Source organism: Mycobacterium sp. NPDC048908 (genome assembly GCF_043197955.1).
In the GTDB taxonomy this organism is placed as follows: domain Bacteria; phylum Actinomycetota; class Actinomycetes; order Mycobacteriales; family Mycobacteriaceae; genus Mycobacterium.
The window spans coordinates 1-56806 of sequence record NZ_JBICUE010000017.1 but is presented as its reverse complement, the minus strand read 5'-3'; the positions used below and the strand labels follow the sequence as shown (position 1 = coordinate 56806).

Sequence of the window (56806 nt, the reverse complement as noted above, 5' to 3'; positions counted from 1 at the left end):
GACGGCGCAGGCCGGAAACTGGGCACGCCGACGGACCGCCGGGTCTTCAGCCGATTGCGAGAGGTCGCGGATGTGATTCTGGTCGGTGCCACTACGGCAAAGTCCAAGCCCTACCTCGATATTCAGCTGATTCCCGAAGCGCGAAGCTGGCGGTTGTCGCGCGGACTGGCCGCCGCTCTGCACGTGGCGGTGGTGTCCAGCAGCGGCGTCATCTCGCCGCAGCTGCTCCACAATTCCACGCCGCCGATCGTGATCGTTTCGAGGAGCGCCGACAGATCAGCCCGTCGAGCACTCGAAGCCTCCGGCGCGATTGTCAAACAGATGCCCGACGGCAGGATCGCCTCTGCGTCAATACGGCACGCGCTGGCCGACCTCGGCTTGAACCGCGTTCTCGTCGAGGGAGGTCCCACCTTCTTCTCGCAGTTGGTCGCGGACAACGAAATCGACGAACTGTGCTTGACCACAAGCCCCATGATGGTCGCCGGGCCCGCCCGACGCGTGGCCGCCACCGTTGCGCATGTCGAGATTCACATGCAGCGAAGTACCGTACTGCTCGGCAGCGATGGAACCGTCATTGTCCGATGGGTTCGGCGCTGAAACTCACGACGGCGGGGCCGACGTGGGCACGTTGCCCTGCACGATGTCGTCGTGGCAGTCCAGCCGCGACTTTCCGGTCTGCTCCATACAGACCAACACCGGGCCTTCCGTCTCCGACGGGTACACCTCGTCGTTGGGGCCTGCAGTTGCGGTCGGGCTGGCGATCTCCCCCGGGTACAGCGACCAGATCGTCGCGTTCGTCGTCGGCAGGTGCGCGCAATAGGCGGGTGCGCCGGTTTCGGTGATACCCGCCGCACCGAGCGTCGCGCAGTTGGCCCCGACCAGCACCACAGGCAACGTGACGCTGGCAGGCGGGGCCGGGGCGGGCGATGACGCCGTCGGCTGCGGCCTGGCTTCTGCGGCGCGGTCGTGTGTGCGATCGAACATCACGAACGCGATTGCGGCGATGGCGATCACGACGAGCACCGCAGCGGTGCCAATCAGCGCTCGCCGCCGCACGTTCACTTCCGGTCCGGCATGCCTGGGACCGGTCACCGGGACGGCCAGCTTGGTCTCGTCAGCGCTGAGTTCGCGGTCCTCGCTGCCGATGTGGTGAGCGAGTGCGCGCGCGAAGTCGATGCACCGGTCGTAGCGGTCCTTCGGCGACTTCGCCAACGCCTTGTCGAACACCGGGCCAAGACTGGACAACTCCGGCCTGCGAGCGCCGATGTGCGGTGGAGCGGCCGTCAGATGCTTGCTGATCACTACGGCGGGATTGCTGTGCTGGAAAGGTGGTGTGCCGGTGAGCAATTGGAAGGCGGTCGCTGCGAGTGCGTACTGGTCGGCACGCCCGTCGATCTCTTCGCCCTTGAGTTGCTCGGGCGCGGAGTACGATACCGTGCCGACGGTCATGTTCGTCCCGGTCAGCGCGCTGGGTTCGCCGATCCAGCGGGCAATCCCGAAGTCGGCCAACATGATTCGCGCGCCATCCGATTCCTTGGCGGTCATCAGGATGTTGGCCGGTTTCACGTCACGGTGCAGCAGGCCTTTCTGGTGGGCGTAGTCGAGCGCGTCGGCGACCGCGGTGACGATCCGCACGACCTCGTCGGCAGGCATGCCGTTCGGATACCGCTCGGCGAGCAGACGTCCGGCGTCGGTGCCCTCGACGTAGTCCATCGAGATCCACAGTCGGCCGTCGACATCGCCGCGGTCGTGCACCTCGACGATGTGCGGGTGCCAGAGGGTTGCCGCGATGTCGGCTTCGCGGTTGAACCGCTCCCGGTACTCGCTTTCCGCGCAGACCGTGGCCGAGAGGACCTTCAGCGCGTCGCGGCGCGGTAACCGCGGATGCTGGGCCAGATAGACCTCACCCATTCCGCCAGCGCCAAGCGATCGCAGGATGGTGTACCCCGCGATCACCTCGCCGTCCGTTAGCGGCATGGGCGAATCTTAATGGTTGATCTAGATCGGGGTCAGGCCATGCTTGCGCTGCACACGGGTGATCTGCTTGTCGCGCAGCAGCCGCAGCGACTTGCGCAGCAGCAAGCGGGTCTCGTGCGGCTGGATCACCGCGTCGATGTAGCCGCGTTCGGCGGCGATCCACGGGGTGGCCATGTTGAGGTTGTAGCCCTCGATGAAGTCGGCGCGGATCTTTTGCACCTCAGGCGCGGTGGGGTCGGGGAACCGTTTCACCAGAAGCTGTGCGGCCCCCTCGGCGCCGATCACCGCGATCCGCGCGGTCGGCCACGCGAAGTTCAGGTCGGCGGACAACTGCTTGGACCCCATCACGGCGTACGCGCCGCCGTATGACTTGCGAATGGTGATCGTCACCTTCGGCACGTCAGCCTCGACGACGGCGTTCAGGAACCGGCCGCCGCGTTTGATGATGCCGCCCTTCTCCTGTTCGACGCCGGGCAGGAAGCCGGGGGTGTCGACGACGAAAACCAGTGGCAGATTGTAGGAATCGCAGAACCGGACGAAACCGGCGGCCTTGTCGGAGGCCTCGTTGTCGATCGAACCCGACAGATGCATCGGCTGGTTGGCGATCACCCCGACGGGACGGCCGTCGACGCGCGCGAAGGCGGTGATCATCGCCTGGCCGCGCTGCGCACCGACGTCGAAGACGTCGCCGTCGTCGAAGATCCGCAACAAGATCTCGTGCATGTCGTAGGCCATGTTGTCGCTGTCCGGCACGATCGAATCGAGTTCGTAGTCGTGCGGGGTGATCTCCGGCTCGAGACCTGGATTGACGATCGGCGGATCATCAAAGGTATTGGGCGGCAGGAAGCTCAAATAGTCACGGACGTACTGGAAGGCCGCGGCTTCGTCCTCGACCACCTGGTGGATGTTGCCGTATCGGGCCTGAGCGTCGGCGCCGCCGAGCTCGTCGAGCGAGACGTCCTCGCCGGTGACGTCCTTGATGACGTCGGGGCCGGTGACGAACATGTAGCCCTGGTCGCGCACGGCCACCACCAGGTCGGTCTGGATCGGTGAATACACCGCTCCCCCAGCGCATTTGCCGAGGATGATGGAGATTTCGGGGACCAGGCCTCGCAGCAGCTCGTGGCGGCGGCCCAGCTCGGCGTACCACGCCAGCGACGTCACCGCGTCCTGAATACGGGCACCGGCCGAGTCGTTGATGCCGATGATCGGGCACCCGACCATGGCCACCCATTCCATCAGCTTGGCGACCTTGCGGCCGAACATCTCGCCTACCGAACCCTGGAACACGGTCTGGTCGTGGCTGAACACGCCGACCGGCCTGCCGTTGATGGTGCCGTGCCCCGTGACCACGCCGTCGCCGAACAACGCGTTGGGATCGCCCGGCGTCTTGGCGAGTGCACCGATCTCCAGGAAGCTGCCGGGGTCGACGAGCGCGTTGATGCGGGCGCGGGCACTGGGGATGCCCTTCTTGTCCCGCTTGGCGACGGCCTTCTCGCCGCCGGGCTCCTTCGCCAGCTCGAGCTTCTCGCGGAGTTCAGCCAGCAGTGCCGCGGTGGTTCGATTCGTCACTTCGACTGGTGCTCCTAGTCCTACTTCGCCTCGAAGGCGACGCGTTCGATGCGGTTGATCGCCTCGCTCATGTGCGCGCCGACCTTCGCAATGTACGGCTCGTCGATGGCCTGGATGTGCTCACCCCCGATCGGCACGACCTCGAGGTCGGCGACGAACTCACCCCACCCACCGTCGGGCTGACGGATGGCGTAGCGCGGCTCGAAGAAGATCGCGTCGTCGTGGTACCTGTCGGCCATGTAGAGAGTGACGTGCCCGTCGTAAGGCTGGATCTCCACGGTCTCGAGCAACCGGTTGTCCAGGTAGGACGTGCGCTGGTGCTCGATGACGCCGCCGGGGATCTGCACGCCGCTTTCCTTGACCGCGTCGAGCACGAACTGCACCTGGCCCTCGTCGTCGAGTTCCTCGAGCTGCTCGTACGGGATCGGGGGCACCTCGACATTGAAGGTGCGCTCCGCGAACCGCGCGTAGCGGTCCCATCGGGCGCGGGTCTCCTCCTTGGTCTTCGGGATCTCCTCGCCGGGGCGGACCATGTCGATCAGCCCGACGAACCGGACGTCGGCGCCCGCGCGTTCGAGCCCGATCGCGCACGCGTAGGCCAACGCACCGCCCAGCGACCAACCGACCAAGATGAACGGCCCGTTGCCGCCCAGCTCCAGCAGCTTCGGCAGGTATGCCGCGGCACGCTCCTCGATCGAGCCCTCGACCCGCTCGAAGCCGTACATCGGGGTGTCGGCGGGCAGCCGCTTCAGCAGCGGCTCGTACACCACCGTCGAGCCGCCTGCGGGATGGAACACGAACACCGGAGTCCGGTTCGAACCCTCCTGCGGCGCGCGCAAGGTACGGACGAATCCGTCGACCTCTCCCGCTTCGAGGTGCTCGCGCACGATGGTCGCCAGCGCCTCGATGGTTGGCGAGTTCTTCACGTCGTCGACCGTGATGGTGCCCTCGGCGCGTTCCGAAAGCCGTTGCGCCATCTTCTCGTACGTTGCGTCGTCGAGCGTGGGCAATGGGTTGAAGATGCCGCCCGGCGACTTGCCGGTGACGATCGCCCACGTCGCGAACGTGACGCGTTCGGCGGCCTCCCGTGGCGGCACGTCGGCGCCGAGCGCCTCGACGACCGCCTCCTGCGTCAGCACTTTGGCAGCGGCCGACGCCGCGTTCGGCTGGTCGGGTCCGGCCGGGTTGGTCGGCGGAGCCGGGACGGCGCCGGCGGGGCCGCTGGGATCAGTTGGCGGCGGCGGGATGTCGCTTTGCGGAGCGGCAGCGGCCGCGGCATCGAAATTCGTCGCGGTGCCTGCACTGGTGAGCGTCTCTTCGAGTTCGGCGACCGTCGAAGCGCCACCCATCAACTGCGCTTGTTCGGCGGCAATCTCTTCTGGAGTCATCGCCTTCTGGTGCTCGGCGAGCTGATCCACCTCGTCGCGGTGTTCGATCGCATACTCGATCAGCTTCTCGACCGCGTAGAGGTTCGCGTCACGGACGGCGGTCAGCTGGATCGGCGGCAGGTCGAAGTCGTACTCGACGCGGTTCTTGATCCGCACCGCCATCAACGAGTCGAGACCGAGTTCGATCAGCGGCACCTCCCACGGAAGGTCCTCGGGTTCGTAGCCCATCGCACCGCCGACGATCGTGGCCAGCCGGTCGTGCACCGTCTCGCCGGTATCCGCCGACCACTTGGCAAAGCCCGCACCGAGGTTCGCGCCCTGAGTCAGATTGTCCTGCAGGATTTCCGGAGCCGCTTCGGCGGCGACATCGGGCTCAGCAGAGACTTCCGCAGGGGCCTGGGCGACCACCGTGCCAACGCCGACGGCTGACGGCAGTGCGGCCGCCGCGCCGTCGCGGCTCACCACCGCGTCGTACACCAACGTGAACGACTCGTCGATGCGCGCATGCACCTGCACCGTCGCCCCACCCGGGTGACGGGTCAGCGTGGTCACCAGTCGGGCACCGTCACCTGGAACAGCACGCTGCTCGAATGCCGTCAGCTTCGCGCCAGGAAGAACCTGCGCCGCAGCGGCTTTCACCAATGCGCCGAGATCGGGCTGGCCCTTCGGTGCGAACTCCCACACGTGGCGGCCATCGGGGGTCGCGACGTGATTGCCCGGCATCATCACCGAACTGTCGCCGGTGAACTTCGCGTCCAGCCAGTGCGGCTTGCGCTTGAACCTGGTGGGCGGGATGTTCGCGTACTCAGTCCCCGGGTGGACGGCCCGGGAAAACAAGGTGCGGAAGTCGAGATCGTGGCCGTGCACGAACAACTGCGCCATGGCCGACGTCATCGAGTCGACCTCGTCCTGCTTGCGGGCCAGCGTCGCGATCAGCTGCCCGTCGTGCAGGCCCGCCGCCGCGGTGGTCAGGCCAACCTGCATGAGCGCCACCGGATTCGGTGCCAACTCGAGGAAGGTCGTGTGTCCGTTGTCGACGGCGTTGCGGACACCCTGGGTGAAGTGGACGCTGTGACGCAGGCCCTTCTTCCAGTACTCCACGTCGTGGATCGGCTCGCCGCCGGGCCGGATGTATTTGCCCTCGTGCACCGTCGAGAAGTAGCCGGTGGTCAACGGATGCGGTTCGATGCCCTGCAATTCCGCGGCGAGTTCGCCGAGCAGCGGGTCCATCTGCGAGGTGTGGCTGGCACCCTTGGTCTGGAACTTGCGGGCGAACTTCCCCTCGGACTCGGCGCGCGCGATGATCGCGTCGACCTGCTCCGGCGGACCGCCGATGACGGTCTGGGTCGGCGCGGCATACACGCACACCTCGAGGCCCTTGAAGTCGGCGAACACCGTTTCGATCTCGTCGATGGAGTACTCGACGAGCGCCATCAGCCGGATGTACTCGCCGAACAGCATGGCCTCGCCCTCGCCCATCAGGTGGGCACGCGAGCAGATCGTGCGGGTGGCGTCGGCAAGGGACAGGCCTCCGGCGAAGTACGCCGCGGCCGCTTCGCCGAGCGACTGACCAATCACCGCAGCGGGTTTCGCGCCGTGGGCCTTGAGCAATTCGCCGAGCGCGATCTGGATCGCGAAGATCACCGTCTGCGTGGTCTCGATGCCGTAGTCCTGCGAGTCGTCGAGGATCAGTTCGACGATGGAATAACCCAACTCGTCCTGGATCAGCGCGTCGACCTTGTTGATCCACTCGGCGAACGTCTCGTTGCGCAGGTACAGGTTCTTGCCCATCTTGCGGTGCTGGGCGCCGAATCCGGCAAGCACCCACACCGGCCCGTTGCTCACCGGGCCGTCGGCGGTGAACACGTTGGGATTCTGCTTGCCTTCGGCCAGCGCCCGCAGGCCCTTGATGGCCTCGTCGTGATCGTGCGCCAAAACCACCGCGCGCGAACGACCGTGGTTGCGCCGCGACAGCGAGCGACCGATCGACTCCAGCGACGACGCGCGACCCTCCGCGCTGTCGATCCAGTCGGCCAACTCGGCAGCGGTGGCCTTCTTGCGCGACGTCAGGAACCCTGAAACCGCGAGCGGCACAACCGGAGTGGGCTGTTCCTCGGCCTCGAGCTCCTCGCGCGCAATCGCGAGCAGGCGCAGCGCCTCGTCGGTGAGGCCGGGCAGTTCCGGCCCTTCATCGCTGGCCGCGGCGTGCTGCGGTGCGGCACCCTCGTCAGAGCCGTCTGGGTCGAAGCCCGCTTCTCTTCGCGCAAGCGGCTCATCGATGAACTCGCCGTACTCATCCATCCGCACGCCGCCGATGTACACGGCGTCGGCCTCGGAAGCTTTCGGCTTGTCCGGTTCGTCTTCGGGTTCTGCTTCCGGTTCAACGAGATCCGACGGCAGCACCTCGCGCAGCACCATGTGCGCGTTGGCGCCCCCGAACCCGAAACCGGACACGCCGGTGACCGCGTGGCCGCTGTAGCGCGGCCAGTCGGTGACGGTGTCAGCCACCTTCAGATGCACCGCGTCGAAGTCGATGTACGGGTTCGGACCGGTGTAGTTGATCGACGGCGGAATCTTGTCGTTCTTCAGCGCCAACGCCATCTTCGCCAGGCTGGCCGCGCCTGCCGCCGATTCCAGATGGCCCACATTGGATTTCACCGCGCCGAGCAGCGCCGGCTTGTCCGCGGAGCGGCCCCTGCCGACAACGCGGCCCAGCGCATCGGCCTCGATCGGGTCGCCGAGGATGGTGCCGGTGCCGTGCGCCTCGATGTAGTCGACGTCGCGCGGGTTGATGCCCGCGTCCTTGTACGCCTTACGCAGCACCTCGGCCTGCGCGTCGGGATTCGGCGCGAGCATGCCGTTGGACCGACCGTCGTGGTTGACCGCGCTGCCCGCGATCACTGCGAAGATCTCGTCCCCGTCACGCCTGGCGTCGGACAGTCGCTTGAGCACCAGCATGCCGCCGCCCTCGGAGCGCGCGTAACCGTCGGCATCCTGCGAGAACGATTTGATTCGGCCGTCGGACGCCAACACGCCGCCGACCTCGTCGAAACCGATCGTCACCAGCGGAGTGATCAGCGCATTCACGCCGCCGACCACAGCGACGTCGGCCTCGCCCGCACGCAAAGCCGCGACACCCTGATGTGCGGCCACCAGCGACGAGGAGCACGCGGTGTCGATGGCCATCGACGGTCCGCGGAAGTCGAAGAAGTAGGACACCCGGTTGGCGATGATCGAACTCGTGGTCCCGGTGATCGCATACGGATGCGCGACCGTGGGGTCCGACACCGCAAGGAACTGGTAGTCGGTGTTCGACGACCCGATGTAGACCCCGACCCGCTCACCGCGCAGGCTTGACGCCGGAATACGGGCGTTTTCCAGTGCCTCCCACGTCAATTCGAGTGCCATGCGCTGCTGGGGGTCGAGGTTGTCGGCCTCCATCTTCGACAGCGTGAAGAACTCGGCGTCGAAACCCTTGATGTCGGTGAGGTAGCCGCCGCGGGTGCGCGCCTTGGCGACGCGCTCGGCGATGCGCGGTTCGGACAGGAACTCCTCCCACCGCCCCTCCGGCAGGTCGGTGATCGCGTCGCGGCCCTCCAGCAGCGCCTGCCAGGTCTCGTCCGGGGTGTTCATGTCGCCGGGGAAGCGGGTGGCGATACCCACGATGGCGATGTCCTCGACGTCGCGCTCGCGGGACCAATCCTCTTCGACGCCAGTGTCTTCGATCTCGGGCTCGCCCTCGATGATGACGGTGGCCAACGATTCGATGGTGGGGTGCCGGAACGCGACGGTGGCGGTCAGCGTCACACCGGTGAGGTCCTCGATATCACTGGCCATCGCGACGGCGTCCCGCGACGACAGACCAAGCTCGACCAGCGGCGCGGCTTCGTTGATGTTGTCGGGCGACTGGCCGGTGGCGTTGGCGATCCAGTTACGCAGCCAGCCGCGCATCTCGGCGACCGTCATGTCGGTGCGCGGCGAGGTCAGCGGCTTCTCGGGCGCGAGCTGAATCTCGTCGTCGGAGGGCCGGTCGGGTTGTTGCGAATCGTCTTGTGTGTCAGCCATATCCGGAGCTCTAGTCGGTTTCGTCGGGGAACGCGTTGGCCACGCGCCCAGTGCGCAGGCTGCCGTCCAGATAGGCGGCGCGGCAGGCGCGCCTGCCGATCTTGCCGCTCGACGTGCGGGGTATCGCGCCGGCCGCGGTGAGCAGCACGTCCCGCACGGTGACGCCGTGGCGTACCGCGATCGCGGCACGGATGTCGTCGGCGATCGGGCCCATATCGAGCTTGTGTGCGCCGGGCGCCCTCTCGCCGACGATCACCAACTGCTCGGAGGTGTCGTCGGGGTCGCGCTTGAGACCGGCGTGCGCATTCTCGAAAACCTCGTCGGGCAACTGGTTCGCCGGCACGGAGAACGCGGCGACGAACCCGGTTCGAAGCGCCTTGGACGCCTCCTGGGCCGAGTACTCGAGGTCCTGCGGATAGTGGTTGCGGCCGTCGATGATCACCAGATCCTTTGTGCGCCCTGTGATGTAGAGCTCACCGTCGTGGTAGGCGCCGAGGTCACCGGTGCGTACCCACGTCGCGTCGTCGGCGGCGCCTTCGGCGTGCGAGGGGTTGGTGCGCGACTTGAGGATGTTCTGAAAAGTCTCAAGCGTGGCTTCCTCTTTGCCCCAGTACCCGGTGCCCATGTTCTGCCCGCTGATCCAGACCTCGCCGATCTGACCGTCGGGCAATTCGGTGGCGGTGTCGTTGTCGACGATCACGGCCCACTCGGCGATGCCGATCTTGCCCGCGCCCGCCTGCGCGACGGCCTTCGGCGAGTCGTCGGGAACCGGCATGAACCGGCCCACATTCAGCTCGTCGCGGTCGACATTGATGATCGTCGGCTCGGCGTTCATCGGAGTGGTGGACACGAACAGCGTCGCCTCGGCGAGGCCGTAGGAGGGTTTGATCGCCTTGGGCTGGAATCCGAACGGACCGAAGGCCTCGTTGAAGCGTCGCACCGTGGCCGCTGAGATCGGCTCGCTGCCGTTGAGGATGCACTTGATGTTCGACAGATCCAGCGGCGGCTCACCGTCTTTGGGCACACCGCGGGCCGCGGCATGGTCGAACGCGAAGTTGGGGGCCACCGAGATGGTGCCGCCGGTGTCGCCCTCTTTGCGGGCGAGTTCGCGGATCCAGCGAATCGGCCTGCGCACGAACGCGGCCGGGGTCATGAACGTCACGTAGTGGCCGATCATCGGCGACAGCAACACGGTGATCAGACCCATGTCGTGGAAGAAGGGCAGCCAGGACACGCCCCTGTCGCCTTCCTCACCCTCCAGCGCCTCGATCACCTGCACCACGTTGGTCGCGAGGTTCAGGTAGGTGATCTGCACACCGGTCGGGATGCGGGTTGAGCCGGAGGTGTACTGCAGATAGGCGATGGTGTCCCGGTTGATGTCGACGGACTCCCACGTCGCGCCGACGTCGTTGGGCACCGCATCGACGGCGATGACGCGCGGGCGCTCCTTGGCGGGGCGGGTCCGGAAGAACTTGCGCACCCCCTCGGCCGCCTCGGTGGTGGTCAGAATCGCCGTCGGATGGCAGTCGTCGAGCACTGCGTGCAGGCGTCCGACGTGACCGGGTTCTGACGGGTCGAACAGTGGCACGGCGATGCGACCGGCGTACAGCGTGCCGAAGAACGCGACGAGATAGTCGAGGCTCTGCGGACACAGGATCGCGACCCGGTCACCCGGCTGGGTGACCTGCTGCAACCGGGCGCCGACGGCGCGGTTTCGGGCGCCGAAGTCGGCCCAGTTCAAATCGCGGGCGACGCCGTCGCGTTCGGTGGAGAAGTCCAGGAAGCGGTAGGCGAGCTTGTCGCCGCGCACCTTCGCCCACCTCTCGACGTGACGGACCAGGTTCCCGTTGTCGGGAAACACGATCTGTCCGCCCTTGAGGAACGGGTTGTGGAAGGCCATCGCACTCTCCTGTCAAGCCACGCGCTCATCGCGAAGCCACTTCAGCTCTTGCCGGCGGGACGCCGCAGTCGTGCCGTCGAGGCGAACCGCGCGAACCCAAACCCTGGAAATGGTACCGGGGAGTAGGCGTTAAGGACGTCAACCATATTTATGGGCTCTGACCTGCGTATTCAGTTCGACTTTCGCGCACCGCTCTTAGTTTTTTCTTAATGTTAGGCGAGCTCTCGGCCCAGGCCAAATCGCTCCGGTCACATGTCAGCCATGTTTTGGGTGCGGAGCGTTATCAATCACGTTCTGCGCCCACCCCAGTGTCCACTGTGTCGCCGAGGCGCCATCGAGATTCCAGAACTGCGGCGTGGCATACAACGCGTGAATCGGTTGCCCACCGTTGCCGGCGAGCACCTCGAGGGTGCGCGGCAGTTGGGTGATGTTGAATGCCGACTCCGGCGCCGCGCAGATCAGGTCGCCTCGCGCGCAGATCTCGTTGGTGCGGCCGTTCAGCGCGCCGAACCCGCCGGGCCGCGGACCCGTCATCGTCAGGCCCATCGCCGACAGCGTCGGTACTTCCTGCAGCGTGATCTCGGCGCCCTGACCATCTGGGTTGGGGCCGATGTCCTGACCGACGTTGTCCTGGCGACGGCCGTCGGCGATCACCGTGACACCGAGCACCAGATCCTCGTCGACCGGCCCGCGCCCGTTGCCGACGTCGCTGGCGATGTCACCGGCGATCACGGCGCCCTGGGAAAAGCCGACGAGCACATAACTCGTCAGCGGGCACGCGTCGTTCATCCGCTTCATCTCGTCGACCGCGGCACGGGTCCCCTCGGCGCGGCTGTCGTTGTACGACATCTGCTTGTCGGCCGAGAGCGGATTGTGGAACTGCGCGGTGTACGGGACGGTGAAAATCTCCAGCCGGTCGTTGCCGAACTGCGCGCGAATCGGGTTCGTCACATTGAGCAGAAGCGCGGCGGGAAACTGCACCGGGTTGTGTGGATCGAGTTGCGTCGAGGATTCCCAGGTCCCCGGGATGGAGATCATCTCGACGTCCGGGCAGTCGGCGGACTGAAATTCCGGACGTGGCTTCTTGGCGGTCGGCGGCACAGCGGTGGGCGGCACGGCGCTCGGCGGCAGCGCGGTCTGCGGGGTCTCGGGCTTGCGCAGCACCACGATCACGATCGCGACGATCAACACGACGACAAGTGCCATCGCCCCGGCTGCGACGAGCGCGAGGATACGGTGGCGTTTCCGCCGATTGGTCTTGGACATGTGCTCCTGCTAGCAGAGTTTGTCGGTTGCGATCCGAATGTAGTCAGCCGTCGCCGAATTCACGTCACCGGCCGACGGTGCCGACGAACTCAGATGCGCGGTTCTCACATCGCCGCGCACCAACGGCACCACGACGTCCCATACGGCTTGATCACTCTGTTTGGCGGCCTGTGCCTGACACACGTACGACCCGATGCGCAGCGCCATCAGATCGCTCGACGGCTTGACGCCGGCGGCGCCGAGCGCATCGAGATACGCCCGCTGCTGATCGGTCACCACCATCGCGCTGCCATCGTCGGGCTGCGACGGCGCCGGCGCGCTCTCGCTTGTCGACAGTCCGACGGAGGCCATCACGTCGTCGGCCACCGAGCAACCGGTCAGCAGGACCGCGCAGGACGCGACCAGAACCGAGGTTGCCGACCACCGGCACAGGTTTGCCAGGCCGGTCGGGCGTCGTTCGGCGTGCTGCACTCCTCCAAGGTACCGGCTGCTCCGGCGGGAACCCGGTGACCGCGGCCGTTGCTACGTGATGGCTACCTGATCGTGGCGACGAGTTCGCCGGACATCGCACCTAGCTGACCAGCCCAGGTACCCCAGTCATGTTGCGGACCGTCAGGGAAATCAAAGTGCCCGTTGTGCCCGCCGACCGAGCGGTAATGCTGGTAGAACGAACGGTTGCTGCCCTGCGCCTGGTCGCAGTATCCGATCATCGCGGCGGGATCGGCGCACCCCAGCGTGGACGGGCTGAACACCCACAACCGGGTGTTGTTGTCGGCCAGCAACTGCACGTGCACGTCCGGGTCATGCCACTTCCACCGGCCCAGCTGTGGCAATCCCCACATGTTGCGGGTGTCGACGCCGCCGAACTGCGCCAGCCCGGCGGTGATCGCACCGTTGGTGTAGGTGTTGGACGGGTTGAGGAAACCGGACAGCGATCCGGCGAACCGGTAGCGGTCAGGATGGAACGTCGCGATGGTCACCGCTCCGGTGCCGCCCTGTGCGGCGCCGACGATGGCGTGACCGCTGGGCGCGAGCCCCTTGTTGGCGGCCATCCAGTCGGGTAGCTCGTTGGCCAGGAAGGTCTCCCACTGCCTGCTGCCGTCCTGCTCCCAGTCGGTGTACAGGCTCCATGCGCCGCCGGCGGGCGCGGCCACCGAGATGCCCTTGCCGGCGAGGGTGTTCATCGCATTGCCTGCAGTCACCCAGTTGCTGACGTCGGGGGCCGCGTTGAACGCGTCGAGAAGCACGACCATGTGTGGGCCACCGCCCTGAAAGGCGACCGGGATGTCGCGGCCCATCGCAGCCGACGGCACCATCAGCATCTCGACGTCTGCCTTGGCGATCGGCGCCACCGATGTGCCAACCGACCAAAGCCCTGCGGCCAGCGCCACGGTCAAGAGCCCTCGTATCAACCCACGCATGTACCCCACCTCACGTCGCATCCTGTTCGCCCATGTCCCGCCGGGAGGTAGTGAACCACATCACCGTTGCGGGGCGCTCTGGAAACGATGACGGCGGCGACCCTTCGAAAGGTCGCCGCCGTCGATCGTGTTGTCGTCAGCGATTAGCCGCCGGACGTGTTCGCGGTGGGCTGCGCCATCGGAACTTCCTGCGGCGTCGCGCCGAGCACCCGCTGGATGTCGGGCTTCATCTGCTGCAGCTGCGCACCCCAGTACGGCCAGTCGTGCACACCGTTGGACGGGAAGTTGAACACGCCGTTCTTACCGCCAGCGGCAATGTAGTTCTCCTGGAACGTCTTGTTCGTGCGGAGCGTGAAGCCCTCGAGGAACTTGGCGTTGAACAGGTTGCCCGCGGACAGGCCCGCGCTCAGGTCGGACGGGGTGCCGTTACCGCAGTAGACCCATATGCGGGTGTTGTTCGCGACCAGCTTCGCAATGTTGACCATCGGGTCGTTGCGCTTCCATGCGCTGTTGGGGTCCTCGGTCTTGCCCCACATGTCGTCGGCCTTGTAGCCGCCCGCGTCGCCCATCGAGATGTTGACCAGCATCGGCCACCAACCCTCGGAGAGGTTCAAGAAGCCGGACAGCGAGGCTGCGTACTGGAATTGGTTCGGGTGGTAAATCGCCAGCGTCAGCGCGGCCGAACCGGCCATCGACAGACCGACGGCGGCGTTACGGCTTGCGTCCACGCCCTTGTTGGCCGCCAGATAGGCGGGCAGTTCCTGGGTCAGGAACGTCTCCCACTTGTACGTCTGGCAGGCGCCGGTCTTCTTGCTGCAGGCAGGCGAATACCAGTCGCTGTAGAAGCTGGACTGCCCGCCCACCGGCATGATCACCGAAAGGCCGGAATTGAGGTACCACTCAAACGCCGCGGTGTTGATGTCCCAGCCGTTGAAGTCGTCCTGGGCACGAAGGCCGTCGAGCAGGTAGACGCCGGGAGTGTTGGCGCCGCCGCTCTGAAACTGAACCTTGATATCGCGTCCCATCCCCGCTGACGGAACCATGAGGTACTCGACCGGCAGACCCGGACGAGAGAAAGCCCCCGCAGTCGCCGAGCCGCCGACGAACCCCACGAGGCCGGGCAACACGGCAGCGGCCATGGCCGCAATCGTGAGCCGACGCACCCAGGCGCCGCGCATCTTCCCAACGAACTTCATGCTTCTACCTATCCCATCTGTCGTAAGCCGCACAGCCGAACCCGCGGCGTGCCCGTGTAGTCAACCACACCTAAGCGTGATTCCTCTCCTCAGCGTGTATCGTCCCTGGTCGCTCCTCAGCCGTTGAGGGTCGAGATCAGGTCTGGTTTCAGGGCCGTCAATTGTTGGCCCCAGTAGGGCCACGCATGGTTGCCCGCCGGCGGAAACACAAAGGTCGCGTTGGTGCCGCCGGCTTTCGTGTAGGCCTCTTGAAAGTCCTTGTTGCTCTTGATCGCCATGCCTTCGAGGCTGTCGGCGTTGAACTGCTGATTCACATCCGGATTGGGGTTGACGGCGCTGTTTCCGCCGGGCGCGCAGTAGATCCACAGCCTGGTGCCATTGGCGACGATCCGCGACACCTGTTTGATCGGGTCGTTGCGCTTCCACGCCGGATCCCATGGCGCGCCCCACATGTTGTCGACGTTGTAGCCGCCCGCGTCGAGCATCGCGACCCGGATGGCTTGCTGCATGAACAGAGCCGACGGGTTCAGGAAGCCCGACAACGACGCAGCATATGAGAATTGCGACGGGTGATACGCCGAGAGAATCAGGGCCGCACTTCCCGACATCGACAGTCCTACAACGCCATTGCCCGTCATCGAGATCTGTTTGTTGGCGGCAAGCCACAGCGGGAGCTCGCTGGTGAGAAACGTCTCCCACTTGTAGGTGTAGACCTGCTTGTTGAAGCTCGACGGCGAATACCAGTCCGTGTAGAAGCTGGACTGCCCGCCGACCGGCATCACGGCGGCGACCCCGGAGTTGTAGAACCACTCGAACGCTGGGGTTTCGATGTCCCAGCCGCTGTAGTCGTCGCGTGCCCTCATCCCGTCGAGCAGGTAGACGGCCTTGCTCGGGGCCGCTGCGCCTCCGGAACTCGATGTCGGCGCCGCCGCGCCTCCGGAACTCGATGTCGGCGCCGCTGCGCCTCCGGTGGCCTGGAACTGCACACGGATGTTGCGGCCCATCGACGTTGAGTAGACGTCGAGGTATTCCACCGGCAGTCCTTCACGGGAGAACGCGTTGGCGGCAGGGGTGACGCCGAAGACGATCGCGAGCCCAGGAAGGGTCAACGCCGCGGCAGCGACCACAAGCGTGCGCAGAAGCCGAGTTCGCACAGCGTTGATCGCCGATGGCCTGGGCATCTGTTGGTCTACCGTCCGTTCACGTATGCACGCCGTTGCACCGGCGGTCTCGAAGTAGCTATCGCGCCAATATGGCTGCGGCGTTACCAAACTCCCAGAAAACCCTGTCGGCTAACAAATCGACGCCGCGGTCAAGGACCGGTTGCGGGCATGCCCGTGTACGGCGGCGCGACGGGTGCGGGTACGTCGAGTCCGCAGCGGAGCAGCTCATATAGCGGCACACGGTCGATCCGGTAGCTGGAGAACCCCGGGGCATGCACCAGATTCGACAGGAATCTGCGCAAACTCATCGGACCGCGAATCGCGTTGAGCATGGCGTCGGTCTCGGGGCACTTCAACGCGGCTCTGGCCTGGATGACCCAGTCCTCATCGAGGTAGGGAGGGATGAACGGCGGCATCGTCAAGAAGGGTCCTTCGGCCACCGCCCAGTCCGGGAACAGATTTTTGTCATGCCCGATGCGGCCGTCGGTAAGGCGTGCCGTGTGCGCCGCCAGCGGGTTTGCCAGGCCGATCTGGTCGATCACCCGCACGTCCAGCCCGACATTCATGCCCAGCATGCCGAGGTTGGTGAAAAACACTGTGTGCGGGCCCTTGTAATCCTTCCGGAGATCAGCAGGCATATCGGGCGGCGGCGGAACCGCGGGCACCACGTCCCACTGGTCGTAGTTGCCGGACGGCAACAGCAGTGCGCCGTCGGGGGTGTTGTCCAGCGCCGTGAGAACCGCGCGCATGCGCGGATAGTCCAGATAGTCGGCAGCGGTCAACGGGTGCGGATTGCCCGTGGCCTGCGAGTAGAACCGTCGTTCGTCGACGATGCCGGTGTAGGTGACGCGGGTGGCGTCGGCGCCCAGTCCCGGTGAGTTCGCCGCCCACAGCGACCACACCGCGACGGCCAGCCACAGCACACCGGTCGCGCTCGCGAACAAATAGGCTGGGCCACGAGGCATTTGGGCTCCGTCGGGCAACGCCATCGGGATCACTGCCACCGGTGCCAGCAGGCAGAACAGCGGCGTGAGCAAGACCCTGCCATGCATGAAGTCGCCACCCTGGCGGATCCAGTAGATGGCCTGCACCAGCCCACTGAAGAGAATGAAAATCACGACGGCCGAAGGGCTTTGCACCCTGCGGGCCAGCCAACTGTATCCCGCCGGGGTGGCCCGGCGGATCCACCACGGCCTTCCCCTCGTGACAAGCGTGACGAGGCCGAGACCGACCAGAAGGATGGCGGGTGCCCACAGTAGGTACGGGCGATTGAAATTGGCCAGATACACAAAGCCCTGGGCCCATTTTGATCCCGTCGCGTCTTTCGCTAGCGCGGTGCTGGGATAGAGCAGGCCGTAGTAGCCCATTCGGAAGATCTGGTAGGCGATCGGCAGGAAGCCGCCCGCGACGACGATGAGCACTCGACGACTCCAGCCACGGGCTGCGATGAGCATCATGATCAAGGCGAGCCCGCCGATCAGCGCCAGTTCGGGCCGCACCAGCACGCTCAACCCCGCGACGAAAGCGAGTGTGCCATCGAACAATCGGCTCACCGCGTTGGTCGGTGTCGACGCCGCGGTGACCGGCGCCCTGCGAAGCGCGGGAGGCACGCCGCGGTGCGGCAGCGGTTGCTGCCCGGCGGGGTAGAGCCGCAACGCCTGCGACCAGGCCACCATCATCCACCACAGCAGGCCCAAATATGCCAACACCAAGCCGTTTTCCAGCCCAGAGGTGGCGAAGTCCCGCGCGGGCGGCACCGCGATGTACACCAGGGCGCCCGCGGGCAGTAGCAACGCCCGTCGGCCACGCAGTCCCGGCGCGTACAGCCGCGCCGCACCGAACATCAACAGCGCCACGCCCGCCACGCTGAGCACCAGCGCGAGGTACAGCGCCACGTACTCGAGTTGCACCTCGCCGCCGATCCATCCGAACAGGGTGATCAGGTACGTCCAGACCGTGGAGGTGTTCGCCTCGACGCGTTCGCCCGCGTTGAAGACGGGACCGTTGCCTGCCAACAGGTTCCGCACGGTGCGCAGTACGATCAGCCCGTCGTCCGCGATCCACCGCCGCTGCCACGCGCCCCAGCCGTAGAGCGCGGACACCGCGATCACGCCGACCCACAGGCTGACCCTGGTGGTCATGTCATAGGGAAAGGCCGGCCAGCGGGCCAGTCGGCCCGCTGCCGCAGTCCTTAATCGGTCAGCTGAGGAAAAGGGCGGCACCGATGGTTCCGATCCACGCCACGGCGAGCAGCTGCAGCACACGGTCCTTCAGCGCGATCTCCTCCGGCTCGCCCGCCAGCCCGCCGTCCACGTCGACGGCGTATCGCAGGATGGCGATCGTGAACGGAATGATCGTCACCGCATACCAGGACGCGTAGTTGCCATCACGTTCAAAGGCCCACAGCCCGTAGCAGAGCACCGTGGCCGTTGCCGACAGCGTCCAGACGAAGCGCAGATAGGACGCCGTGTAGCTCTCCAGCGATTTGCGGATCTTGGCCCCGGTGCGCTCCGCGAGCTGCAATTCGGCGTAGCGCTTGCCGCCCACCATGAACAGCGACGCAAACGTCATGCCCAGCAGGAACCACTGGGACAGCGGGATTCCCGCCGCGGCGCCACCGGCGATGGCACGAATCAGATACGCAGAAGCGACGATGCAAATATCAAGCACCGGTTGGTGTTTGAGTCCGAAGCAGTAGGCCAGCTGCATCGCGATGTAGATCGCGATCACCACGGCAAGGTTCGGGTTGGCCAGGAACGACACGGCCAGCGCGGCAATACCGAGCACCACCGCTACGGAGTACGCGAGCCACTCGGGCACCACGCCCGCGGCGATCGGGCGGAAGCGCTTCGTCGGGTGTTGGCGGTCCGCCTCGACGTCGCGGGCGTCGTTGATCAGGTACACGCACGACGCGGCGAGGCTGAACGCCACGAACGCGATCGCCACGTTGGCCGCGACATCTTCGACGCTGAACTTGACGTCGCTGCCGAACGCGGCGACTGGCGCGATCAAGACGAGCAGGTTCTTCACCCACTGTCGCGGCCGAATGGCCTTGATCAGCCCTGTGACCACGTTGCTGGGCGGGCCTTTGACCGACGCCGGTTCCTCGCTCATCTTGCGCGCGCTCTCTGCACTGCTCTCACTCGAGATGCTCATCCATCCCCTCCAACCCGATCAGCGACCGCACCGACCGTCTTCGCGACGACCGCCCCGACGGCGACACCAGTGAGCACGTCGCTGGGGTAGTGCACGCCGAGGACCAAGCGCGACAACGCCATCGGTGGCACCAGCACTGCGGGCAACGGAAGGCCGGTCGTGCGCGCCAGCAAGATGGATGCCGCCGTCGTCGAGGTGGCGTGTGCCGACGGGAAGCTCAGTCGACTCGGCGTGCCGACGTTGACGGCGACCTCGGGGTGATGCGGACGTTCACGCTTGACCACCCGCTTGATCACCACCGCCGCGGCATGGGCGAGGAACGCGCCAGCGCCGACGGCCAGCCACGCCCGCCGCCGCGATCGCTGAAGCAGTGCGCCGAGCGCGGAGACCGCAAGCCAGCCGAAACTGTGTTCGCCGAAATGAGACAGTGCGCGCGCAGCCGCCAGCACTCCCGGCCGATCGGCGAGCGCCGACTGAACGGCCACCAGCGCGGCTTCCTCGCCCCGCAACTGGTCAGCCATGCACGGAGGCCTCGAACAAGACCGTTTCCCACTTCTGCTTGCTCGACAGCACCGGCAGCGCCTCACGGTAGACCCTGCGCATCTTGTTGAACTTGCGGGCGAGAGCCGCCTGGCGCCGCAACGACTCGCGAAGCAACGCAAGCATTTTCGCGCGATCCCGCTGCCGGTAGACCACCCCACGGCCATCGGCGGTGGTCACCGTGACTCCGTCGACCTTGCACAACGAGAACCACCTGGCGTCCTGCGTCGCGACGTTGATCTGGGGGCGGCGATGGTGCTCGGGATTGTGCGGCTTGAGTTGGTGGACGACGCCGCGCGTCAGGCGCACGGCGATCGACAACGCATTGGTCGGGATCGTCACCCTCTTGCGCCACCGCTTGTCCGACGGTGGTGGCAGCGCGGTGGCGCCCGGCAGCACGACCGCGTCGGGGAACTCCTGACGCATCTGCCTGATCTCCGGCAGCGCGGACTCCAGGATCGAGAAAATGTGCTCGGGCCCAGCCAGGAAGTCGTCCATTGCCTTGTTTTGGATCGCGACGGTCGAATACTCAAGGCACAGAAGGTGTTTCAACGTCGCCTTGAGATGGCTCGCCAACAGGCCGCGGATGTTGCCGTCCCAGTGCATGGCGGCGACCACCAAACGGTTGCGCAGGTGAAAGTACGCCTGCCAGTCGATCGCGTCGTCCTTGTCGCTCCACGCCATGTGCCAGATCGCTGCGCCGGGAAGCGTGACGGTCGGGTAGCCGTGCTCACCCGCACGCAGCCCGTAGTCGGCGTCGTCCCACTTGATGAACAACGGCAACGGCTGGCCGAGTTCTTCTGCCACCTGCCGCGGGATCATGCACATCCACCAGCCGTTGTAGTCGACGTCGATGCGGCGGTGCAGCAGCCTGCTGCGGTATTCCTCTTCGTCGTTGAGCGGATACCTGGCGAAGTTGTGGTCGTATTCGGTATTGATCGCGTTGGTCCACATGAAGTTCTCTTGTGCGACCATCTCGCCCATCACGTGCAGATGCGACGGCTCCTGCAAGTTGAGCATCTGTCCGCCGACCAGCGTCGGAACCTTGGCGAACCGGTTCATCGCCAACGCCCGCAGGATCGAATCCGGCTCGATGCGGATGTCGTCGTCCATGAACAGAATCTGTTCGCAGTCAGTATTCTTCAGCGCCTCGTACATCACCCGGCTGTAGCCGCCGGAGCCGCCGAGGTTCGGCTGGTTGTGGATCGACAGCCTGTTGCCAAGCGCTTCGGCCGCGGCGTCGAACCCTGGGTGGTCGACAGCCTTCTTCGTGCCCTGATCGGACACGATGACCGCACCGATCACCTCGTCCACCAAGGGATCCGAGGTCAACGCGGCCAGCGCGTTGACGCAGTCCGCAGGTCGGTTGAACGTCGGGATACCGACCGCCACGTTGGTCCGACCCGGCGCAGGCACCGGCGCGTACCAACCGGCGCTGTGCACGGTGACTTTCGAGTTCGTGGTGATGTCGAACCAGATCCAGCCGCCGTCCTCGAACGTATCGAGACCGACTTCGAACTCGACGAGGGCAGGTTGATCCGATTCGTCGCTCGAGATGGGCGCGCCGCCGACGGTGATGCGGGCACCGGTGGCCTTGGACCGGTAGACGTCAATGCGTGCACTGCCGGTCAACTCGACCCGCAGCACCACCGACTCGAGGACCGACCACCGCCGCCAGTAACTCGCGGGGAAGGCGTTGAAATACGTCGCGAACGAGACCTCGGACTCGGGCCCGATCTCCAAAGTGGTCCTGGTCGGCGCGTGCGCACGCCGTGCATTGGTATCCGATTCCTCGATATAGAGCTTGCGGACGTCCAACGGCTCGCCAGGTCGCGGCAGGATGACGCGGGCGATCAGGCTGATCGCCTTGGATTCCTCGGCGTCGAGCGCGCCGGCCGGGATGTCACTCATGCACTGTTGCTTTCTGTGCCATTGTCGGTCAGTGGCGCGCCGTCACTCAGGTGCGGCGCGAGCGTGTTGTCGTACATATTCAGTGCGCTGGCGATCGCCATGTGCATGTCGAGGTACTGGTAGGTGCCCAGCCGGCCGCCGAACAACACCTTCGATGATGCCGTCTCGGCCTTGGCCCGCGCACGGTACGCGGTCAGTACCGCGCGGTCGGCTTCGGTGTTGATCGGGTAGTACGGCTCGTCGTCGTCGTCGGCGAACCGGCTGAACTCCCGCATGATCACCGTCTTGTCGGTCGGATACTCCCGCTCGGGATGGAAGTGCCGGAACTCGTGAATCCGGGTGTAGGGCACATCGGCGTCGTTGTAGTTCATCACGGGTGTCCCCTGGAAGTCTCCGGTATCGAGCACCTCGACCTCGAAATCCAATGTGCGCCAACCCAGTCGACCCTCGGCGTAGTCGAAGTAGCGATCCAGCGGCCCGGTGTAGACCACAGGCGCGTCTGGACTTTCGGCGCGCAGCGAGTCGCGGACGTCGAACCAGTCGGTGTCCAGCCGCACCTCGATACGGTCGTCGGCGGCCATGTTTTTCAGCCACGCGGTGTAACCCTTGGCGGGCAAACCCTCGTAGGTGTCGTTGAAATATCGGTTGTCGAACGTGTAGCGAACCGGCAACCGGGTGATGTTAGAGGCGGGCAGTTCCTTCGGATCGGTCTGCCATTGCTTGGCGGTGTAGTGCTTGAGGAACGCCTCGTACAGCGGCCTGCCGACCAGCGAGATGGCCTTCTCCTCGAAGTTCTGCGCGTCCTCGGTTTTGATCTCGGCCGCTTGCTCCTTGATCAGCTGCCGAGCCGCATCAGGCGAGTAGTACTTGCCGAAGAACTGCGTTACCAGGCCCAGGCCCATCGGGAACTGGTAGGCCTGACCGTTGTGCATCGCAAACACCCGGTGCTGATAGCCAGTGAACTCGGTGAACTGGCGCACGTAGTCCCACACCCGCTGGTTGGACGTGTGGAACAGGTGCGCACCGTACTTGTGCACCTCGATGCCAGTTTGCGGCTCTGGCTCGGAGTAGGCGTTGCCGCCGATGTGCGGTCGCCGGTCGAGTACGAGAACGCGCTTGTCCAGCTGCGTCGCCACGCGCTCGGCGATCGTCAGACCAAAGAAACCGGAACCGACGACAAAGAGGTCGAAACGAGGGCACGTCATCGGCAGCTAGGGTATCCGACCCACGCTGCGGGCCCCGAATCCACAGAGGGCGCAAGGTTGCGATCGGCTCACAATTCCGCATCGTCACTTCTACCCCACTAGTCACATCAGTACCGTCGAACCCGTTAGTTCTTGGCGAGGCAGCCAAGCGCACGTACCAGACGTAGTCCATATATTGAGGAGACTTCCGTGCCGAACCGACGTCGACGCAGGCTTTCCACAGCCATGAGCGCGGTCGCCGCCCTGGCAGTCGCGAGTCCAGCAGCAGTGATCGCCGTGTCCGACCTGGCCGACAGCACCAAGCCGCCGACGCAGCACCGCCAATTCGTCCAGGCCGCGATGATCACCGATCTACCGAATGAGCTGATGTCCGCGCTGTCGCAGGGGTTGTCGCAGTTCGGGATCAACCTTCCCCCCATGCCGACCAGTCTGCTCACCGGCACAGGCTCCAGCACGCCAACGACGCTGACCTCCCCCGGCCTCGGCACGTCGCCGCTGACCTCCCCCGGCCTCGGCACATCGCCACTCACCACACCGGGGCTGGGCACCTCGCCGCTGACCACGCCCGGCCTTGGTGCATCGCCGCTGACCACACCCAGCCTTGGCAACGCGCCGGCGGCGACGCCCGGCCTCGGCCTGCCCAACGCGCCGGCAACGCTGCCCGATGCGGCACTGACCAACCCGGCACTGACGAACCCGGCGCTGACCAGTCCGACAGGGCAAGTTCCCGGAGTGGCGACGCCGGGTCTACCGGGCCTGAGTACACCGCCGGCGACAGGTGCGACCGATCCGGCGCTGGCATCGCCGATCTCCAACGCCGGCGCGCTGCCCGCACCGGGCGAGGTGCCGATCTCGGCCCCGGTCGGCCTGGATCCGGCGGCAGGCACCTACCCGATCCTCGGCGATCCGTCACTGGCGGCGGCACCCGCAGCCACCTCCACCGGCAGCACGGGCCTGCTCGGCGACCTTTCCAGCGCCGCTAACCAGCTTGGTGCCGGACAGGCGATCGACCTGCTCAAGGGCGTGCTGATGCCCGCGATCATGTCGGCCATCAAGCCCGCGGGCGCGCCGGCCGCGGACGCTGCTGCCGCAGCCACCTCGGCTGTTCCGGCCGCCGCCGCGGCGGCCGCGCCGGAGATCCCCGGGCCTGGCGCCATCCCGATTCCGGGTATCTAGTCCTGCATCCAAAACGGCACCGCAGACAAGCCCCCAAGCTCTGCGGTGCCGTTGCAGGTGGCGGGCCACATTTGGTGGCCCATGCGGCCGTGTCGAAACACCGGTAACAACTGACACATACGTAACATCGGTCCGTGCCGTGTCCACGTCCCGCGCCGTCGCTGCTGTTCACCGCGATCGCGGCGACAGTTGTGATGTTGCCGTTCGCGATCAACGGGCTGCCAGATGACCGGGATGGCAGGCAGGCAAGCCAGGCACCCGAACTGGCGCAGCAGCCGTTGACCGGTGTGGGCGGCGGCGAGACCGTGCGCGAAGTGCACCAGGACACGCCGTTCTCGATGGTCGCGCTGACGGCCGAAGACCTCAGCGGTACCTCGGCGAAAGTCAGGGCCAAGAAGGCCGACGGTTCCTGGGGCCCGTGGTATGACGCCGAAACGCTGGACGGTGTCGGCCCGAATTCGCCGGTGCCCCGTGGCACCGAACCGATCTTCGTCGGTCGCACCACGACCGTGCAGATCTCTGTCACCCGGCCGGTCGGAGCGGCGCCGACCGCAGCGCCGCGGTCAGCACAGCCGAAACCCGCGCTGGGCTACGTGCCGGCCAATGTCGAGCAGCCGTTCGCGCAGAACATCAACGCGGTGCTGATCAGCCCGCCACAGGCGCCTGTTGACACCCTGCCGCTGCCGTCCGCCGCCACTGTCCCTGGGCAACCACCCCGCGTCATCAGTCGCGCCCAGTGGGGCGCCGATGAGGGAATGCGGTGCGGCAGCACCGTGTACGACAACGGGATTCGGGCCGCGATCGTGCACCACACAGCGGGTAGCAATGACTACGCCCCCGAGGATTCGGCGGGCATCGTCCGTTCGATCTACGAGTACCACACCCGCACACTGGGCTGGTGCGACATCGCCTACAACGCACTCGTGGACAAGTACGGGCAGGTATTCGAGGGTCGCGCGGGCGGCATAGACAAGCCCGTCGAGGGGTCGCACACCGGTGGCTTCAACCGCAACACCTGGGGCGTGGCGATGCTCGGCAACTTCGACGCCGTACCTCCGACTCCGATCCAGCTGCGCAACACCGCCCGCCTCATCGGGTGGCGGCTTGGGCTCGACCACATCGATCCGCGAGGAACCGTCGTATTGCCGTCCGCGGGAGGGTCTTTCACCAAGTTCCCGGTCGGGGCGACGCCGACCCTCCCGACCATCTTCACCCACCGCGATGTCGGCAACACCGACTGTCCCGGTAACGCCGCATACGCCCTGATGGACCGGGTCCGTGACATCGCAGCGCGGTTCAACGCCCCGCCGGGTCCTGAGGAGCTGGCCGAATCCCTGCGCGGAGGAGCGATTTTCGCCCGGTGGGACTCGATGGGCGGAATGAACAGCATGCTCGGCGCACCCACCTCGCCCGAGGGGTCCGGCGAGGCGGAGACGCGCTACGTCACCTTTGATCGCGGCGCGATCTACTGGTCACCGCAGAGCGGCGCCGAGCCTGTCACGGGAGCAATCTACAAGGCATGGGGTTCATTGGGCTTCGAGCGTGGCGCGCTGGGCCTTCCCACCAGCGGCGAAATACAGGAACCGCAGTGGATCGTGCAGAATTTCCAGCACGGCACCCTGAACTTCGACCGCGAGAAGGGCACCGTGACCCGGGTGATCGACGGTGTGCCACTTGAACTGCCGCCGCCCTCGGCCGAGGCCGAACCGATTCAGCTGGAGCGGTTCAGACCGATCAATCCGGCATAGCGCGTCACGGCCACCACCGTTCCAGAATGCGGGCCAGGCCGTCTTCGGAATTCGGCGCGGTCACCTCGTCGGCTGCGGCGACCGCATCCGGGTGGGCGTTGCCCATCGCAACGCCAAGGCCTGCCCACTGCAGCATCGGCACGTCGTTGGGCATGTCTCCGAAAGCGATCACGCCCTCGGCGGTGATGCCGAGTGGCCGGGCGAGTTCATCGACACCGGTGGCCTTGCTGACGCCAAGCGGCACGATCTCGATCAGGCCGTTATTGGTGGAGTAGGTGATATCACCTTGCAGCCCGACATGTTTGGCGAGCGCCTCGGCCATGTCAGAGCTGCGCGCGCCCGCCTTGCGGATCAGCAGCTTGACCGCGGGCGCACTGAGCAGGTCTTCGATCGACACCTCGGTGTTGTCGGGGTTGAGCCAGGCGTGCTCGTAGCCGGGAGAGCTGACGAACTGCGGGGTCGCCGCGTCGTGGGCGCTGGTGCCGACCCGCTCGACGGCAAGGCCGGCGCCGGGGATGACCCGTGTGGCAACTTCCGCCAATTCGGCCAGCACATCAGCCGAAAGCGTGCGCGCTGACACGATCCGGTCGACGGACGGGTCGTAGATGACCGCGCCGTTGGCGCACACCGCCATTGGCGCGAAGCCAAGCGCATCGACCACCGGCTGCACCCAGCGCGGCGGACGGCCGGTGGCGAGGATGAATTGGGCGCCGGCTTCCACGGCCGCCGTGACGGCATCGCGGGTGCGGGCGGTGATTTTCTCGTCGTCATCGAGCAACGTGCCGTCCACGTCGGAGGCAATGAGGTCAGGAGTCACCGGTGGGTTCTTGCCTCACGCTCGGCGCGTTTGCGCGCCCGTTCAGCCAGTTCCGCCTCGTCGAGCTGCTTGGCCCGCTGCAATGTCGGCGCGGAACCACCCAACCGGCGCGGCACCCAGTACGCGCCGTCGGGATGCGGGTAGTCGATCTGCACCTTGTGCAGCAGCGAGGTCATCGCCTCGCGCATCGCGGCGGTTGTCGCGTCGATGCTGTCGGCGGCACCGAACGGCGGCCCGACCGCGACGGTGATCGGAATTTTGTTCTTGCGCCGCAGGTCTTTTGGGTGATCCTTCGTCCAGCGTCGGTGTGCTCCCCATACGATCATCGGAACGATCGGCACCTCGGCGTCCCTGGCCATCCGCGCCGCGCCCGTCTTGAACTCCTTCAGCTCGAAGCTGCGGCTGATGGTGGCTTCCGGATAGACCCCCACGATCTCGCCTGCCCGCAGGCGCTCCACCGCCACCGCGTATGCGCCACCGCCAGCGGTCCGGTCCACCGGGATGGTGCCAGTGTGTCTGATCAGGAAGTTGACGAGCTTCACGTCCTGCATCTCGGCCTTGATCATGAACCGCATCCGGCGCCGTCGCTGATACGCCGCCAGCGCCGCGGGCCACCAGTCGAGATAGCTCGTGTGGTTGATCGCGATGACTGCGCCACCGCGTTCGGGCATGTTCTCCAGACCCTCGTAAGTGATCTTCGTCCCGATCGTCTTCGTCGCGGTGCTGACCGCAATCTCGAGTGCGCGGAAGACCGGCTCCATACCCGCTACCCCGGCGCCCCGGTGGGGTCGGCCCGCTGATCGCGGCGGGCGGCCTTTGCCTGGGCTTTCTGGACGGCCTCCTCGGCATCCATCCGGTTGGCTTCGGCGAGCGTCGGCGCGCCGCCGCCAAGCCGGTGCGGGACCCAGAACTCTCCGGCTGGGTGCGGGCCGTACTCGTCCTGCACCCGCTCCAGCAGGTGCTGCATCCGCGAGTGCAGCAGCGCCGTGAGCTCCGAGGCGGGAAGCGTCGGCATGATCGGCTCGCCCACCGCGACCGAGATCGGCACCTTGGGACGCCACATCTTCTTCGGATGATCCTTGGTCCAGATCCGCTGCGCGCCCCACACGATGTGCGGAACGATCGGCACGTCGGCAGCGATCGCCATCCGCGCCGCGCCCGACTTGAACTCCTTGATCTCGAAGCTGCGGCTGATGGTGGCTTCCGGGTAGACCCCGACCAGTTCGCCTTCCTTGAGCGCTTGGCACGCGTGGTCGAACGAGGCCGATCCGCTGTCGCGGTCCACCTCGATGTGCCGCAGGCTGCGCATGATCGGCCCGGTGATCTTGTGGTCGAACACCTCTTTTTTCGCCATGAATCGGACCTTGCGGCCGAGGTGCTGCTTGTAAGCCGGCAGTCCGGCAAACGTGAAGTCGAAGTAGCTGGTGTGGTTGATGGCGACGACCGCGCCGCCTGTGCGGGGCAGGTTCTCCATGCCGGTAACGGTGAATTTCAGCCCTTGCGCGCGCCACACCATGCGGGCGAGCTGGATGACTGTGCCGTATACCGGTTCCACATCAGGCAGCCTAGTCGGGTGACGCGTCCCAGCGAACCGGTGGCAGTTCCAGAGATCGTCTCCGACATTGCGGCGGGGCGCCCGGTGTCCGCTGTCTGGGTCAATGAGCTGGGTGGGGTGACGTACGAGGTCGATGACGGCCGCGAGTTCGTCAAGGTGTATCCCGAGCCGCATGCGCATCTGCTCGCCGCGGAGGTGCCGCGGCTGCGCTGGGCGCGGCGGTACACCGCGGTCCCCGAGGTGCTGGCGGCCGGGCCGGGCTGGTTGCACACGGCGCGGCTGGCTGGTCGCTCCGCGGTGGACGCGCGCTGGGCCGATGATCCCCGCACCGCCGCGCGCGCCATCGGTCACGGTCTGCGACGGCTGCACGACGCGCTGCCGGTGGCCGACTGCCCGTTCGGGAAACCGTCCTGGGTGCCCGACGACGCCCCGCCGGCCGACCGTCTCGTGGTGTGCCACGGCGACGCGTGCGCGCCGAACACGTTGTTGGCCGACGACGGCACGTTCAGCGGGCACGTCGATCTGGGTGATCTAGGAGTCGCCGACCGGTGGGCCGACCTCGCCATCGGGACGATGTCGCTGGACTGGAACTTCCCGACCGACGGCCCTGGAGGATTCGCCGAGGTGCTGCTGGACGCGTACGGCGTCACGCCCGACATCGAGCGCATCGCCTATTACCGACTGGCGTGGGACGAGGAGGATCCGCTGGCGGGCTAGACTCGCCGCGAGCGGACACATCGCAGCGAAAGGGTATTCGTGCAGGTCACAAGCGTCGGCCATGCCGGTTTCCGGATCGACACCAAGGCCGGAAGCATCTTGTGCGACCCATGGGTGAACGCGGCGTACTTCGCGTCGTGGTTCCCGTTCCCCGACAACAGCTCGCTGGACTGGGACGCGCTCGGTGACGTCGACTATCTGTACGTCTCGCACCTGCACCGCGACCACTTCGATCCGAAGAACCTGCGTGAGCACGTCAACAAGGACGCGGTCGTGCTGCTGCCCGACTATCCGGTGCCCGACTTGCAGCGTGAACTCGAGAAGATCGGCTTTCACCGATTCTTCGAGACCACGGACTCGGTCAAGCACCGCGTCAGCGGGCCCAAGGGCGATCTCGACGTGATGATCATCGCGCTGCGCGCCCCGGCCGACGGCCCGATCGGTGACTCCGGCCTGGTCGTCGACGACGGAGAAACGGTGTGCTTCAACATGAATGACGCCCGCCCCGTCGACCTTGACGTGCTGCACGCCGACTTCGGTCAAGTCGATGTGCACATGCTGCAGTACTCCGGCGCGATCTGGTACCCGATGGTGTACGACATGCCCGTCCGCGCCAAGGAGGCGTTCGGCACGCAGAAGCGCCAGCGCCAGATGGACCGCTGCCGTCAGTACATCGCACAGGTCGGCGCGACGTGGGTGGTGCCGTCGGCAGGTCCGCCATGCTTCCTCGACCCGGACCTGCGCCACCTCAACGACGACCACGGCGACCCGGCGAACATCTTCCCCGACCAGGCGGTGTTCCTGGACCAGATGCGTTCGCACGGGCACGACGGCGGGCTGCTGATGATCCCCGGGTCGACGGCTGATTTCACTGGCTCACAACTTAATTCGCTTACACACCCGGCGCCGGACCCCGAGTCGATCTTCACCACCGGCAAGGCGGCCTACATCGCGGACTACGCGGAGCGGATGGCGCCGGTGTTGGCCGCGGAAAAGGCCAGCTGGGCGCCCGCCGCGGGCGAGGCACTTCTCGACCCGCTGCGGGTGGTACTCGAGCCGATCATGCTGCAGAGCGACCAGATCTGCGACGGCATCGGCTATCCGGTCGAGCTGCGCCTCGGCGCGGAAACCGTGGTACTCGACTTCCCGAAACGCGTAGTGCGCGAACCGATTCCGGACGAGAAGTTCCGCTACGGCTTCGCCATCGCGCCGGAGCTTGTCCGCACTGTACTGCGAGACAACGAACCGGACTGGGTGAACACCATCTTCTTGTCCACTCGGTTCACCGCGTGGCGGGTCGGCGGCTACAACGAGTACCTGTACACGTTCTTCAAGTGCCTGACCGACGAGCGGATCGCTTACGCCGATGGCTGGTTCGCCGAGGCGCACGACGACACCGCGTCGATCACGTTGGACGGCTGGGAGATTCAGCGCCGCTGCCCACATCTCAAGGCCGACCTCTCGAAATTCGGCGTGGTGGAAGATGAGAAGCTGACGTGCAATCTGCACGGCTGGGAGTGGAATCTGGCCACGGGTCGCTGCCTGACCACCAAGGGCCACGAATTGCGGTCGGAGCGTAAGTGAGCGGACCGCAACAGTATTACGACGACGGCCTGATCCAGCTGGATCGCGAGGCAATTACGTTGCGGCGCTATCACTTTCCATCCGGAACCTCTAAAATCATCCCACTGCGATCGATCCGCGGATACAAGGCCGAGTCGCTCGGTCTTTTCACCGAGCGGTTTCGCATCTGGGGCAGCACGGATCCGCGCCGCTGGATGCCGCTGGACGTGTGGCGACCGATCAAATCGACGCTGGTGACGCTCGATGTGCCGGGGCTGCGGCCGAACCCCGCCTTCACCCCGCAGCGTCCGAAAGAGTTCCTCGCAAGCCTGGATGAACTTTTGAAGAACTAGCCGCGCCGTTTGCGCTTCTTGATCGCCCATAGCGCCGGCAGCACGGGCAACAGCCACGGGCCACCGATGATGATCGGGTCGATCCATGTGTGGTTGCGGTCGACACGCGTGCTTGCCGTGCGCGCGCGCACGCCACCGTGGGTCAACTCGCTGCGAAGACCGGTCTCGGTGAAGGGATTGTCGGGACGCAGCGTGGCGAACGAGCGCAGGTGGCTTTCGGCCGCATCGACGCGGTCTGCCGCGATCAGCAGCAGCCAATGGGCCGCGCGGCCCTCGCTGTAGCGCCGGTAGGCGAAGCGGCGAATTCGTCCGGACACCCCTCGCAGCGGTGCCGACGTGCCGAACACCGGGGTCAGGAATTTGTGCTCGATGGAACGCTCCCGTGCCGAGTCCTGCTGCTGGCGCTCCGGGAAATGCCAATGCGCGCCGGTCGATTCGGGGTCGTACTTCATCTTCGGCACAGCGGGCCGGTCGGCGGGGTCGCGGTCGACACCCCAGCCGGGTATGCGCGCCCGGAGTTCGTCGATGTCGGGTTGCTGCGGGCGTTCTGCGGTGTAAGGCATGCGGTGAGCTCCGATGTTCAGGCGGCCGATGGCACGATGACCGGCTTGATACAGCCGTCGAGTTTGGCCGAGAAGATGTGGTAGCCGTCGGCGATGTGCTCGAGCGGAATCCAGTGCGTCACAATGTCGCTGGGCTTGAGGTAGCCATTCTGGATGTGTGACAGCAGGCGCGGCCATTGGCGTTTCACCGGGCACTGGTTCATCCGCAGCGTGAGCCCCTTGTTCAACGCGTCACCGAACTTGACTGCGCTGAAGATCGGGCCGTAGGCGCCCATCACGCTGACGGTGCCGCCTTTTCGGACGGAATCGATGGCCCAGTTCAACGCGACGGGTGAGCCGCCCTGCAGTTTGAACTTGGCCGCCATGACGTGCTGCAGGAAGTTGCCGTCGGCTTCGGCACCCACTGCGTCGATGGCGACGTCGGCGCCGAGGTGGTCGGTGGTCTTCTTCATCTCGACGACGACGTCGGCGCAGTCGGCGAAGTTGATGGTTTCAGCGTGGGCGAAAGTCCTTGCCTTCTCCAGTCGATACTCCAGATGGTCGATCACGATCACTCGGCCCGCCCCCATCAGCCACGCCGACTTCGCGGAGAACAGTCCCACGGGCCCGGCACCGAATACGACCACGGTGTCGCCCTCGACGATGTCCCCGAGTTGCGCACCGAAGTAGCCGGTGGCCAGTGCGTCCGTGCACAGCAGCGCGTCGTCGTCGTCGAGCCAGTCGGGGATGACCATCGGTCCGACGTCGGCGAACGGCACCCGCACCATCTCCGCCTGACCGCCGTCGTATCCGCCGCAGGTATGCGAGTACCCGTAGATGCCGCCCACCGCCGTGGCATTCGGATTCACGTTGTGACAGTTGGAAAACAGCCCGCGAGCACAGAAGTAGCACGATCCGCAGTAGACGTTGAACGGAACCATCACGCGGTCGCCGCGGTTGAGGTTTTCCACCGACGGTCCGACCTCCTCGACGACGCCGATGAACTCGTGGCCGAACGTCATTCCGACGCGGGTGTCCGGCATCATGCCGTGATAGAGGTGCAGGTCTGACCCGCAGATCGCCGCGCGCTGCACGCGCACGATCGCATCGTTGGGATGCTCGATCCTCGGAGGAGCCTTCTCCTCCACGCGGACCTTGTACGGGCCGCGGTACACCATCGCGCGCATGGCTTCCTCCTCGGTGGTTCCCGAGGCGATACCCAGCGCCGCTATCGCGAAACCTGGATCACTTCTTCGGCTCGAGCAGTTCGGTCCCGACGTACGGCACCAGCGCCTCGGGGACCCGCACGCTGCCGTCGGGTTGCTGATGGTTCTCCAAAATCGCGACCAACCACCGGGTGGTCCCCAGGGTGCCGTTGAGCGTCGCCGCGGTCTGCGGCCTGCCGTTCTCGTCGCGATAGCGCACCGAAAGCCGACGAGCCTGAAATGTGGTGCAGTTCGACGTCGAGGTCAACTCGCGGTAGGTGCCCTGCGTCGGCACCCACGCCTCGCAGTCGAACTTGCGCGCCGCCGACGAGCCCAAATCGCCTGCGGCGACGTCGATTACCCGATACGGCACGTCGATCTGCGCGAGCATCTGTCGCTCCCAGCCGAGTAGCCGCTGGTGTTCGGCCTCGGCGTCTTCGGGCCTGCAGTAGATGAAGCCTTCGACCTTGTCGAACTGGTGCACCCGGATGATGCCGCGGGTGTCTTTGCCGTAACTGCCCGCCTCGCGGCGGAAGCAGGATGACCAGCCCGCATAGCGCAACGGCCCGTCGGTCAGGTCGATGATCTCGTCGGCGTGGTAGCCGGCGAGCGGCACCTCGGAGGTGCCGACCAGATAGAGATCGTCGGCCTCGAGGCGGTAGACCTCCTCGGCGTGAGCACCGAGGAAACCGGTGCCTGCCATCACCTCGGGACGGACCAGCACCGGCGGGATGACCAGCGTGAAGCCATTGTCGGTGGCCAGGCGCACGGCGAGTTGCATCAGGCCGAGTTGGAGCAGCGCACCCGCGCCGGTGAGGAAGTAAAACCGCGAACCCGAGACCTTCGCTCCGCGCTCCATGTCGATCAGACCGAGCGCCTCCCCCAGTTCCAGATGATCTTTGGGGTTTTCGACGGCCCTCGGCTCGCCGACGATCTCGAGCACCGCGAAGTCGTCCTCGCCGCCGGCAGGCACGCCATCGAGAATCACGTTGGGGATCGCCATATGCGCTGCGGTGAAAGCCTTTTCGGCCTCAGCCTGCTCGGCCTCGGCGGACTTCACCTTGTCGGCGAACGCCTTGGCCTGTTCCAGCAGTGCGGGCCGTTCGTCGGGCGACGCCTTGCCGACCTTCTTGCTGACGGCCTTCTGCTCGGCGCGCAGAGTGTCGGCAACCGACACCGCGGACCGGCGGGCGGCGTCGGCTTGCACGAGCGCATCGACGAGCCCCGGGTCTTCGCCACGGGCCCGCTGAGATGCGCGCACCACGTCCGGATTGTCGCGCAGCAGCTTGAGGTCGATCACGGCCGCAACCCTACTTTTGTGCCGCGAGCGCGACGCCGTTGGCCCCGGTCAGCCACAACCTCGTAACGTTACATCTGTATCACTTGTCACAGCACCTGACACGCCTGTCACAATGGAGCGGATGTTGGAGGCACCCGAGCGCGAGCAGGCACTCGCGGACTCGCAGAACAGCGAGGTCGGACGGCCGTCGGAGCGCGTGGCGTGGTGGCAGAGTCTGCAGGCTACGTCGACGCGCCGTGCGCTGCTGTTGACCGCGCTAGGCGGGCTGCTCATTGCGGGGCTGATCACCGCGCTGCCGACCAGTGATCCCAGCGGCCTGACCGCGAGCACCATCTCCCTGGGCCCCCGCGGTAACGACACGTTCAACCACGCCAAGGCGGGCGACTGCCTCAACTGGCCCGACCGCACCCCCGACGCTGCCCAGATCGTCAACTGCAAGGACGACCACCGCTTCGAGGTCGCCGAGTCGGTGGACATGCGCACGTTCCCCGGCAGCGAGTACGGCCCGGACGCGGCGCCGCCGTCGCCTGCCAGGATCCAGCAGATCAGCCAGGAACAGTGCTCGGCTGCCGTCAAGAACTATCTCGGCGCCCGGTTCGACCCGAACAGCAGGTTCACGGTCAGCATGCTGTGGTCAGGTGACAAGGCGTGGCGCCAGCAGGGCGAGCGACGCATGCTGTGCGGTCTGCAGTTGCCGGGGCCGAACAATCAGCAGTTGGCGTTCAAGGGCAAGGTGGCCGACGTCGACCAGTCCAAGGTGTGGCCCGCAGGTACCTGTCTGGGCATCGACCCCGGCACCAACCAGCCCACCGACATACCGGTCGACTGCGCCGCCCCGCACGCCATGGAGGTCACCGGAGCGGTCAACCTGGCCGAGAAGTTTCCGCAGGCGCTGCCGCCGGAAACCGAACAGGACGGCTTCATCAAGGATGCCTGCACCCGGATGACCGACGCCTACCTGGCGCCGATCCCGCTGCGCAGCACCACGCTGACGTTGATCTACAGCACCATTTCGCTGCCGAGTTGGTCGGCGGGCAGCCACCAGGTGTCGTGCAGCATCGGCGCGACGCTGGGCAACGGCGGGTGGTCAACACTGCTCAACAGCGCCAAGGGCCCGCTGATGATCAACGGGCAGCCGCCGGTAGCGCCGCCGGACATCCCGGTGGAGCGGCTGAATCTGCCGCCGATCCCCGCGGTCGAACCGCCGCCGGACACGTCGTCGCAGTCGTCGTCGGACACGTCGTCGTCGCAGTCGCAATACAGCACCAGCCAGAGCGACGACAGCCAGCAGACCCAGCACATGCCCGGGCAGCAGTCCTCGTCGGGCACGCAGTCCTCGACGAGCGCCGCACCAACCACCGCGGCGCCACCGCCCAACGGCAACACGTTCCTCAACGGGCCACCGCCGCCGGGCGCTCCGCTGGATGGGCCGCCGCCTCCCGACGCCCCGCCGCCGGGCGCACCTCCTGGCCCGCCGCCCGCGCCTGAGGCCGCACCGCCACCGCCACCGGGCGATCCCGCGCTGCTGCCTCCGCCACCGCCGGCGCCGTAACGACATGGCCGTGCGGATGAGCCCGCAACGGTTCGAAGAGCTGGTCTCCGATGCACTGGACCTGCTTCCGCCCCAGCTCGCCGCGGCGATCGACAACGTCGTGGTGCTGGTCGAGGACCGCAATCCGGATGAGCCCGACCTGCTCGGCCTGTACCAGGGCGTGGCGTTGACCGAACGCGACTCGTTCTACGCCGGGACGCTGCCCGACACCATCACCATCTACCGCGATGCGTTACTCGACATCTGCGACGACGAACGCCAGGTCGTCGACGAGGTCGCGATCACCGTGATACACGAGGTCGCCCATCACTTCGGCATCGACGACGAGAGACTGCACGAATTGGGTTGGGGATGAGCCGCTTGCGCGAAGACAATCAGTTGGGGGTGAGCCGCTTGCGCGAAGACAATCAATTGGGGATAGGCAGGCGCGGCAACCTCGCTTTGTCAGCATGCGGTGCTATCAAAGGGCCATGAGTACTGAGTGCCGCGAGTGTCTGGCGGGGCTCGAGCATTGCCATGGCACCGTCATCCACCACGCCTGGTATCGGATGGAATGCACCGAGGACGGGTGCGTCACACCTGAGGTGATGCACGCATTCAGCGTCGATTGCGACGCCATTGGATGCACGTGCGGCATCCAGGTGTCAGCCCATCGGGTCGGCTGACGACAGCGCATCCTCCACCGGGTGCACATCGGGTTCCGGATAGAACGGCGGCGTCAGCGTCGACCACTGCACGCAACTCCACCGACCGTCGGTAATCGGCGACAGCACAACGGATTCGGTGTTGGCCAGGTGATGGTCCAGCGCGAAGCTGCTCTCCACACCCGCCAGCACGGCCGAGACCAACCGAATGGCTGCGCCGTGGCTGACCACGACGATGTCGCCGTGCCATGCGTCGTCGTCGAGGTACCGCATCCGCAGCTGCGTGAGCACGGGGACGTACCGATCGAGCACGTCGTTGCCGGTCTCGCCACCGGGCATCGGCACGTCGAGCTCACCTTGGTGCCAGCGTTGGTAGACCGTCTCGAATTCGGTGATCGCCTCGTCGTCATTGCGGTCCTCGAGTTCACCCACCTGCACCTCGTGAATGCCCTCGAATTCGTGCGGATCGAGTCGGACTTCGGTGCTGATCTCCGCGGCCGTCTGCGCGGCCCGCACCGCTATGGAGTGGGCGACCATCGCCGGGCGGTGCGGCAGTCCGCGCGCATACGCGCGCGCCTGGTTTCGGCCGACGTCGGTGAGTGCGGCGCCCGGCGGCCGGGTGTCCAGCCGACGGTCGACGTTGGCGCGTGACTGCCCGTGCCGGACCAGCACCAGCCGGCCGCTCACGGCTTGCCCTCGCGGAGCCGCGCCAGCCAGCCGGACGCCTCGTCGAGCTGCGGCGGTGCCGCCCCTGCGGCCGATCCCGTCGGCCAAGAACCCAGAAACCTCACGTCTGCACAACGACGGTGCAGCGCCTTGAGTGCCTCGGCGACCGCTTCGTCGGCGATGTGCCCGACACAGTCGAGGAAAAAGAAATAGGTGCCCAACTCCTTTCGGGTGGGCCGGGATTCAATGCGGGTGAGGTCGATGTCGCGGATCGCGAACTCGGTCAGTGCCGACACCAGCGCGCCAGGAACGTTGTCGAGGCGCAGCACCACCGACGTGCGATCGGATCCGGTGCGCTGCGGCGGTGCGGCCGGCCTGCCCACCAATACGAACCGGGTGCGCGCGTTGGGCTCGTCGACGACGTCGGTGGCGAGCGCACACAAGCCGTGCCTGCCTGCGGCCAATGCGGTCGTGACGGCGGCGTCAGCGCGGCCCTGTGCCACGTCGACGGCTGCCGCGGCGTTGGAGTCGGCCGCCTGAAACTTCGCCTGGCTGAGATGCTCGGCCGCCCACCGCTCCACCTGGGCACGCGCCACCGGGTACGCGGCGATCGACGCAGGCTCGGTGACGCCAGGCCGCACCGCGATGGTGAACGCGATGTTCAGCGTCGTCTCGGCGAAGATCTGGACCGGCGCGCCGGTGGCCACGTTGTCGAGCGTCGGCAGCACCGAGCCGTCGATCGAATTCTCGATCGGCACGCACGCGTAGTCGGCATCGCCTGACCGGACCCTCTCCAGGGCGGTCGATGGGCTCGACGCCGGGTCCGGCGAGACGCCCTCGGTCGACGTGCATCCGGGGACCAGACCGTCGCCGGCCATCTTCAACAGCGCCGCCTCGGTGAACGTCCCTTCGGGTCCGAGATAGGCGATGCGCGGCACATTTCAACCCTATCCGGAGTTGGAGGCCCGTCCCGGCCGCCGCGGCGTAGGCCTTGCGCCGGGATTGCCGATCTTGTTAAGTAAGGCTTACCTCACTTGCGAGAAGGGCGGTGTGATGGCACAGGTGGCACCCACAACGGCTGAGCGAATCCGCAGCGCGTGCGTGCGGGCCGGCGATGCGATGCTCGCCGTCGAGGGTCTCGAACCCACCTGCTCGCCGGTGCACCACCTGCTCGCCGACGGGTCGTTCGCCATCGCCGTGCCGGCCGACGGCATTCTCGCCGGAAGGGTGGTCGCCGCGGGCAACGCCGGTGTGCACGCGGTGCTCGAGATGACCGACTACGCCCCGCTACCGCTGCGCGAACCGGTGCGCTCGCTGGTGTGGATCCGCGGTCAACTGCACGGCGTTCCCGGTGCCGAGGTGGCCGCCCTGCTCGACCTGATCGCCGCCGAAGACCCCAATCCTGCTTTGCTGCACGTGAACTCGGACTACACCTTGATGCGACTGGAGATCCAGTCGGTGGTGGTGGCCGACGCCACCGGTGCCGAGGCGGTTGGCGTAGGCGCGCTGCTCGGCGCAAGGCCTGATCCGTTCTGCGCGATGGAGTCGTGCTGGCTGCAGCACATGGAGTCAGCGCACCGCGAGGTCGTCGACCGGTTGGCCTGCAGGCTGCCGATGTCGCTGCGCCGCGGCCGGGTACGACCGCTCGGCCTCGACCGTTACGGGGTCCAACTACGGGTCGAGGGCGACGACGGCGATCACGACGTCCGTCTGCCGTTCACCAAACCCGTCGACGATGTGACGGGCCTCAGTCAGGCCATCCGCATCCTGATGGGCTGCCCTTTCCTCAACGGGCTGCGCGCCCGCCGCCTCTAGCGGCCGGCGGCCGCTACCGTAGCTCCGGTGAAAAGGCCGCCCGATGAGCTGACCGATCCGCAGCGGCGCGGCATGCGCGTCGAAGTCGCTGTGATGCTGGCGGTGACGTTCGGGCTGTCGGCTTACACGGCATTCCTTCAACTGATTGAGGCAGTGCTGCTCGGCTTGGCCGGCCAACGGGTGGCACTCAACCCGCGCCGCTCGCCGTTCGACCTGATCGACCTCGGCCTGAACCTGGCCGTCACCTTTCAGCTCGTCGCGTGGGGTGCGCTGGCGGTATACCTGTTGTGGCGCAGCGGGTTCGGGCCCGCACAGATTGGGATCGGACGGCCGCGCTGGCGGCCTGACCTGCTCGGCGGCTTGGGTCTGGCGGCGCTCATCGGCCTGCCGGGGCTGGGCTTCTACCTGGCCGCGCGTGCGCTCGGCCTCAGCGCACACGTCGAGCCCGCGGAACTTTACGACACCTGGTGGCGGATCCCGGTGCTGCTGCTTACGGCGTTCGCCAACGGATGGGCCGAGGAAGTGGTCGTGGTCGCGTTCCTGCTGACCCGTCTGCGTCAACTCGGGGTCAATCCCGTCGCCGCCATGCTGGCGTCCAGCCTGCTGCGCGGCGCGTACCACCTCTACCAAGGCTTCAGCGCCGGCGTCGGCAATGTGGTGATGGGGTTTGTCTTCGCCTACGTGTGGCGCCGCACAGGCAGGCTGTGGCCGTTGATCATCGCGCACGGGATCATCGACTCCGTGGCCTACGTCGGATACGCGCTCGCGCAGGGGCATTTGAGCTGGCTGTCGTAAGTTCGTAGCTGTGAACGACAACCGGCCGCCGCCATTCGATCCCCGAACGCGCCGGGAGCCGTCACAGGTGATCCGTCGCGATCCGAACTACCGACCGCCACCCCAACGCCGACCACCGCCGCCACCGCCACGCCGGCCCGGCCCGTTGCCGCCACCGCGTCCGCTGCACCGGCCGCCGCCGGTGGCTCAGCAGCCACCTCCCCGCCCGAAGCCGAAAAAGCCTCGGCGCAAACGGTATTGGGGTCGACTGGTGCTGGCCCTGCTGTTGGTGTTCGTGGCGGCAGTGCTGGCAGGCGGCTGGTGGATGGACTCGTCACTGCATCGCACCGCCGCGCTCGCGGACTACCCGGAGCGACCCGCCACCGGCAAGGGCACCACCTGGCTGCTGGTCGGCTCGGACAGCCGCCAGGGCCTGACCCCCGACCAGCAGGCCGAGTTGACCACCGGCGGTGACATGGGCAACGGCCGCACCGACACGATCCTGCTCGTCCACCTTCCCGGGGTCGGGTCGAGCACGCCAAGCACCATGGTGTCGATTCCGCGCGATTCCTACGTGCCGATCCCCGGCTACGGCGAGGACAAGATCAACGCGGCGTTCTCGGAAGGTGGGGCCGCTCTGCTGGCGCAGACCGTGGAGCAGGCCACCGGGGTGCGGGTGGACCACTACGCCGAGATCGGGTTCGACGGTTTCGCAACGATGGTGGACGCGGTCGGCGGAGTGACGATGTGCCCCGCCGAACCGATCAGCGATCCGCTCGCGGGCATCGATCTGCCCGCGGGCTGTCAGAAGCTCGACGGGCGCGACGCGCTCGGTTTCGTGCGCTCCCGTGCCACCCCGCGTGCCGACCTGGACCGGATGATCCACCAACGTCAGTTCATGTCGGCGCTGCTGCACCGCGCCGCCAGCCCGGCCGTGCTGCTCAACCCGCTGCGCTGGTATCCGATGGCGCACGCTGCCGGCGGCGCATTGACCGTCAACGAGGGCGACCACATCTGGGATCTGGCCCGACTGGCGTGGGCGTTGCGGGGCGACGTCACGACGACCACCGCGCCGATCGGCGATTTCACCGGCAGCGACTCGGGTTCGGTCGTGGTGTGGGACAGCGCCGCCGCCGGCCGACTGTTCGCGGCACTGACCTCTGACTCGCCGATCCCACACGACGTCCTGGACGCGGCCCAGCCCGGCTAGTCGCGACCCGCGCCTGTCAGCCCGTCCTGCAGCCAGGCCTTGGTGCGCCCGGGATGATTCGTCGCGACCCACGCCACGCCGACGTCGCGGCAGTACCGGACGTCTTCGTAGTGGTCGACGGTCCAGCAGTACAGGGCGCGCCCCTGCGCCGCCGCCCGATCCACCAACTCGGGGTGATCGCGCAGCGTGGCGATCGACGGTCCGACGGCTGTCGCGCCGACGGTGGTGGCGGCGCCGCCGCCCAGATACCGCGAAGTTTCGCCGAGCAGCACCGTCGGCAGCATCGGCGCTGCCCGCCGGATCCGCCACACCGCCGCCGCCGAGAACGACATCACCACGGCCCGGGACCGGTCCGCCGAGGCAGGCGAGGCGATGCCGTACCGGTGCAACAGGGCGAGCACCTTGCTCTCGACCAACGCGCCGTAGCGGACGGGATGCTTCGTCTCGATGAACAGCTTGACGGGCCGATTGTGATCCAGCACCAGCGATACGAGGTCTTCCAGCGCGAGCAATCCGGTGTCGCCATGGCCGCCGTCTTGGCCATGACTGGGATGCCATGCCCCGAAGTCGAGTTCACGCAATTGCGCAAGCGTCATCTCGCTTACCAGCCCGGTGCCGTTCGAGGTGCGATCCACCTTGCGGTCGTGCACGCACACCAGATGTCCGTCGCGGGTGAGCCGAACGTCGCATTCAACACCGTCCGCGCCTTCTTGCAGGGCCAACTCGTAGGCGGCGAGGGTGTGCTCCGGACGTTCGGCCGATGCGCCGCGATGCGCCACCACGAACGGATGGCCGCCGAGCGTGCCGTCGCCCGAGTTCATACGGCTATGCTGCCGGGTTCTGCCCTTCAGACTCAACCGCAGCGGACGGTTCAGGAGTCTGACGAGTCTGGACCGCGTCGTCCCGGACGACTACCCAGCGTTTGGACGGGCGCTCGACGGGCTGACGCTCGAAACCGAGGAAGACCTTCATGGCCAGCAGCAGCGTCCCCAGCGTCAGCAGATACGCGATGATCGTGGTGACCGTGTTGTCGGCGATGCCCTGCGGATCCGAGGTGAAACTGGTGGCGATCGAGAAGATCGACACCGTATAGCTCAACGACCAGACGATCCACCACGACACGATCGGCCTTCGCAAGGTGTTGAGCCGCTCCTCGGCGCCGGCGAGTTCGATGACGAACACCGGCGCCCAGAACAGATTCACCAGCGGCACAAGGCAACCCAGCCGCAAGGACGGCGGTGTGCGCGGGTCGTCGCGTCGGTGGTGGGCGTAGGCCGCGGCGCGTCGCGCGATCAGCCAGTTGGTCAGCACCACCAGGCTGGCCACCACCATGAACGCCGCGATCACGCTGACGAGAACACCAAGCCAAGTGGCGGCGAAGGCGACCACCCGGTTGAGCAACACCGACCGGTTGACGATGAGCAGCACATACCGCAGCAGGTGAATCAGCGCGGCGGCACCCAGCACAGCCATCGTCGTGACGAGGACGACGCGCACCGCGGCTGGGGATGGACCGCTGCGGGGAGCCGCGACCTGCTGTTCTGGCGCGTCGAAGTGCTCGAGCAGTCCCCATCTGGGAATGGCGGCGTAACGAGGAGTGGGTCCGAGAGGCCGCTTGCGGCGGCGTCCCGGCGGAGGAGTACCCGGCCGCACCGCGATCCAGCGGTAACCGGCGGGCAGTCCCCTACCGGACGGTGGGGTCCCCGGCGACGGTGTGCGGCCCTGGCCCGCGGACGGCGCGCTCCACTCGGCTCCCTGCGCGGGGCCTGACGGCGCGAGCAGCGTTCCGTGGCACCGCGGGCACCAGACCCGTCTGCGGTCGCGCACGTTCCACCGCGTTCCACACTGGGAACACACCTGGATCATTTCGCTCCTCGCGTCCGGGACATCAACGCGACCAGCCTAGCGGCGGGTGGTCAGATGACGCCCGCACCGCCGTCGTCGGTGACCACCGGACGGCCCGCACCTGCCCACGCCAGCATCCCGCCAGTCACGTTGACCGGGGTGTAGCCGTTGCGGGCCAGGTACTGCGCGACCCGCTGCGACCGACCGCCGGCCTGACACACGACGTACAGCGTCGCGTCCTGGTCGATCTCGTCGAGACGGGCGGGCACCTGCCCCATCGGGATGTGCTGGGCGCCCGGCGCATGACCCCGCTGCCACTCGTCGTCCTCACGGACGTCGAGCAGTACGACCGACCCGTCGAGCGTCGTAGGGACATCGGCGATCTGGGCTTGCGCGACCTCGACCTCGTCCATGGGATCATGCTGACACGGCGGGCGGCCCGCGCACTACCACAGTGGCTGCGACTGACGCGTCGCTTTCATGTCAGCAATTTCGGGACTATCCACAATTTCCACAAGTTCATCCACAGCCCCTCAACGGCCGAAACACCGTTTGAGCCGCCGAATCTGTGTGCTTGCTGAAGGTTACTGTGGATAACCTGGCGCGCGGTCCGCCACCGATCAACAGGCCGACGAACGCCGAGCGAAATGTGTTGGCCCACTAACTTTCCGGTAGCGTGACCGCCGGGCGAGGGTGTCGTGTACGCCTGTCGGTCGACGGCCCGCGGCGTCGCTGTTGCGACTCACGGCCGTTCGCGGCGTTTGCTGGCGGCGCCAACACGGTGCGTCCGCCCACGCCGGCGGTGCCGGTTTCTCAGCCCGAACAACAGGGGTTATGATCGGCGTCACAGGAACTGTCTGTGACAGATCTCACTGGGGGAGGATCTACGATCGTGCAGGTCAGGAGGGTTTGATGGCGTCTCATCCGATGGGGCCTGGTTCCGCTGTGCCGCCCTCTGAGTGGCATACCTCTGGGAACGTCTACACCCGCGCCCAGATGATGGCGTGTCTGCGCGCCGGCGTCATCGCTCTGGTGCTGCTGGGCATCCTGGCCCTGATCGTGCTGTACTGACTCGCCCAGAATCTCCATAGAAAAAGCCGCCGGTACAGTCCGGCGGCTTCTGCGTTGACGGGGCGAAATTCGAGTGGTTAGGCAGGAGGGTAGACGCCCATCTGCTTGCCCTTGTCGGTCTGCCAGAAGATGTCGGCGATCTCGTCGATCGTCTTGACCAGTTTCTCGGCGACGGCGACGTCGAGCGACTTCTTGACGTCGCCTGCTCCGTGCACCCCATCCCAGAACAACTGGTGCAGGTTGGGGAACTGCTCGAAGTGGTCCTTGGCGAAGAAGTCCGCCCACAGCACCATCAGGTGATGCTTGACCTCTTCGGCGCGCTGTTCCTTGATGATGATGCAGCGAGCCTTGAAGTGGTCATCGTCGGAATCGTGGTACTTCTGAATCGTTTTCAGGCATGACAGCGCCTCGATCTTGGCCTGGGCCGGGTCATAAACACCGCAGTACAGGTCGCAGTGGGCGTGGGCTTCAGTGGCGTTCGCGAAAAGTCGATGCAGCATGGCCACTAACCTACCCTTCGGGGGTGCGGCAAAACCATGGGTGGCCAGTGAGATGTCCCCTGCGGATGTTCAAGGTCGTCGACGATTCGATGCGCCCGACGCTGGGCGCGGGCGATGGTCTGATCGTGATCCGCGGCGGTGTCCCACAGCGCGGTCAGGTGCGGGTGTTCCCGGACCCGCGCCTGTCGACGCGCTGGCTCGTCAAACGCGTCGGCGATGTACACGGTTCGGGCCGCGACGCGATATTCGAAGCGCGGTCGGACAATCCCAGCGCCCCCGGCTGCGCTGACTCTCACGAATTCGGTTGGGTGTCGGCGGCCGGTTCCTACCGTGTGCTGTGGACCGTGAAGTCACGGCCCGACTGAAGCTTCCGGCCAAAGTTTGCCGTCACCGGTCGTGTCCGGTTGCGGGCAGGTTTGACCTGCCGCATTCTGGTCAAATCGATCCACGGGCGTGTCGCGGATGGTCCGAACACCGATGGCGCGGAGGCGAGATGGACATGGAGTCTGGTCGGGCGATCGAGATCGCCCCTTTTCATTCACGCGGATCGCTCAAAGGCTTCGTGATCTCCGGCCGCTGGCCCGACTCGACCAAGGAGTGGGCGCAGCTACTCATGGTCGCGGTCCGGGTGGCGTCCCTCCCCGGGTTGCTGTCTACCACAACGATTTTCGGAGCCCGCGAAGAATTACCCGAGGAGCCGGAGCCTGGCACGGTTGGGCTGGTCGTGGCCGAAGGCACCGTCGTCGGTGAATCGGCAGTCCCTCCAGGCCATTTCGCCGACCATCAGCCGCCCGCGCTGCTGATGCTTCATCCCCCGTCAGAAACCATGCCGTCGCTGCCCGAGTGCAGCGGCGCGGCGTCGGGTTGTGTGCTGCTGCCCGGGATTCCATATCTCGGCCTCGAGCATCGTGCCGCCTGGGTGGAGGCGGAGGCGGACGGCACGGTGACGTCGATGGTGAGCCGTGTCGGAGTGGACCCGATCAGCCATCCCGACACCGCCATCCTCGCGATGCTGCTGGCGGCGTGAGGCCTTCGAACCGCACTCAGGTTACTCCGCAGGGGTGAATCCCGGGGTCGCCTCGCGGTCTGCGCGCGATGCCCAGCGTGCTGTTTCCTGCGCTCCGGAAATTGGTTGCTCCCCGGCGCCGGCCTTGGGCTGGGGGCAGGTGCGGTCGGGGTCACGACAGCTATTACCGCCACCGCTGCGCATCGGTCACCGCGGCGGCCGCCGGCAACCGCCACGGGCATTCGCGGGTAGCGCCACCGCGCGAATCGTCGTAGGAACGCCACCGACCTCCAGCTGGCTACTGTCGGACGAACGGCTGACCTGCTTCGGACGGTCGGCTCGCTACCCCGCCTAACGTGGCGAGCAGTGCCAAAGGTCACACCTTTTCAATCCGGTTGCGTGCGCAACTAGCAAACACCGGTTTCCGCTGCGGCCGCTGTCAGCGGAGTTGCCCGTGGTGAACATCAGCATTCCTGTGGCGAGCCGTATGCAACTTCCAGGAAAGTCATTGGTAGCGACCCATTATTATTTGCTTCGTCGCACCGTAGGATGGCGGTGCGGGCGTACACCGACAAGCCGTTAAGACCTGTAGCGGCCACACGTAACGAAAAGGCGGGTTAACTTTTCAGTGGTTTGCACTTGGTTGTTGGCACAACTCTCGCTACGATGATCAGCAAATACGCCGCCCTACAAACCCGCTCGTCAAGCATGTGGAGGTCAAATCGATGAGCAACACGTTCGCCGCTCGGCTAAACCGGCTGTTCGACACGGTCTACCCGCCAGGTCGTGGTCCGCACACATCCGCTGAAGTCATCGCCGCCCTGAAGGCCGAAGGCGTCACGATGTCGGCTCCATATCTGTCGCAGCTTCGCTCGGGCAACCGCACCAACCCCTCGGCAGCCACCATGGCCGCCCTTGCCAACTTCTTCCGTATCAAGCCGGCGTACTTCACCGACGACGAGTACTACGAGAAGCTCGACAAGGAATTGAGCTGGCTCGCGAATATGCGCGACGAGGGCGTTCGTCGCATTGCGGCGCGCACAGTCGGCCTGTCTGCAGAGGCACAGCAGGACATTGTCCAGAAGGTCGACGAGCTGCGTCGCCGGGAGCACCTGGACGATTAGCCCGGGGTCCGCCGCAACGCGGCGCCCGGCGAATCTGGGAAATTTCGGTCCGCTAGACCGTCCCCGTCTTGGCGAGAGCCAGCTGGCGATATTGGTGTGCGATCTCGAGAATCCACTCGCGGTCGGAGTACGTCGTCGGCTGGCGCAGCCAGCCAAGTCCGGGGAAGGCAGCGCTGGTGTCCTCGGGCGCCTCTGCCCTGCCTTCATAGATCCACTGCGCGATCGTGCGCGCCTGCTCCTGCGGCGCCACCGGCGGGCACTCGAGCTCTGACATTTCAACGGCCTCATCGACTTCGTCGTGCTCACGCGCCTGCCGCGCCCCCACCCGACGTCTGCGCGCGGCGTCGGCGGCGGTCGCCTCCAAGAACAGCGCGTCGGAGATCAACGACATCCGCTCGGCCACCCGAAACACGAGCGGTCCGCGGGGGCGGACTCCGATGCCGACATCGGGATGGCGCCGGCCAAGCTCTGTGAGCAGCGGCTGGATCGTGCGCAACTCGTAACGCGCGCCGAACCAGTCTTCGATGCTGGGCAGCAGCGAGCCCGCGGCGACGACGAGCATGGCGCAACCCAACAGCGTCGCCGCGGCGCCCACGCCGAGCAGTTCAGTGCTACCGGCGGCGCGTAGCAGGAAGAAGGCGGAGGCCAACACGATCAGCACGATGCCGAAGGTGAAGATGAACAGGGCGCGCCCCCGCCTGCTGCGATTGGAATGCCGCATGCCTGCCCATGACACCAGCGTCAGCGCCAGCAACACGTAGAGCAACGGGAGCAGCCACGGCAATCTTCCGTCGCTGGAGCCCAGGTTCTGCTTCAGATAGGCCTCCGGCGACATCTCCGGTTGCTGGCCCGCGGAGAAGAAGCTCACCAAGCTCACGACCGCGATGACACCGGCAACGCTGTACTGAGCGATAGCAATTTTCCGGATGGTCGCAGGCGACTTGTTCGACGAGACGGTGGTGATCATCACGCAACTGCCCGCCGCACACCCGATCAGCGCCACCTGGGACAACCCCATCGAGATGTTGTTCCAGTGCAGCAAAGTGTCGAGCATCAGCGTCAGCGGCTGCCAATTCAACGCAGCCACCATCCCCAGGCTGCCGAGCGCGAGAATCATCGCGGTGCTCACCAGCGACTGCTTGTTGACCAGGGCCCAGCCGATACGGAGGCCGGTCGCCAATCCGAGCAGACCGGCGATCACCCAAATGATCAACCAAACGCCTCTCCGAGCCGCACCTGAACGATCGACGAGCGATCCGACGGTAGGCGACCAAGTCGATAGATGAGCAGGGCCGCGAAGTCCTCGGCCTCCTGCTCGGCGTCCTCACCGGCGGGACCCATGCAACCGGTCCGCTGGTTGAGCATGTAGCCGATCAGGTCGGAGCTGGCCATCTCGGTGTTCTCACGCGCCGCTTGAACGACTGGGATGCCCTCGTGCCCCAGCACCAGGTGCCCCAGTTCGTGGGCCAGCGTGCGGTCCCACGCTGGTAGGCCCTTCTGGATCAGGAAGACGTCGCGGTCGGCGTATTGGCGCCACTGCCCGCACACTCCGGGCGGCAGATCAGCCATTTTGAGCTCTATCGGCCGGTTGCGATCCTCGCTCACGGCATCGACGAGGCGGGGCAAGGAAACTTCCCCGCGCCGTGGGGCAAGATCGAGCACCGCGCTGACGGCGCGGGTGACGCGGCGGCTGGCAGGCATTCAACCCCCTTTCGACGAGTCCACTATGCGCTGTCCGCCCCCGTTTGGACGGGCAATTTCATCAGTTCACAAACCGCGCGGTGCCACTGGTGTGTACCGCCCGGCCCGCCTTCGCCTGGCGATAGCCAACCAATCCCCCGGCGCCGGTGAGTACTAGCATGCCCGCTACGCCCGGCACTGCCAAGGCCGCGACCTGGGACAATCCTGCCTTCCGCAAATAATCCGCGTAGCCGACTCGGTACGACGCCGGAGGCGGCGACGCATTGCCACCAACGATGGCCGGCGGCGGTTCGCGCACCGCGGGTGGCTCCGCCGATACGGCGCGAGGCGCTGCCGGCAACGGAGGGCCTGCGGGCGCCCCGCCCGCGCCGAGACCTGCGGCGGGCGCGACGATGACCGGCAGGGTGATCGGCGGAGGGGCCATGTCGGCGACCGCGGGACCGACGCCGGGCACGCTGTCGACCACAGGCGGTTCCGAAACCGGCGGCAGTTGCATCTTCGGCGGCAACGCCCCGCCGCCCCCTGGGGCCTGCGGTGCACCGCCTCCGCCACCGCCGGCGGGTGCGGGCAGCCCGACCTTGGTGGTCGTGGTCGGGTCGCTGGGGGTTGGTGTCGGGCTTTCGGGGTCGCTCGGTGACGGTGATGGCGGGGCGCTCGTGCCGCAGCCGCGCGCATTGCCCTTGCGCTTGCGGTTGCCGCAGTTGCCGTTGCCCGGGTTCGCGCCGTCGCCGGGTTTCTCGGTGGCGGTCGCGGTGCTCGCCTCTTTGTCGGGGCTCGGGTTGTCTTTCGCTCCGCCGTCTTCGTGCTCGTCCTTGGGGCCCTTGCTTGGCGGGTCATCCGAATGCGCGCCGACGGGCGGAACGCGCGGCGGGTCCGAGGGATCGGCGAGCGCCAGCGCGCCGCCCAATCCGCAAAAGAAGAGGCCTACGGTCACTGTGCAGGCCGACGCGGCGCGGTGCACACGCGAACCCACGTCGTCACCACCCTCCGCGACGTCAACAGCGCCTACTCACGAGATCCGTCAATTCTTGCACAGGCAGAGCAAACCGCTCGCTGTGGTTTTCGCGGTACCCACCGGCGGGACACGCCGAAATCCACAACGGTCCGGACGATAGTGTTGGGCTGCATCATCGACGAGATCACTGGGAGGCCGCCGGGATGAGCCTGTTCAAGCGCAAAACCCGCGCCACCCGTCGCGCCGAGGCTCGCGCCATCAAGGCCAAGGCCAAGCTCGAGGCCAGGCTGGCCGCCAAGAACGAAGCGCGCCGCATCAAGTCGCAGCACAAAGCCGAGACCAGGGCACTGAAGGCGCAACTGCGGGCCCAGCGAGACAGCGACAAGGCCGCGCTGAAGGTGGCCGAGACCCAGCTGAAGGCGGCTCGCGAGGGTAAGTTGTTCTCCCCCAGCCGAATTCGGCGGATGCTCACGGTGACGCGGCTGCTCGCGCCGGTCGCGGTGCCGCTGTTGTACCGCGCGTCGATCGCCGCGCGCGGCTTCCTCGACGAACGCAAGGCCAATCGGCTGGGCGTCCCGCTGAGCCAAGTCGGCCAGTTCTCCGGGCACGGCGCGGAGTTGTCGGCCCGCATCGCCGGCGCCGAGCAGTCGTTGCGCCTGGTCGCCGAGAAGAATCCCAAGGACGCCGAGACCAAGCAGTTCGTCGCCGCCATCACCGACCGGCTACGTGACCTGTCGGCCGCTGTCACGGCCGCAGAGAACATGCCGGTATCGCGTCGTCGCGCAGCGCATGACGCGATTGCCAAACAACTCGACGGCGTCGACGCCGATCTGATGGCCCGACTGGGCCTCGTCTGACCGACGTGTCGACCGGCGATCCCGCTGCGCGGCTCCGTGGTTCGACCGCGGGATTGCTGACCGCTGCGCTGGCGGTGGCCGCGCACTCGGTGGGCGCCGGGGCCGTGCCGACCGGCGCAGCCGTCGGCTTGCTAGCGGTACTGGCCGGCACAGTCGGCGCGCTTGGCGCCACAATCGCCCGCGCGGCAGACGTCAGGGTGCTGCTGGGTCTGCTGGCGGCGGGTCAACTATGCGGGCATATCGTCCTCGGCGCCGTCGGGCACAGCCACGCCGCCGCGGCGGCGCCGCCCGCCGCGGTGATGCTCGCTGCTCACGCGGCAGCGATCGTCGGCGGGGCACTGCTCATCGCGGCAAGCGATCGATTGTGCCGGGCAGTGTCTCGAGTGGTGCGCGCCGCGGTGCGCACGGTCGTCGGTTCCATCACCGTCGCGCCCGTTGTGGTCGTCGACGACGCCGATCAGCCGTTGCGATCGGCGCTTCTGCTCGCCGCTTCGATGTCGCACCGGGGTCCGCCGGTCAGCCACTGCCGCTGACCGACCGACATCCCAACGACACGAAAGCCACAATCGAATGCCAATCAATACCCGGGCGTCCTCGCGCGCCCTCATCACCGGTGCGGTGCTAACCGTTGGCCTGCTGGCCTGCGCTCCTACCGCGTGGGCCCACGTCCACGCCGACGCCGACAATCCGACACCCGGCTCCTATTCGGTGGTCACCTTCAGGGTGCCCAATGAATCCGAGAAAGGCGCCATGACAACGAAAATGAGCGTCACGTTGCCCAATGTCGGCTCCGCGAGCACCGAAGCAATGCCGGGCTGGACCGTCAAGCTGGACCGCGACGTCGCCGCGGGCACAGTCCATTCGGTCACCTGGGCGGCTGCACCGGGCGCCGGCATCGCACCGGACCAGTTCGCGCTGTTCCGGATTTCGGTGAAGCTGCCCGATACGACGACGATCAGCCTGCCTGCCACGCAGACGTACTCGGACGGCACGGTCGTCAAGTGGGATCAGCCCACAGCACCAGGGGGGGCGGAGCCCGATCACCCGGCCCCTGAGATTGCGCTGAGGGGTTCGGCGGTCCCTGCGGCCGCCGCCGACGAGACGGCGCGTTGGCTCGCCGGTGGCGCACTGGCACTTGGCGCCGTTGCGGTCGCCGCATCCCTACTGGTACGACGTCGAGCATGAATCGCCTCATCGCGACGCTGGTGCTGGCCATCTCGCTGACCGCGGCGGCGGTGGCAGGCGCCGGCGTCGCATCGGCCCATGCGACACGCATTGCGACCGACCCCGTCGAGAACGCCGAGTTGATGCAGGCCCCGCAGAAGGTCAGCGCGACCTTCAACGAGGCGCTGCAGACGCAGTTCGCGGCGATGACGGTCGTCGGACCCGACGGCAACCTGTGGTCAACCGGTGATCCGCGCGTCGATGGCGCCGTGGTCAGCGTCGGCGTGCGGCCGCTCGGTCCGTCGGGCACCTACACGGTCAATTACCGGGTGACGTCGGCCGACGGGCATGCGGTGTCCGGATCGTGGTCGTTCACGTTGACGGTTCCAGGAACCGGCACGCCCGGTCCCTCGGCGTCGGCGACGAACAAGTCGGACGACGGCATCCCGGTGTGGCCGTTCTTCGTCGCGGCCGGGCTGATCGTCGCGGGCGCCGCGATATGGGCGGTACGACGTCAGCGGTGACGCCGCTGTGGTCTGCGCTGGTGCGCGCCGCGGCCGACATGTCGGCCGTGGTGGCGCTGGGGCTTGCCGTCGTGCCGATGCTCGATATCGCCCGCTATCGCGGTGAGCTGATTCGTCGCGCCACCGGCCCGTTGACGATCGCGGCAGCCATTTGGCTCGTCGCGGAGCTGCTTCGGCTCGTGCTGGAGGCCGCACACGCTGCGGCGATCCCGTTGCCGCGGCTGGGTGTGCACACCGCGGTCGATTTCGCGTTGCATACGGCGTCTGGGCGGTCCGTGCTGTTCAGCGCGGTGGCGGCGGGCCTGGTCGGTCTGGTCGCGGTGGCGCCGAGGACGGCGGCGACGAATGTCGCGGCGGCGGGTTTGGCGGCGGCCGGGGTGGCGGCCCGCCCGCTGACCGGCCACCTGTCGGAAAGCGCTGTCGGTGGGCTGGCGGTCGCCGTGCACACACTTGCCGCGGCGCTTTGGTGCGGGACGCTGGCCGCGCTGGTGCTGACCGTTCGACACCGGGGCCAGTGGGCCAGGGTGCTGCCGCGGTTCTCCCAGATGTCGCTGGGTTGTGTGGCGGCGCTGCTGGCAGGCGGTGCGCTGGGAACGGTCGTCACGCTCGGCTCCCCGAGCCAGCTGTATGCGACGGGCTACGGCAGACTGCTGACCGCGAAGATGGTGCTGACGATCGCTCTCGTGCTGCTGGCGTACCGCAACCGGACGATGTGGCTGCCTGCCGCACGGGCGCACCGGGCGACCGCGGTGGTGTCGCGGTCGCGGGCGTTGGTCGAACTCGCGATGATGGCCCTCGCGCTGGCGTTGGCGGCCGCGCTGACAGTGACCGGTTAGCGCCATATTCGGCCTGGCATGATGGAGCCACTGCCGGCTAGAGGAAACAGGCGCAAAGGAGCAGCCAGATGGCAGACCAGCAGGATCACCCCGACGAAAGCGCTGACGCCGCAGCACCGGCAGCGGAACCGGCGTCGTCGTCGCCAAGCCCGGATCCGGTCCCGCCCGCGCCCGAACCGCCCGCCGCCGCGCCAGCGAAGAAGACACCGGCCAAGGCTGCGAAGAAAGCGGCCAAGAAAGCTCCGGCCAAGAAAGCGGCTGCCAAAAAGGCGCCCGCCAAAAAAGCCGCTGCGACAAAGGCGCCCGCCAAGAAGGCACCCGAAGCCCCGAAGCTGGCCGACACCAACGGCGACCTGACTTCGGCCGCCAAAGAGACTGCAGCCCAAGCGAAATCGGCGGTATCGAGCGCAAGCAACCCTGTCAGCGGGCCAGCACATGCGCCGCTGATCGGGCCCGAGCCGTCGCGCCTGCCGCTGGCCGCCGCGATTGCCGCCAGTGTGCTGGCGATCCTGGCGGTGCTTCTTGCCGCCCGCAGGAACTCCCGCAACTGATCAATTCGGCTTGACCCTCACGTGGCGTCAGGGTCGATAGTGGGCAGCATGGACGTCAACACCGTCGGTGCCGTAGCCGCCCTCACCGGCGTGTCCGTGCGCACGCTTCATCACTACGACCACGTGGGTCTGGTGATGCCGAGTTTGCGTACCCCGGCCGGTTATCGCGGCTACACCGACGCCGACATCGAGCGGCTGCACATGGTGCTGGTGTACCGGTCCATCGGGATGCCGCTCGACGAGATCCGCGCGCTGCTCGACGAGCCGGGTGCGGATGTGGTCGAGCATCTGCGGCGGCGGCACGCGCTGCTGCTTGAACAGGCCGACCGGCTACAGCACAGCATCAAGGCAGTGGAGGAACTGATGAACGCGCACCGTCGAGGCATTCAGCTGACGGCCCAAGAACAAATCGAAATTTTCGGCACCACCGCGGTCATCGAGGAGTACGCGGCCGAAGCCGAACAACGATGGGGCAAGACCGACGCATGGGAGCAGTCGCAGCAATGGGTTTCGCGGTTCAACAAGGACGACTGGACCGCGATCAAGGCGGAGGGCGATGCGCTGCTCGACGCTTTGGCGCACGCGAAGCGGGGCGGCGTGCAACCGGGGTCAGCCGAAGCGAACGAGCTCGCGGCGCGCCATCGTGCGTCGATAGAGCGGTTCTATGACTGCGGCGACGAGATGCACCGCAACCTGGCGGAGATGTATCTGGCCGACGAACGCTTCACCCGCTACTACGACGATGTGGAGCCTGGCTTGGCTCAGTTTGTCCACGACATCGTGGTGGCCAGCTACGCTTGACCTCCGATAACCCGAGCTCATTGGGTTGGGGGGTGATGGCGGTGCCGCTACCGTCGGGCACGGTGACGTTTCTACTCACCGACCTCGAGGGGTCCACCCGGATGTGGGAACACGACCCCGAGGGGATGCGGACCGCGATGGTGCGCCACGACGAAATCCTGGAGAAGACCGTCGCGGCGTATCGCGGTCACGTGTTCTCCCGGATGGGCGATGGCATGGCGGCTGCCTTCTCGACGGCAAGCGACGCGGTTTCCGCGGCAGTGGCCCTCAAACAGGCTCTGGCAGAGGAGGATTGGCGTACAGCCGAACCGCTGAGGGCACGCATCGGGCTGCACACGGCGGAAGCGGTGGGCGTCGATGACACCGGCTACACCAGCCTTCCGATAAATCGTTGCGCCCGCCTGATGGCGGCGGCACATGGCGGACAGATTCTGATCTCCAGCACCACCGAGGCGCTCGTACTCGCAGACCTTCCAGAGGGTCTCGCGCTGATCGATCTTGGCGAGCACCGACTGCGTGATCTTGGCGGGCCGCTGCGGGTCTACCAGCTGGCGATGGCCCACTGCCGCGAGGAATTTCCCCCGCTTCGGACCCTGGATTCCTACCCCGGCAACCTGCCCGCCCAAATCAGCTCATTCATCGGCAGGCAAGCGGAGACTTCCCGAGTCGCATCTGCGCTCAGGGCATCCCGTCTGGTGACCATCACCGGAGTGGGTGGCGTCGGCAAGACCCGCCTGGCTGTCCAGGTGGCAGCCGAGCTACTCCCGCGCTTCCCCGACGGAGCCTGGCTGGTCGAGTTGGCGGCGGTACGCGACCCAGCAGCGGTGGTGGAGGCCGTCGCGGCGGCGCTGCACATGACCAATCGCAGCAGCCAGAACCTCGAAGATTCCTTGTTAGAAGCGCTGGCTCAGAAACAGCTTCTGCTGCTGCTCGACAATTGTGAGCATGTGCTCTCGACTGTCGCCCGGCTGGTGGGCCGTATCGAACGGTCCTGCCCGGGTGTGGTGGTGCTCGCCACCAGCCGGGAGGGACTGGCCCTCGAAGGCGAACAGATCATCGCGCTGCCTCCGCTCGAATCCGGGGAACCCGGTGGCGATCTCGAGCGACTCGTCCACACGGATGCCGTCAGGCTGTTCGTCGAACGAGCCCGGCATGTCAAGGCCGACTTCGCGGTCAGCGCTGCCAACGCCCGTGCTGTGGTGGAAGTCTGCCAGCGGCTCGACGGCGTGCCGCTGGCAATCGAGTTGGCGGCCGCGCGCGTCATGGTTTTGAGCCCGGCAGAACTTCTTCGGCGCCTCGATCGACGGTTCCATGTGCTGGCAGGTGGGCGGCGCGGAGCGGTCGAACGGCACGCCACATTGCGAGCGGCCATCGACTGGTCGTATGAGCTGTTGAACCCTTCGGAACAGCGCCTGCTTGCCCGCATGGCGGTATTCACGGGCGGCTGCAGCTTGGAAGCCGTCGAAGAGATATGTCACGGTGATCCGGTCCAACGCGATGAGGTCATGGACATCGTCACCAGTTTGGTGGCCCGCTCTCTCGTCGTTGCCGAAGACAGCGTGGCCGGCACGCGCTTTCGACTGTTGGAGACCATTCGCCAGTACGGCGAGGAGCGGCTCTCCGACTGGGGAGAGACCAGCCGTCTGATGACGAGACACGCGCAGTTCTATGCAGATCTATCAAGACGGGTCTCACAGCACTTCTACGGGCCCGAGCAACTGGTCTCCGCCCGACAGATGAAGCTCGAACGGGACAACATCCGTTCGGCTCTCGCCAACGCGATCGACACAGGTAACGCGGCCCTCGCTGTCCCGCTCGTCACCAATCTGCCGAACCGGACGAATACCGTCAGCCCGACCGGCGAGCTGATCCTCATTCCGGCGTCGCGCGTACTCAGAATGCCGGGAGCGGCCGAACAACCCGGATATCAACGTGTTCTGGTGGCTGCGGCGTACGACGCGCACGCAGGCGGCGACTGGGACGACGTAGACGACCTCTGCCGCCGGGCGTTGGAGGGCGAGCAGGGCACCCCTGATGAGCACGGACCACGGATCGAGGCCGACGTGTGCGCCGTGCAGGCGATGGCTCGGCTGTCGGCCGGTGCATATGCCGAGGCGCTGACCCTTTACGTTCGGGCAGCAGAGCTGGCTGGTGCGGATGGCTATCCCGGACTCGCCGCAATCTACCTCGCATACGGCGTCAGTAGCGCCGCGCTTTGGGGTGTCGGCGACGCTGAAGCGGCGAAACACGCCGAAAGGTCGGTGGCGTTGGCCAGACGGTCCGGGATGCCCGGGGCAATCATGTTGGGGCTCAACGCGTTAGCTCTTACTCTGGTTGACGACGATTCCGCCCGGGCCAGGGCACTCCTGCGTGAGAGCCTCGAGACCGGCGGTACGCCTGGTGAAGAGGTGTCCACTGGATTCGTGACCGCGTGCCTTGTCGCCGGCCGACTTCGCGATTGGGACCTCGCCCTGGCCCTGAGCGGGAGAGCCATGGCTCTGTGGCGCTGGAGTCCCGCGCTACTGCAAACCGCGCCATGCCTCGCGTTGTGTGCGCGAGCACTGGTCGATGACCGGCCCGAGGTCGCGGCGGTGTTGCAAGGCGCGGCATACGCGACGTTCCAGCGGATGGCCTCTGCGCCGGCCGGCAACCGGCGAAAGGAACATCTCAAGGCGGGACCGAACGCCCACTTCATCTTTTCAGCACTCCGCGAAGCCACCGACCTCGCGACCGACGCAATCGGTGCGGACCGGTTACGCGAGCTACGCGCTGAGGGCGCCGCGATGACCATGGACGAGGCGGTGTCCTACGCCCTCGCCAACATCGACCCGAAATCACTGACCGGGTCGATCGCTAGCATCGTGCGGTGACCATCGAACCGCGCCCCACCGCTGACCTTGTCGACGAAATCGGCCCCGACGTCCGCAGCTGCGATCTTCAGTTCAACCAGTATGGGGGCCGGTCGGAGTTCGCGGGGCCGATCACCACTGTGCGGTGCTTCCAGGACAACGCGCTGCTGAAGTCCGTGCTGTCGGAACCGGGCCACGGCGGGGTGCTGGTCATCGACGGCGACGGCTCGCTTCACACCGCGCTGGTCGGCGACCTCATCGCCGGCCTCGGCGTCGACAATGGTTGGGCCGGGTTGATCATCAACGGCGCAGTCCGTGACGCCGCAACGCTTCGCACGCTCGATATCGGCATCAAGGCGCTGGGCACCAATCCGCGCAAGAGCACGAAAACCGGTGAAGGCCAACGCGACATCAAGGTCGAGTTCGGCGGTGTGCTGTTCTCCCCCGCGGAGATCGCCTACAGCGACGACGACGGAATCGTGGTGGTCGCCTCTTAGCGCGAGCAGACGCAAAACTGCCGCATTTTGGCAGGCGGTTTCTAGCGCTGGGTGCAACAGCTTCTTGTTGAGGGGTTGTCATGAGGGTTCCGCGTTATCCGTTTGTGGGTCGTCGGTTCTGGGAGTTG

The 56806-nt window shown here is 66.5% G+C and carries 54 protein-coding genes (1 of these 54 cut by a window edge); 25 read left to right on the top strand and 29 right to left on the bottom strand.

What is annotated here, in order from left to right; all coding sequences use genetic code 11:
- Window positions 1-597: the 3' portion of a dihydrofolate reductase family protein gene (locus ACGFK1_RS28595; RefSeq protein ID WP_393437640.1), read on the top strand. The gene continues 156 nt to the left of window position 1, outside the view; the window shows 597 of its 753 coding nt (coding positions 157-753); its start codon lies off the left edge, out of view; its stop codon occupies window positions 595-597.
- 3 nt (window positions 598-600) lie between these two features.
- On the opposite strand, the gene ACGFK1_RS28590 is transcribed toward ACGFK1_RS28595, so the two are convergent.
- From ACGFK1_RS28590 to glf, 14 genes are all read right to left on the bottom strand, one after another.
- A complete protein-coding gene (locus ACGFK1_RS28590; RefSeq protein WP_393437637.1) occupies window positions 601-1977 on the bottom strand; it encodes a serine/threonine-protein kinase in 1377 nt (458 codons plus the stop codon).
- A gap of 21 nt (window positions 1978-1998) precedes the next feature.
- Complete coding sequence (locus tag ACGFK1_RS28585; protein WP_393437634.1) at window positions 1999-3549, bottom strand: acyl-CoA carboxylase subunit beta; 1551 nt, start codon at window positions 3547-3549, stop codon at window positions 1999-2001.
- Window positions 3550-3569: 20 nt separating this feature from the next.
- Window positions 3570-8903 (bottom strand): polyketide synthase Pks13, encoded by a 5334-nt coding sequence (gene pks13 / locus ACGFK1_RS28580; protein WP_393437777.1) that lies wholly within the window; start codon window positions 8901-8903, stop codon window positions 3570-3572.
- Window positions 8904-9012: 109 nt separating this feature from the next.
- Window positions 9013-10902 (bottom strand): long-chain-fatty-acid--AMP ligase FadD32, encoded by a 1890-nt coding sequence (fadD32, locus tag ACGFK1_RS28575; RefSeq protein WP_393437631.1) that lies wholly within the window; start codon window positions 10900-10902, stop codon window positions 9013-9015.
- 255 nt (window positions 10903-11157) lie between these two features.
- Complete coding sequence (locus ACGFK1_RS28570; RefSeq protein WP_393437628.1) at window positions 11158-12168, bottom strand: cutinase family protein; 1011 nt, start codon at window positions 12166-12168, stop codon at window positions 11158-11160.
- A 9-nt stretch (window positions 12169-12177) separates the two neighbouring features.
- Window positions 12178-12639 carry a DUF732 domain-containing protein gene (locus tag ACGFK1_RS28565; protein ID WP_393437625.1) on the bottom strand — a complete coding sequence of 154 codons (462 nt, stop codon included), beginning with the start codon at window positions 12637-12639 and terminating at the stop codon, window positions 12178-12180.
- A 62-nt stretch (window positions 12640-12701) separates the two neighbouring features.
- Window positions 12702-13589, bottom strand: a complete 888-nt coding sequence (locus ACGFK1_RS28560) for an alpha/beta hydrolase-fold protein (protein ID WP_393437623.1) — start codon at window positions 13587-13589, stop codon at window positions 12702-12704.
- A gap of 143 nt (window positions 13590-13732) precedes the next feature.
- Entirely contained in the window at window positions 13733-14785 is a 1053-nt protein-coding gene (locus ACGFK1_RS28555) for an esterase family protein (protein WP_393437620.1), read from the bottom strand.
- Window positions 14786-14901: 116 nt separating this feature from the next.
- A complete protein-coding gene (locus tag ACGFK1_RS28550; RefSeq protein ID WP_393437618.1) occupies window positions 14902-15966 on the bottom strand; it encodes an esterase family protein in 1065 nt (354 codons plus the stop codon).
- A gap of 131 nt (window positions 15967-16097) precedes the next feature.
- The gene (gene zomB, locus ACGFK1_RS28545) at window positions 16098-18170 is read right to left on the bottom strand and encodes a flagellar motor control protein ZomB (protein ID WP_393437615.1); all 2073 of its coding nucleotides are present in this window, start codon (window positions 18168-18170) and stop codon (window positions 16098-16100) included.
- Window positions 18148-19062: a decaprenyl-phosphate phosphoribosyltransferase gene (locus ACGFK1_RS28540; protein WP_393437774.1), complete on the bottom strand. Its 915-nt coding sequence runs from the start codon at window positions 19060-19062 to the stop codon at window positions 18148-18150. Before ACGFK1_RS28540 ends, zomB begins: the two co-directional genes overlap by 23 nt.
- A 38-nt stretch (window positions 19063-19100) precedes the next feature.
- Entirely contained in the window at window positions 19101-19625 is a 525-nt protein-coding gene (locus ACGFK1_RS28535; RefSeq protein ID WP_393437612.1) for a phosphatase PAP2 family protein, read from the bottom strand.
- Entirely contained in the window at window positions 19618-21555 is a 1938-nt protein-coding gene (locus ACGFK1_RS28530; protein WP_393437609.1) for a glycosyltransferase, read from the bottom strand. The genes ACGFK1_RS28535 and ACGFK1_RS28530 overlap by 8 nt, the downstream gene beginning before the upstream one ends.
- Window positions 21552-22760 (bottom strand): UDP-galactopyranose mutase, encoded by a 1209-nt coding sequence (gene glf, locus ACGFK1_RS28525; protein ID WP_393437606.1) that lies wholly within the window; start codon window positions 22758-22760, stop codon window positions 21552-21554. The genes ACGFK1_RS28530 and glf overlap by 4 nt, the downstream gene beginning before the upstream one ends.
- A 189-nt stretch (window positions 22761-22949) precedes the next feature.
- Between glf and ACGFK1_RS28520 the strand changes: the two genes are divergently transcribed.
- Window positions 22950-23936: a hypothetical protein gene (locus ACGFK1_RS28520; protein ID WP_393437603.1), complete on the top strand. Its 987-nt coding sequence runs from the start codon at window positions 22950-22952 to the stop codon at window positions 23934-23936.
- 194 nt (window positions 23937-24130) lie between these two features.
- A complete protein-coding gene (locus ACGFK1_RS28515) occupies window positions 24131-25684 on the top strand; it encodes an N-acetylmuramoyl-L-alanine amidase (protein ID WP_393437771.1) in 1554 nt (517 codons plus the stop codon).
- Between the two features lie 4 nt (window positions 25685-25688).
- Here ACGFK1_RS28515 and ACGFK1_RS28510 read toward each other — a convergent pair whose 3' ends face one another.
- Genes ACGFK1_RS28510 through ACGFK1_RS28500 form a run of 3 tightly spaced genes read right to left on the bottom strand, consistent with a single transcriptional unit; the run spans window position 25689 to window position 28056 of the window.
- Window positions 25689-26501, bottom strand: a complete 813-nt coding sequence (locus ACGFK1_RS28510) for an HAD family hydrolase (RefSeq protein WP_393437601.1) — start codon at window positions 26499-26501, stop codon at window positions 25689-25691.
- Window positions 26498-27262, bottom strand: coding sequence for a lysophospholipid acyltransferase family protein (locus ACGFK1_RS28505; RefSeq protein WP_393437598.1), 765 nt, complete (start codon window positions 27260-27262; stop codon window positions 26498-26500). The genes ACGFK1_RS28510 and ACGFK1_RS28505 overlap by 4 nt, the downstream gene beginning before the upstream one ends.
- Before the next feature lie 5 nt (window positions 27263-27267).
- A complete protein-coding gene (locus ACGFK1_RS28500) occupies window positions 27268-28056 on the bottom strand; it encodes a lysophospholipid acyltransferase family protein (protein WP_393437595.1) in 789 nt (262 codons plus the stop codon).
- A gap of 18 nt (window positions 28057-28074) precedes the next feature.
- On the opposite strand from ACGFK1_RS28500, the gene ACGFK1_RS28495 reads away from it, so the two are divergent.
- Genes ACGFK1_RS28495 through ACGFK1_RS28485 form a run of 3 tightly spaced genes read left to right on the top strand, consistent with a single transcriptional unit; the run spans window position 28075 to window position 30689 of the window.
- On the top strand, window positions 28075-28773 hold the full coding sequence (locus tag ACGFK1_RS28495) for a phosphotransferase (protein ID WP_393437592.1): 699 nt from the start codon (window positions 28075-28077) through the stop codon (window positions 28771-28773).
- Window positions 28774-28812: 39 nt separating this feature from the next.
- Window positions 28813-30357, top strand: coding sequence for a Rieske 2Fe-2S domain-containing protein (locus ACGFK1_RS28490; RefSeq protein ID WP_393437590.1), 1545 nt, complete (start codon window positions 28813-28815; stop codon window positions 30355-30357).
- Window positions 30354-30689, top strand: coding sequence for a hypothetical protein (locus tag ACGFK1_RS28485; protein ID WP_393437583.1), 336 nt, complete (start codon window positions 30354-30356; stop codon window positions 30687-30689). The genes ACGFK1_RS28490 and ACGFK1_RS28485 overlap by 4 nt, the downstream gene beginning before the upstream one ends.
- Here the strand turns inward: ACGFK1_RS28485 and ACGFK1_RS28480 are convergent.
- From ACGFK1_RS28480 to serS, 3 genes are read right to left on the bottom strand one after another with little or no spacing between them, the layout of a single operon-like run.
- Window positions 30686-31252: a hypothetical protein gene (locus ACGFK1_RS28480; protein WP_393437580.1), complete on the bottom strand. Its 567-nt coding sequence runs from the start codon at window positions 31250-31252 to the stop codon at window positions 30686-30688. The genes ACGFK1_RS28485 and ACGFK1_RS28480 overlap by 4 nt on opposite strands.
- A 17-nt stretch (window positions 31253-31269) precedes the next feature.
- Window positions 31270-32418 (bottom strand): zinc-dependent alcohol dehydrogenase, encoded by a 1149-nt coding sequence (locus ACGFK1_RS28475; RefSeq protein WP_393437577.1) that lies wholly within the window; start codon window positions 32416-32418, stop codon window positions 31270-31272.
- Between the two features lie 58 nt (window positions 32419-32476).
- Window positions 32477-33736, bottom strand: a complete 1260-nt coding sequence (gene serS / locus ACGFK1_RS28470; protein WP_393437575.1) for a serine--tRNA ligase — start codon at window positions 33734-33736, stop codon at window positions 32477-32479.
- Window positions 33737-33848: 112 nt separating this feature from the next.
- On the opposite strand from serS, the gene ACGFK1_RS28465 reads away from it, so the two are divergent.
- The 3 genes from ACGFK1_RS28465 (at window position 33849) to ACGFK1_RS28455 (ending at window position 35953) form a co-directional block, all read left to right on the top strand.
- The gene (locus ACGFK1_RS28465) at window positions 33849-35288 is read left to right on the top strand and encodes a septum formation family protein (RefSeq protein WP_393437572.1); all 1440 of its coding nucleotides are present in this window, start codon (window positions 33849-33851) and stop codon (window positions 35286-35288) included.
- Between the two features lie 4 nt (window positions 35289-35292).
- Window positions 35293-35643, top strand: a complete 351-nt coding sequence (locus tag ACGFK1_RS28460) for a metallopeptidase family protein (RefSeq protein ID WP_393437570.1) — start codon at window positions 35293-35295, stop codon at window positions 35641-35643.
- A 115-nt stretch (window positions 35644-35758) separates the two neighbouring features.
- On the top strand, window positions 35759-35953 hold the full coding sequence (locus ACGFK1_RS28455; RefSeq protein ID WP_393437568.1) for a hypothetical protein: 195 nt from the start codon (window positions 35759-35761) through the stop codon (window positions 35951-35953).
- Here ACGFK1_RS28455 and ACGFK1_RS28450 read toward each other — a convergent pair.
- Window positions 35933-36619, bottom strand: coding sequence for a histidine phosphatase family protein (locus ACGFK1_RS28450; protein ID WP_393437566.1), 687 nt, complete (start codon window positions 36617-36619; stop codon window positions 35933-35935). The two genes, ACGFK1_RS28455 and ACGFK1_RS28450, sit on opposite strands and share 21 nt — an antisense overlap.
- On the bottom strand, window positions 36616-37536 hold the full coding sequence (pheA, locus tag ACGFK1_RS28445) for a prephenate dehydratase (RefSeq protein ID WP_393437563.1): 921 nt from the start codon (window positions 37534-37536) through the stop codon (window positions 36616-36618). Before pheA ends, ACGFK1_RS28450 begins: the two co-directional genes overlap by 4 nt.
- Before the next feature lie 115 nt (window positions 37537-37651).
- Here pheA and ACGFK1_RS28440 point away from each other — a divergent pair, with 115 nt between their 5' ends.
- The 3 genes from ACGFK1_RS28440 to ACGFK1_RS28430 all read left to right on the top strand — a co-directional run bounded on the left by ACGFK1_RS28440 (window position 37652) and on the right by ACGFK1_RS28430 (window position 40397).
- Window positions 37652-38413, top strand: a complete 762-nt coding sequence (locus tag ACGFK1_RS28440) for a DUF2470 domain-containing protein (protein ID WP_393437768.1) — start codon at window positions 37652-37654, stop codon at window positions 38411-38413.
- A gap of 72 nt (window positions 38414-38485) precedes the next feature.
- A complete protein-coding gene (locus ACGFK1_RS28435) occupies window positions 38486-39208 on the top strand; it encodes a CPBP family intramembrane glutamic endopeptidase (protein ID WP_393437765.1) in 723 nt (240 codons plus the stop codon).
- 10 nt (window positions 39209-39218) lie between these two features.
- Window positions 39219-40397, top strand: coding sequence for an LCP family protein (locus tag ACGFK1_RS28430; RefSeq protein WP_393437560.1), 1179 nt, complete (start codon window positions 39219-39221; stop codon window positions 40395-40397).
- Here the strand turns inward: ACGFK1_RS28430 and ACGFK1_RS28425 are convergent.
- The 3 genes from ACGFK1_RS28425 to ACGFK1_RS28415 are packed head-to-tail and all read right to left on the bottom strand — an operon-like array spanning window position 40394 to window position 42655.
- Window positions 40394-41218, bottom strand: coding sequence for a glycerophosphodiester phosphodiesterase (locus ACGFK1_RS28425; RefSeq protein ID WP_393437557.1), 825 nt, complete (start codon window positions 41216-41218; stop codon window positions 40394-40396). The genes ACGFK1_RS28430 and ACGFK1_RS28425 overlap by 4 nt on opposite strands.
- 4 nt (window positions 41219-41222) lie before the next feature.
- Window positions 41223-42263 carry a DUF4328 domain-containing protein gene (locus ACGFK1_RS28420; protein ID WP_393437554.1) on the bottom strand — a complete coding sequence of 347 codons (1041 nt, stop codon included), beginning with the start codon at window positions 42261-42263 and terminating at the stop codon, window positions 41223-41225.
- Window positions 42264-42313: 50 nt separating this feature from the next.
- Complete coding sequence (locus tag ACGFK1_RS28415; protein ID WP_393437552.1) at window positions 42314-42655, bottom strand: rhodanese-like domain-containing protein; 342 nt, start codon at window positions 42653-42655, stop codon at window positions 42314-42316.
- A 499-nt stretch (window positions 42656-43154) separates the two neighbouring features.
- Here ACGFK1_RS28415 and ACGFK1_RS28410 point away from each other — a divergent pair, with 499 nt between their 5' ends.
- The gene (locus tag ACGFK1_RS28410) at window positions 43155-43313 is read left to right on the top strand and encodes a hypothetical protein (RefSeq protein WP_393437549.1); all 159 of its coding nucleotides are present in this window, start codon (window positions 43155-43157) and stop codon (window positions 43311-43313) included.
- 77 nt (window positions 43314-43390) lie between these two features.
- Here ACGFK1_RS28410 and sodN read toward each other — a convergent pair whose 3' ends face one another.
- Window positions 43391-43813 (bottom strand): superoxide dismutase, Ni, encoded by a 423-nt coding sequence (gene sodN / locus ACGFK1_RS28405; protein WP_393437546.1) that lies wholly within the window; start codon window positions 43811-43813, stop codon window positions 43391-43393.
- A gap of 89 nt (window positions 43814-43902) precedes the next feature.
- Here sodN and ACGFK1_RS28400 point away from each other — a divergent pair, with 89 nt between their 5' ends.
- The 3 genes from ACGFK1_RS28400 to ACGFK1_RS28390 all read left to right on the top strand — a co-directional run bounded on the left by ACGFK1_RS28400 (window position 43903) and on the right by ACGFK1_RS28390 (window position 45943).
- On the top strand, window positions 43903-44178 hold the full coding sequence (locus ACGFK1_RS28400) for a S26 family signal peptidase (protein ID WP_393437763.1): 276 nt from the start codon (window positions 43903-43905) through the stop codon (window positions 44176-44178).
- A gap of 128 nt (window positions 44179-44306) precedes the next feature.
- A complete protein-coding gene (locus ACGFK1_RS28395; protein ID WP_393437545.1) occupies window positions 44307-44840 on the top strand; it encodes a peptidase in 534 nt (177 codons plus the stop codon).
- A 704-nt stretch (window positions 44841-45544) separates the two neighbouring features.
- Window positions 45545-45943, top strand: coding sequence for a helix-turn-helix transcriptional regulator (locus ACGFK1_RS28390; protein WP_067796606.1), 399 nt, complete (start codon window positions 45545-45547; stop codon window positions 45941-45943).
- 52 nt (window positions 45944-45995) lie between these two features.
- Here the strand turns inward: ACGFK1_RS28390 and ACGFK1_RS28385 are convergent, their stop codons facing one another.
- The 3 genes from ACGFK1_RS28385 to ACGFK1_RS28375 all read right to left on the bottom strand — a co-directional run bounded on the left by ACGFK1_RS28385 (window position 45996) and on the right by ACGFK1_RS28375 (window position 48617).
- Entirely contained in the window at window positions 45996-47156 is a 1161-nt protein-coding gene (locus ACGFK1_RS28385) for a hypothetical protein (protein WP_393437542.1), read from the bottom strand.
- Window positions 47153-47644, bottom strand: coding sequence for an ImmA/IrrE family metallo-endopeptidase (locus ACGFK1_RS28380; RefSeq protein WP_067796552.1), 492 nt, complete (start codon window positions 47642-47644; stop codon window positions 47153-47155). Before ACGFK1_RS28380 ends, ACGFK1_RS28385 begins: the two co-directional genes overlap by 4 nt.
- A 61-nt stretch (window positions 47645-47705) precedes the next feature.
- Complete coding sequence (locus ACGFK1_RS28375; RefSeq protein WP_393437539.1) at window positions 47706-48617, bottom strand: hypothetical protein; 912 nt, start codon at window positions 48615-48617, stop codon at window positions 47706-47708.
- Window positions 48618-48802: 185 nt separating this feature from the next.
- Here ACGFK1_RS28375 and ACGFK1_RS28370 point away from each other — a divergent pair, with 185 nt between their 5' ends.
- The 9 genes from ACGFK1_RS28370 to rraA all read left to right on the top strand — a co-directional run bounded on the left by ACGFK1_RS28370 (window position 48803) and on the right by rraA (window position 56678).
- Window positions 48803-49456 (top strand): DUF6474 family protein, encoded by a 654-nt coding sequence (locus tag ACGFK1_RS28370; protein ID WP_393437537.1) that lies wholly within the window; start codon window positions 48803-48805, stop codon window positions 49454-49456.
- 5 nt (window positions 49457-49461) lie between these two features.
- Window positions 49462-49989, top strand: coding sequence for a hypothetical protein (locus ACGFK1_RS28365; RefSeq protein WP_393437534.1), 528 nt, complete (start codon window positions 49462-49464; stop codon window positions 49987-49989).
- A gap of 37 nt (window positions 49990-50026) precedes the next feature.
- Window positions 50027-50641, top strand: coding sequence for a YcnI family protein (locus ACGFK1_RS28360; RefSeq protein WP_393437531.1), 615 nt, complete (start codon window positions 50027-50029; stop codon window positions 50639-50641).
- Window positions 50638-51144 (top strand): copper resistance protein CopC, encoded by a 507-nt coding sequence (locus tag ACGFK1_RS28355; protein WP_393437528.1) that lies wholly within the window; start codon window positions 50638-50640, stop codon window positions 51142-51144. Before ACGFK1_RS28360 ends, ACGFK1_RS28355 begins: the two co-directional genes overlap by 4 nt.
- A complete protein-coding gene (locus ACGFK1_RS28350) occupies window positions 51141-51980 on the top strand; it encodes a CopD family protein (protein WP_393437525.1) in 840 nt (279 codons plus the stop codon). The genes ACGFK1_RS28355 and ACGFK1_RS28350 overlap by 4 nt, the downstream gene beginning before the upstream one ends.
- Window positions 51981-52048: 68 nt before the next feature.
- Window positions 52049-52531 carry a hypothetical protein gene (locus ACGFK1_RS28345; protein WP_393437522.1) on the top strand — a complete coding sequence of 161 codons (483 nt, stop codon included), beginning with the start codon at window positions 52049-52051 and terminating at the stop codon, window positions 52529-52531.
- Between the two features lie 48 nt (window positions 52532-52579).
- Window positions 52580-53332, top strand: a complete 753-nt coding sequence (locus ACGFK1_RS28340; RefSeq protein ID WP_393437520.1) for a MerR family transcriptional regulator — start codon at window positions 52580-52582, stop codon at window positions 53330-53332.
- Between the two features lie 62 nt (window positions 53333-53394).
- Window positions 53395-56202: an ATP-binding protein gene (locus ACGFK1_RS28335; protein ID WP_393437517.1), complete on the top strand. Its 2808-nt coding sequence runs from the start codon at window positions 53395-53397 to the stop codon at window positions 56200-56202.
- On the top strand, window positions 56199-56678 hold the full coding sequence (gene rraA / locus ACGFK1_RS28330; protein ID WP_393437514.1) for a ribonuclease E activity regulator RraA: 480 nt from the start codon (window positions 56199-56201) through the stop codon (window positions 56676-56678). Before ACGFK1_RS28335 ends, rraA begins: the two co-directional genes overlap by 4 nt.
- The last annotated feature ends 128 nt before the right edge of the window (window positions 56679-56806 follow it).

Excerpts from the sequence above, each read along its gene's own strand:
- ACGFK1_RS28455 (WP_393437568.1), top strand. The coding sequence starts at position 35,759 with ATGAGTACTGAGTGCCGCGAGTGTCTGGCGGGGCTCGAGCATTGCCAT.
- ACGFK1_RS28505 (WP_393437598.1), bottom strand. The coding sequence starts at position 27,262 with ATGGAGCCGGTCTTCCGCGCACTCGAGATTGCGGTCAGCACCGCGACG.
- ACGFK1_RS28425 (WP_393437557.1), bottom strand. The coding sequence starts at position 41,218 with ATGAACTCGGGCGACGGCACGCTCGGCGGCCATCCGTTCGTGGTGGCG.
- ACGFK1_RS28400 (WP_393437763.1), top strand. The coding sequence starts at position 43,903 with ATGCGCCCGACGCTGGGCGCGGGCGATGGTCTGATCGTGATCCGCGGC.
- ACGFK1_RS28345 (WP_393437522.1), top strand. The coding sequence starts at position 52,049 with ATGGCAGACCAGCAGGATCACCCCGACGAAAGCGCTGACGCCGCAGCA.
- ACGFK1_RS28340 (WP_393437520.1), top strand. The coding sequence starts at position 52,580 with ATGGACGTCAACACCGTCGGTGCCGTAGCCGCCCTCACCGGCGTGTCC.
- sodN (WP_393437546.1), bottom strand. The coding sequence starts at position 43,813 with ATGCTGCATCGACTTTTCGCGAACGCCACTGAAGCCCACGCCCACTGC.
- ACGFK1_RS28380 (WP_067796552.1), bottom strand. The coding sequence starts at position 47,644 with ATGCCTGCCAGCCGCCGCGTCACCCGCGCCGTCAGCGCGGTGCTCGAT.
- ACGFK1_RS28550 (WP_393437618.1), bottom strand. The coding sequence starts at position 15,966 with ATGCCCAGGCCATCGGCGATCAACGCTGTGCGAACTCGGCTTCTGCGC.
- ACGFK1_RS28355 (WP_393437528.1), top strand. The coding sequence starts at position 50,638 with ATGAATCGCCTCATCGCGACGCTGGTGCTGGCCATCTCGCTGACCGCG.
- ACGFK1_RS28530 (WP_393437609.1), bottom strand. The coding sequence starts at position 21,555 with ATGAGTGACATCCCGGCCGGCGCGCTCGACGCCGAGGAATCCAAGGCG.
- ACGFK1_RS28415 (WP_393437552.1), bottom strand. The coding sequence starts at position 42,655 with ATGGACGAGGTCGAGGTCGCGCAAGCCCAGATCGCCGATGTCCCTACG.
- ACGFK1_RS28480 (WP_393437580.1), bottom strand. The coding sequence starts at position 31,252 with ATGCCTTACACCGCAGAACGCCCGCAGCAACCCGACATCGACGAACTC.
- ACGFK1_RS28535 (WP_393437612.1), bottom strand. The coding sequence starts at position 19,625 with ATGGCTGACCAGTTGCGGGGCGAGGAAGCCGCGCTGGTGGCCGTTCAG.
- ACGFK1_RS28465 (WP_393437572.1), top strand. The coding sequence starts at position 33,849 with ATGGAGCGGATGTTGGAGGCACCCGAGCGCGAGCAGGCACTCGCGGAC.
- glf (WP_393437606.1), bottom strand. The coding sequence starts at position 22,760 with ATGACGTGCCCTCGTTTCGACCTCTTTGTCGTCGGTTCCGGTTTCTTT.
- ACGFK1_RS28390 (WP_067796606.1), top strand. The coding sequence starts at position 45,545 with ATGAGCAACACGTTCGCCGCTCGGCTAAACCGGCTGTTCGACACGGTC.
- ACGFK1_RS28410 (WP_393437549.1), top strand. The coding sequence starts at position 43,155 with ATGGCGTCTCATCCGATGGGGCCTGGTTCCGCTGTGCCGCCCTCTGAG.
- ACGFK1_RS28420 (WP_393437554.1), bottom strand. The coding sequence starts at position 42,263 with ATGATCCAGGTGTGTTCCCAGTGTGGAACGCGGTGGAACGTGCGCGAC.
- ACGFK1_RS28370 (WP_393437537.1), top strand. The coding sequence starts at position 48,803 with ATGAGCCTGTTCAAGCGCAAAACCCGCGCCACCCGTCGCGCCGAGGCT.
- ACGFK1_RS28555 (WP_393437620.1), bottom strand. The coding sequence starts at position 14,785 with ATGAAGTTCGTTGGGAAGATGCGCGGCGCCTGGGTGCGTCGGCTCACG.
- ACGFK1_RS28475 (WP_393437577.1), bottom strand. The coding sequence starts at position 32,418 with ATGCGCGCGATGGTGTACCGCGGCCCGTACAAGGTCCGCGTGGAGGAG.
- ACGFK1_RS28435 (WP_393437765.1), top strand. The coding sequence starts at position 38,486 with ATGCGCGTCGAAGTCGCTGTGATGCTGGCGGTGACGTTCGGGCTGTCG.
- ACGFK1_RS28395 (WP_393437545.1), top strand. The coding sequence starts at position 44,307 with ATGGACATGGAGTCTGGTCGGGCGATCGAGATCGCCCCTTTTCATTCA.
- ACGFK1_RS28590 (WP_393437637.1), bottom strand. The coding sequence starts at position 1,977 with ATGCCGCTAACGGACGGCGAGGTGATCGCGGGGTACACCATCCTGCGA.
- ACGFK1_RS28570 (WP_393437628.1), bottom strand. The coding sequence starts at position 12,168 with ATGTCCAAGACCAATCGGCGGAAACGCCACCGTATCCTCGCGCTCGTC.
- pks13 (WP_393437777.1), bottom strand. The coding sequence starts at position 8,903 with ATGACGGTCGCCGAGATGCGCGGCTGGCTGCGTAACTGGATCGCCAAC.
- ACGFK1_RS28560 (WP_393437623.1), bottom strand. The coding sequence starts at position 13,589 with ATGCGTGGGTTGATACGAGGGCTCTTGACCGTGGCGCTGGCCGCAGGG.
- ACGFK1_RS28360 (WP_393437531.1), top strand. The coding sequence starts at position 50,027 with ATGCCAATCAATACCCGGGCGTCCTCGCGCGCCCTCATCACCGGTGCG.
- ACGFK1_RS28540 (WP_393437774.1), bottom strand. The coding sequence starts at position 19,062 with ATGAGCGAGGAACCGGCGTCGGTCAAAGGCCCGCCCAGCAACGTGGTC.
- fadD32 (WP_393437631.1), bottom strand. The coding sequence starts at position 10,902 with ATGGCCTTCCACAACCCGTTCCTCAAGGGCGGACAGATCGTGTTTCCC.
- ACGFK1_RS28460 (WP_393437570.1), top strand. The coding sequence starts at position 35,293 with ATGGCCGTGCGGATGAGCCCGCAACGGTTCGAAGAGCTGGTCTCCGAT.
- ACGFK1_RS28440 (WP_393437768.1), top strand. The coding sequence starts at position 37,652 with ATGGCACAGGTGGCACCCACAACGGCTGAGCGAATCCGCAGCGCGTGC.
- ACGFK1_RS28515 (WP_393437771.1), top strand. The coding sequence starts at position 24,131 with ATGTTGCCGTTCGCGATCAACGGGCTGCCAGATGACCGGGATGGCAGG.